Origin of the sequence: Anaerocolumna sp. AGMB13025, assembly GCF_029689925.1 — a bacterium.
Lineage (GTDB): Bacteria > Bacillota > Clostridia > Lachnospirales > Lachnospiraceae > Anaerocolumna.
In genome coordinates this window covers 4,291,272-4,348,942 of the sequence record NZ_CP121445.1, presented here as the reverse complement: position 1 = coordinate 4,348,942, position 57,671 = coordinate 4,291,272, and the positions used below count along the sequence as shown (strand labels likewise).

The following is a 57,671-nucleotide window of genomic DNA, read 5'->3' as shown; positions in this document are numbered from 1 at the left end:
ATTTATCGACCGGATGCCGGTGAAATCCTCCTTGATGAAAAACCAGTTGAGATTAAGAATCCCATTCAGGCCAGAAGCCTTGGGATATCAATGATTTTTCAAGAGTTAAATTATATGCCGGAAATGACCATTGAAGAAAGTCTTTGTGTTGGCAGCTGGCCCAGAGACCGGTATGGAAGGATTGATTGGAAGGAGATCAGAAAACGTACCAGAGAGCTTTTACAGAAGGAGAATTTAAAGTATGATCCTGAGACTAAGCTTAAGGATTTAACCGTATCGGATATTCAGATGCTAGAGATATTAAAAGCCATATCCTATAACTCGGACATTATTATCATGGACGAACCTACATCAGCCATAACCAATAAGGAAGTAGAGATATTATTCCGGAAAATCAATGAGATTAAGGAACGGGGGGCCAGTATCATTTATATCTCCCATAAGATGGATGAAATCTTTCGGATCGCTGATGAAATAACGGTATTTAGGGATGGCTGTGTGGTAGATTCAAGACCCATTAAAGAATATGACTTAGAAACTGTAATTGCTCAGATGGTAGGAAGAAAGCTTGAGAATAATTTTCCGAAAGAAGAGATAAAACTCGGCGGCGAACTTCTAAAAGTTGAAAAACTCAGCCAAAGAGATAAATTCCAGAATGTCAGCTTTCATGTCAGAGAAGGTGAAATCATCGGATTTGCTGGACTGATGGGTGCAGGCAGGACAGAAGTTATGAGATGTTTATTTGGTCTGGACCCCTATGAGTCCGGAAGCATTTATATAAAGAATCAGAAAACTCAGATTAAAAACGTTAAGCACAGTATTGATAAGAAAATGGTTATGCTCTCCGAGGACAGAAGAAGATTCGGTATCATACCTGTCCGCAGCATTAAGGAAAATGTAGCATTGGCCAGTCTTAAGAAGTTCATATATCACGGCAGGCTCCATGGAGCAGAGGAAAACAAGTCTGTGGCGGAGTTCTGCGAAAAGATGAATGTGAAAGCACCTGATTATGAAACCAAAATCGAATCTTTAAGCGGGGGTAACCAGCAGAAAGTCATTCTGGCCAAGTGGATGGTTACAGACCCGGATATATTAATTGTTGACGAGCCCACCAGGGGTATTGATGTAGGTGCCAAGTATGAGATTTATAAATTAATGACAGACCTGGCAAAGCAAAAGAAAGCCCTTGTCATGGTATCCTCAGAACTGCCGGAGCTCATCGGAATGTGCGACAGAATTTATATCATGGCAAAAGGAAAAGTGACGGGGATGCTAAGCCGGGAGGAATTTACCCAGGAAAGTATTATGGCTTATGCAACCGGAACAAAACTCCAGAAAGAGGTGAAATAAATTGAATACCAATAGTAAGAGAAGCAAGATGCTAAATAACATCAAATCCCAATACAGTATCTATTTTGTTTTATTAGCATTATTTATTTTTTGCTGGCTGGCGAATAAGAACTTTGTATCCGTAGCCAATCTCCAGAATATATCCACACAGATTTCCGTAGGAACTATATTAGCATTTGGACAGACCATCCTTATTATATCGGGTATGCTGGATTTATCCTCTGCCTCCGTACTGGCCTTAGCCGGTGTTCTCTCCATTTCTTCCTATACTGCAACAGGGTCCCTTACCATCAGTTTTATCGTTGCCATTTTGGTAGGTGTCGGCTGTAATGTATTAAACGGTTTAATGGTTACCAAATATAAAACTCCTCCCTTTATAGCAACCCTGGCTATGATGGCAATGGCTAGAGGAGCAGCCCTTCTTTATACCAATGGTCAGAACCTTTATCAGATCGGTGATTATGTTAAATTCGGTCAGGGTAAGATATTCGGTATCCCGACACCCATGTTATTTCTTGTTGGAACCCTTATTATAACCTGGTATCTTTTACGGCATACTGTGTTCGGACGCTCAATCTATGCCATCGGCGGTAACGAAGAAGCAGCTAATGCTTCCGGTATCCATGTTAACCGGATTAAAATGAGAGCTTTTATTATCAATGGTATCCTAGTAGGTATTGCAGGCGTATTATTTATGTCCCGTGTGAATGGCGGAATGCCAAACGGAGCCATTGGCTATGAGTTCAAAGCCCTTACGGCTGCAGTAATCGGCGGAACAAGCTTTACAGGCGGTATTGGTACTGCTTCCGGAACACTGGCAGGTGCCTTTATCGTAGGTTTTCTTGATAACATCATGGTACTAGTAGGTGTAAACTCCTATTTACAGCAGATTGTCCGTGGCGCAATCATAGCACTTGCTGTTATCTATGACATCTGGGCTAAGACCAGGAGAAAGAAAAAATAGACATACAATAAATGGAACACCAGGAACCTTGAAACAGTCTAGTATAGGGGTTGTCCCTATTTAGAATAAAAAATATCAGGAGGAAAAGGTATGAAAAAATTGTTAGTTTTAACAATGGTGGTAGCATTATTGACTTCATTATTAGCGGGGTGTTCACAGACAAAAGATCAGGGTACGAATGGTACTAAACAGACAAAAGAAGATACCAAGACAGATAATCAGAGCAGCGGTGATAAAGTATTCCGAATTGCCTATATCGCAAGAGCTCAGGCAGACTCATTTGCAGCCTGGTTAGCCAATGCGGTAACAGAAGAAGCAGAAAAATATCCGAATGTAAAATTAGATGTATTTGATGGTCAGGCCTCTGATGATACGGAAAACTCACTGATAGAAAATGCCATCACAAACAAATATGATGCCATTATCGTTCAGCCCAACAACGGTGAAGCACAAAGACCTTATGTTGAAAAAGCAGTAGCGGCAGGTCTTATTACGATTACAACCAATGCACGTATCAGCGGTATTGAAGGTTCCTCTTCCGTAGATGCAGATCCCTATGCCCAGGCAAAGGTTAATGCTGACTTAGCAGTATCACAAGTTCCCCAGGGTGCTAACGTAGTTGTACTTTTAGGACCTCCCGGAAACTTCCATGCAGACCAGAGAGAACAAAGCTGGCAGAAAGAATTTTTTGATAAAAGACCTGACGTTAAAATCGTAGGAAAAGAAATTGCTAACTGGAATAAAGACGAAGCTATGAACTACATGGAAACCTGGGTTCAGGCAAATGATAAGATTGATGCAGTCATTGCAATGAATGACAACATGGCAGCAGGTGCACTTGAAGTAGTAAAAGACGATCCGAAATTTGATAATATCTTAGCTTATGGTGTAGACGGTACCGCAGAAGCCTGCCTCTTAATCAAAGACGGCTTAATGACTTCCACAAGCTTACAAAGTGCTTACGACCTGGCAACCGCTTTACTCTCCACAGCCAACAAATTATTAACCGGTGAAGAGACCCAGATTGATATTGACATTGACTGCCCGTTAATAACAAAAGACAATGTAGACCAGTATATCGAAATGCACAAAAAATCCGGTGCTATAAAATAGTAACAATACGATAGACGAATACGTTAGTAATCAAATAACAAAAGTAAATAACAAGAGCAATTAGTATTACGAATTACCTGGGGTTTACACAAAACATTAAGCTATAATCAGTACCTGCCAGGGAATGTGGGTCCATATAAAAATATAACCCGCATTCCGGTACAGGTATGAAAAACAAAAGCATTTCCAATATAAATAAGGAGGTTTTTACAATGACAAACAAAGCTATATTTATGCATGGAACTAACGATATGGTATGGAAGGAAATCGATATGCCTGTCGTTCATGATAAAGATGTATTAGTAAAAGTAGATATCGTAGGTATCTGCGGTTCCGACGTTCATTATTACCAACACGGCAGAATCGGTGATTTTGTAGTAGAAGGGGATTTTATCCTGGGACATGAATGCGCCGGAGAAGTAGTGGCAGTTGGGAAAGAAGTAAAAAGTCTGGCAGTAGGTGACAGAGTTGCCTTAGAACCCGGCAAGACCTGCGGTAAATGTGAATTCTGCAAATCTGGTCAGTATAACCTTTGTCCTGATGTTGAATTCTTTGCAACACCGCCGTATCATGGTGTATTTGCCAACTATGTGGCACATCCGGAGGATATGTGCTTTAAACTGCCGGATAATGTATCCAATTTAGAAGGTGCGCTGGTAGAACCGCTTGCCGTAGGTCTTCATGCAACCGGTAAAGGTAATGTTAAACTGGGGGATACGGTAGTTATATTCGGAACCGGCTGTATCGGTCTGGTTACCCTCTTATCCAGTAAAGCCAGAGGCGCGGCTAAAATAATCGTAGTGGATGTTCTTCCCAACAGACTAGAGACTGCGAAACGCCTTGGTGCCACCCACGTTATTAACGCCAGGGAAGAAAATGTAATCAAGAAAATTGATGAAATTACAGAGGGTAACGGCGCTCATGTTGTTATCGATACAGCAGGGGCAGAAGTTACGGTAAAACAAACCGCCGATGTAGTAAAACGCGGAGGCACCATTGTTTTGGTAGGTATGACACCTAAGGATGAAGTAGAATTTAACTTTATGAAGCTGATGGGCAAAGAAGGAGAGTTAAAGACGATATTCAGATACCGTAATTTATATCCTGTTGCAATTAATGCCATTGCAAGCGGTGCAATCAATGTTAAAGACATCGTAAGTCATGAATTTGACTTCGAGCAGACAAAAGAGGCGTTTGATTTCGTAGTGAATAATGCAAAAGATGTAGTTAAGGCAGTAATTAAAATCAACTAGGATAAACAGGAATAGATATAAATTACCGTATAAAAAAAGTTTTACAAATGTAATAGTTATTGCCCGAACTGATTAAGTTAACGTATTGACAACTATTCACAAAGAGTAGAGTGTGTTCATAAAACTGATATGCTCCCTTCTAGGTAGACAAGTGAAATAATAAAAACTTGTCACTTAGAAGGGAGCATATTTTATGAGTAGAAAAGCAAAGTTTTCCTTTGAAGTCAAAATAGATATTGTTCAGAGGTGCTTGGATGGAAAAATATCTGCAACTCACGAGGCAAAATTATTTGGTATTAGTGGCTTCGTAGAGATGAACCTGAAAATGAAATGCTCAATAAACGTATCGTTAGTGAGATAGAAAGAATACATACAGAATCACCGGATAAACGATATCGCCGTATTAGAGATGAGCTCGAGCGATACCATGGTATAGATGTAAATGATAAACGTGTACTCTTTTTTAGTTAGATATTAATCTTTCCCAAATTAGATTGAATATTAGGTTAGTAAAGTTTAGTTTGGCATCTTCTCAATTTAGTAAAAATCGGATATAATTATTTTGTTTTAATTTTCAAAAAATGGTTTGAGTTTCATAATTTATTATTATCAATATTCAACTTATCTGCTTAAACCAAAACACTATAATAGGGAGGATTTATGAAATTATACAAAAGAAAAAATTTACAAAATGTAGTTCTATTATTACTGATTATCAGCCTATTACCCATTATTAACCCTGTAAAGGGTTACGCAGCTTCAAAGGATTTTGACATTCGCTCAGATGGAGTCCTTTACCATTATTACGGAAATTCAGCCAAAGTAACCATACCCTCCAACGTAAAAGGGATTGCCATGGACGCCTTTTCCTATAACAATACCATAAAAGAAGTAATTATTCCCGGTAATGTAGAAATAATCGGTTCAGATGCATTTTCGACCTGTACCTCATTAAAAAAGGTCACTATTAAAAAAGGTGTGAAAGAAATAATGGGGGCAGCCTTTGTCTATTGCACAAACCTTACGGATGTAAGTCTGCCAAGCAACGTAAAAATAACGGGAAGTTCGGTTTTTAGAGGCACAGCCTGGCAAAAAAAACATGCAATAAATGGGTGTAGTGTTGTAAACGGTGCTTTGGAAGAATATATTGGGAAGAGTACTAATGTAACCATACCAAGTAATGTAACTATCATATTAGAAAATTCCTTTTTTCATGGAGCTGAAAACATAAAGGAGCTTACCATTCCCGGTAATGTTAAGATTATAGAAAAAGGTGTATTTGCAGAATCCCCGCTTAAAAAATTGACACTAAAAGAGGGAATTGAATCTATTGGTACTGCCGCCTTTATTAATTGTGAAAATCTACAGTCGGTGGTAATCCCTGGTTCTGTGAAATCAATTGGGCTTAATGCTTTTGGCAGTAATGATAAATTAAAAAGCGTTACTATAAAGAAAGGGACACAAACTATAGAAGGAGGCGCTTTCGGAGGCTCGAAAAAGCTGACAGAGATAAATTTACCCTCTACCATCACCTATGTAGGTAAGGATGCATTTACAGATACACCCTGGTTTAACAAATCACATAAGGAAAATCTGACCGCCGGAAAAACCCTTATTAAATATAACGGAAAGGAAGATATCGTAAAGATATCGGCTTCCATCCAGTATATAGGAGGTGATGCATTCGCTGGCAATACCTCTATAAAGGAGGTCATACTACCTGTCGGAATAAAAGAACTGATACCCGGTTCCTTCGCCGGCTGCACAAATTTGGTTAAAATCAACATTCCAGAAGGTATTACAAGTCTGCCGGAAAAAATCTTTAATAATTGCAGCAGCCTGGCAGAAGTAAATTTACCAGAGTCTCTTACTGCTATTGGAGACTATGCATTTTATAAATGTGAGAGTTTAGAAAAACTGGATATTCCCAAGAAAGTAAAAGATTTTGGTGAAGATGCGTTCTATTGGAATCCCTGGATTACCTCTTCAGAAAAGACAATAATTATTAATGATATACTTTTTAAATATAAAGGTGATGATATCGTTTACCAGATACCAGCTAATGTAAAAAAAATATACAGGTATGCCTTTAGTAGTATAACCGCCACTGAAAAAGTTATATTGCCAAAAGGAATGACAGTCATTGATACTTATGCTTTCGCAGGTTCCAATATAAAATCGATTATACTCCCTAAAGGACTTAAAAGCATAAAGGACTATGCCTTCTCGAGATGCAACCTAAAATCCATAGAAATACCGGATACAGTGACTGAAATAGGTTCCAGCGTATTTGAATCCTCCTATAACCTGGAATCTGCTGTTATTCCGGGTTCTGTTAAAGTTATGGGAACATATATATTTTCAAACTGTGATAGCCTTTCTGATGTCACTTTGAAGAAAGGTCTTACTATCATACCCAACCGTATATTCTGGGATTGCCATAATATAACAAAACTCGTAATTCCAAATACTGTTAGAGAAATTGAGTTTCAGGCATTTAGAGGCTGCACAGGTTTGGTTGATCTAACAATTCCCAGTACAGTAAAGATGATTGACCCCACAGTCTTTGAAAATACGGATGTAAAATTAATCAGATGTTCACCTGGTTCCTTCGCCTATAAATATGCGAAGGCATATGGCATTAAGACAAAGAAAATTTCTTGACAACTAAAAATAAATTGGAATGCAGGTCTAATAATATGAGAGAAGTTACCTATGATGAAATGATACCGTATTATCTAAAACAAATGGCAGATTCACAGATTTTAAAAGCAGAAAATCTTCAAACTTCAGATACTTTACAGTTCCTTTTATATACTGATTCCCATATAACGAATACCTCCAGCTTTGCTGATATTTATACCTTAAACTATATTAACAGTAAATTGAAACCGGAATTCACTGCCTGCTGTGGTGATAATTTAGATAATGCCCCAACAAAAGATCAGCATTTAGAAACAGCCTCTAAATTAATGGATACTCTGACAGTCAACCGCTTTTTCACAGTAAAAGGTAATCATGATGATAACTCAATTATCTCAGAAGGTACGGATAATATAAAAAGTACCATGCTTCCGCAGGAACAGTTTGATATTATGTTTAAAGGTCTGGAGGGAGTTGTTAACTTTGATTCGGATAACAAATCTGGTCTGTATTATTACTATGATATGGATAAATATAAAGTCAGGGCAATTTTCCTTAATTCCATTGATATCCCTTATATGTCTGATCAAGATGTACCCACTGCCTGGAAATATTCAGGACAAAGTACTTACGCCTATTCTGATACCCAGTTAAACTGGCTGACACATAAGGCACTCAGATTACCAGACAAGGATTGGAAGGTCATTTTCTTTACCCATGTTAATCCTTTTGAAGAAGGGATGATAGGTTCCGACAGCCTTGCGCGTAACGGGGATGTCCTTCTTGGAATTGTAGATGCATTTAGGGGGGGTTCCAAATATAAATCAATTCCTGCAATAGGTGATTTCCATCAGGATATTTCTGTCGATTTTACTGAACAGGGAGAAGGTAATATCATAGCCTTTTTTTATGGGCATACCCATAGCGAACAGGTATTGATCCGAAAGGGCATCCGGTATATCAGTACCTGGAATGACTGCCCGAAAAAGTCAGCCAGTAACCCGCAGGCTCCGGCTAGAACCGTCGGTACAACTTCGGAGATCTGTCTAAATGCGGTTACAGTTGACCTTGTGCAGAACAGGATTTCCTTTACGAAATTTGGTGCAGGAGAAGATCTGGTTGTGGAATAGAATATGGTATTTAGGGTAAAAGAACTTTATAAATTTGGATAAATTATAAAATAAATAAAATATAGCTAATATAAACTGGTAACATATGGTCTGATTGTCTGTATGTTACCGCTTTTTTGTTGATGAAACATAATAATTCAGAAAATATAATTATGTTGTTTGGATTATAGCGTAATATATAATTGATAAATAACGTTATATATTGCAATTAAGTAACGTAACAAGTATAATACAAATAGCGATATAAAATTGAATCAAAAGAACTTTATATAAATATAGATTTTATGGTTGAAAGAAAATCTAAAAATAAGAAAGGAAGCCACAGTTTATTCTTTCAACTTTTCTATGTGGCAGTATCGCAGCAGGTCTGCGGTATCCAACGGATTTTACTATGAAAAACGATAAAATTAAGCTGTCCGATATAGCAAAAGAGCTGGGCATATCAACCATATCGGTCAGCAGAGCCTTATCCGGACAGGAAGGTGTAAGTGAAGAGTTAAGAGAAAAAGTATTGCTTACAGCTAATGAGATGGGTTACTTAAGAGCAAAAAATCCTGATAGACATAAGATACTGGTACTCCATCAGAAGCCCTTTATCCAGGATAACAGTAATTTCAGCCACATTATGCAGGGAATGGAAACGGCCTTACAGGTGGCAGAATGCGATTATGATATGGAATTTGCGGATAAGAAAAACCAGGCAGAATTATTGCTGCCTTCCAGATTACAGAAGGGTAGTCATTATGACGGACTTATCTTTTTAGGAGGATTTGAAAAAGCTTATATAGAATTATTGACCAGAAGAATCAGCAATTATGTATATTACATCGGATATTCCCCTGCCAAGGACGGCGACAGTATCTGGTACAATTTTAACCGGGGCGGTTATATGCAGTGTGATTATCTGATTCAAAAGGGACATAAGAGAATTGGTTATCTGGGCAACAATAACGGATATGCCTGTAAAGAAAAAGTACTTGGAATTATATCCGCACTGGAAGAAAATGAGATACCTGTCAATAAGGATTTCTTTGTATATGGGGAAGAGAAATTTGAGGAAATTGACAGGGTGTTAAAAGAAAAACAGGGACCGACTGCTTTTATCTGTCAGTGGGATTACGTGGCAATGAAATTAATCCGGCACCTGCATGAGAAGGGAATAAAAGTACCGGAGGATATATCTGTCATGGGATATGGAAATACGGAGATGTCGGCACTTGGCATTCCGGCACTCACTACGATGGAACTTTATATTGATTATGCCTGTGAAACTACGGTAGGTCTTCTTCTGAAACGACTGAAGAGGCCGGATAAACCCTATGAAAATATATTAATCCACAGTACTTTGGTAGAGCGGGATTCCGTACGCACCTATGTCGAAACTCCTGAGTAAGTTGATAAAGCTGAGAAATTCAAACCTCCAAGATTTATTTTGCAACTATAATCTTTACAGATTCTCTCAGGTATTGAAGAATGAATGGAATTAGAATTATCTATAAAAACAAGAGGGACAGAAAATGGAAAAAAATATTTTGATCGGATTTATCAGGGAACATAAATTTTCCTATATAATAGGGTTAATATTTATGTTCCTGTCTTCTTATGTTCAGACGCTCTTTCCGAAGGTTCTGGGGAATACCGTTGATATCCTAAAAGTAAAGGGATTTAAGCCAGAGAGTGTCTATGCCAACATTGGCTACATCCTGTTAATTGCCGTGGGTACCTTTGTATTTACTTACGTTTGGAGAAACCTGGTCATTGGCAATGCAAGAAAACTGGAATGCCATATCAGGGAAAGGCTCTTTGATCACTTTCAGATCCTGTCCCCGGAATTCTACAGCCAGAAAAAAACCGGGGACTTGATTGCTTATGCCATTAACGATATTAATGCGGTTCGCCAGACACTGGGTCCGGCCTTATCCATGGCCATAAATGGTGTAGTAGTCTGTGTTATCTCCATATATTCTATGGCAAATGCGGTTAACTGGCAGCTGACCCTGCTTTCCCTGATACCGATTCCTCTCATGGTTTTTATCATGATTCATATCGGTAAATTAGTTAAGAAGCGGTTTAAAAAAGTCCAGGAGACCTTTGCTTCCATATCAGACCGTGTGAATGAGAATATAAACGGCATGCGGGTGATTAAAGCCTATGTCCAGGAAGATAAGGAAGTTGAGCGGTTTGAACAATTAAATAATCAGATGGTGGAGACGAATCTGAGTATGGTCCGGGTATCGGCTTTTTTATCCCCCCTAATTGAATTATGTTTTACCGTAAGTTTTGTGGCGAATCTTATTTGGGGAGGAAACCTGGTGTTGAAAGGAAGTATTTCTTTAGGTGACTTTATTGCTTTTAACGGTTATCTTACCATGATATTAGCTCCGGTTTTATCTATTGGCCAGGTAATAACAATTTTTCAAAGAGGTATGGCCTCACTTGGCAGATTAAATGAAATTATGGGTGTAACCCCCCAGATCAAAGATACAGGTCTAATACAGGAACTAAAGGAAGAAGCCATAAACATAAAGAATCTATCCTTTACATATCCAGGTGCAAAGAAAGAGTCCCTTAAAAATATCAGCATCACCATACCTGGAGGTCATACCCTGGGTATTATAGGAAAAACTGGTTCTGGAAAAAGTACCCTGGTCAATCTCCTGCTAAAACTGTATAACGTAAATAATGGACACATATCCTTTGGAGATACCGATATCAATGACTTTAAACTGGAAGCCTTAAGAAACGGAATTGGTGTCGTACCTCAGGATAATTTTCTCTTTCGAGCCTCCATTTCTGACAATATCAGATTCTTTAAGGATATCTATACAGAGGAGGAGGTGGAAGAAGCCGCGAAAAACAGCTGCATCTATCAGAGTATTATGGAACTTCCGGAGGGTTTTGAGACTATATTAGGGGAAAGAGGAGTTAACATCTCCGGAGGGCAAAAGCAGAGGGTTTCCATTGCAAGAGCCCTCATAAGAAACCCAGAAGTCCTTATCTTAGACGATGCTCTTTCGGCAGTAGATACGGTTACGGAATCAGAAATCCTGTCTAATTTAAGGAATCTAAGAGAGAATAAAACCACAATAATCGTTGCAAGCAGGATATCAGCAATCATGGAGGCAGACGAGATCCTTGTCTTAGACAAGGGAGAAATTAAGGAAAGAGGAACTCATTCACAGCTGCTTGGGAAGGGGGGAATTTACAATGAAATCTACCAATATCAATTTGTCACAGCAAAAGCAGAAGCCATCTGAGGAACCGACTTATAAAAAACAAAGCTTTAAAAGGCTGATGTCTTTAAATATCCCCCATTTAAAGAAAATTATATTAGCGGCTTTTTGTGTACTATTAGTCAATGCAGCCATGCTTGCTAAGCCTTTTATCCTTAAGATTGTAATAGATGATTTCCTTACCAGGAATACTTTGCAAAAAGGTCTCTACTCTCTGACCGGAATGGGAATCCTCTATTTTTCTGTGGTACTTATTGGCGGATACTTAAATATCCTTCGGGTCAACCTTATAAATAAAGCCGGTCAGGAGATTTTACGCACCCTTCGGGGTCAGGTATTTAAAACAATTCAGCTTCTACCTTTAAGTTATCTGGATAAAACTTCCGCGGGAAGCCTGATTACCAGAGCTACCAATGATGTGGAAGCCTTAAGTAATCTATATACGGATGTATTGATGAGTTTCTTTCGGGATGTATTTTTAATACTTGGTATTGTTTTTGCCATGTTTATTATGGATGTAAAACTTACCCTTGTTTCATTTTGTGTAATTCCGGTCATGTTTCTTTTTATCTTTTTACTGCGTTCCAAGATAAAGCAGAATTTTGGCAAAATGAAAATACTGATTGGACGAATCAACGGCTTTATGGCAGAAAACCTGTCAGGAATGAAACTGATTCAGATTTTTCATGGTGAAGCAGAACGTAAAAAGGATTTTAAGGAATTAAATGACGGCTATTATAAAACAACCTCCTTCCAGGTCTGGATGAACAGCTTTTTAAAGCCTGCTGCCAGCGTCTTTCGGAATATAACGGTTGCTGTATTACTCTGGTATGGTATGAACAAGATTGCTGGCCAGACTTTGCAGATTGGTATTTTATATGCCTTTACTACATATATCCAGCAATTTTTTGAGCCCATATCCGATCTTGCCGACAATTATACCAATATCCAATCGGCATTCGTCTCAGCTGACCGTATCTTTGAGCTGTTGGACCAGAAAGACAACCTTGAAGACCTGGATGAAGGAAGAGAAGCAGAGCGCCTTGATGGAAATATTGAATTTAAGCATGTCTGGTTTTCCTATAACGACCAGGACTGGATTCTTAAAGATGTTAGCTTTACCGTAGGAAGCGGTCAGACTGCTGCGTTCGTTGGGCAGACCGGAGCAGGTAAGACCACTATAATCAGCCTGATCAGCGGATTTTATAAGATACAACAAGGTGAAATACTCATTAACGGAGTTAATATTAATAAAATCAAGAAAAGGGACTTAAGGCGGAATATTGCAGTTGTATTACAGGATGTATTCTTATTTTCTGAGACTATAAGCAAGAATATATCCTTAAACGATGATATCGATGCTATGAAAATAGAAGAAGCAGTCAGAGCTTCCTATGCCAGAGACTTTGTAGAGAGCCTCCCAGGCAGGATAAATGAACCAGTAATGGAAAGGGGAAATACCCTTTCGGCAGGTCAACGGCAGCTTATTTCCTTTGCCAGAGCCATTGCTCATGATCCTTCTATTATTGTTTTGGATGAAGCAACCGCCAACATTGATTCCCAGACAGAAATACTGATTCAAAAGGCCATAGAAAGTATGGCCAGGAACAGAACGGCCCTGATTATAGCCCATAGACTTTCCACCATACGGAATGCAGATAAAATTATCGTACTGGATCACGGCAGGATAGTGGAAAGCGGTAATCATGAAGAACTGATGGAAAAGAGAAGCTATTACAGAAGTATGGTATTAAGTTAATTGTCAGAATGGCTTTACAGTATCTAGTTTAAATTTTGTAAAGAAGAGAGGATTTTTATCATGCAGTTATACAGTAAGTATTTTAAAATGTATAAATTTCCGTTTATTATTGCAGTTTTGTGTGTAATTTTGGAGGCATTCTGTGACCTGTTAGGGCCAACCTTAATGTCTAATATTATTAATACAGGAATTGAACAGGGTTCTCTATCCCATGTTTATTATTGGGGATTGCTTATGTTACTGGTAACGGCAGTGGGAGCCTGCTTTGCGGTAACCCGTAATATTCTGGCCAGCAAGGTATCCCAGCGTATGGGAGCAGATCTTCGTTATGATGTATTTAAGAAAATCATTAACTTTTCAGAAGTCAGTGCAGACAAAATAGAAAGCGGTTCCCTTATTACCAGAATGACCAATGATACCGCACAGGTAACCATGTTTGTAAACGGAATCATGCGAATATTCCTGAAAGCTCCTATTACCTGTATCGGCAGTATTATACTGGCCAGTCTCCTTAATTTAAGGCTGAGCCTGATTATTTACGGCATTGTTGCTATCGTTGCAATTTTAATTATAGTAAGTATGAAATTAAGCTATCCCAGGTTTTATCAGCTGCAAAAAGCAATGGATAAGGTCAACTTAACGGTGCAGGAATATTTAATCGGTGTGCGTCTTGTCAAAGCCTTTGGTACTTATGATAAGGAAACAATGCGGTTTTGGGAAGCCAATAGTAACCTCATGAAAAAGGGTGTGTCCTCCCAGATGATTATTACCTTTATTGCACCTCTAATGACACTTACGGTAGGAATCGGCACAGTAATCGTAATTTTTACCGGGAGCAGGCTGTTCACTTTGAACCTTGCTACCCCGGGAGATATTACGGCATTTACCATTTATATGGCTCAGATTCTAACCTCTCTTGTTATGATTACCAATATATTTAACACTTTTGTACGTACCAAGGCATCTACGGCACGTATTAAAGAAGTGTTTGACTGCGACAGTGATTTTGCAAGAAAGGGAGAAGTAAAAGAATTAAACGGAGATATTGAATTTAAAGATGTTACTTTTGCATATCCTGGCGGCAGCGGTGTTCCGGCCATAAAAGATCTGTCCTTTCAGGTGAAAAACGGTGAGACTCTGGCAATCATCGGACCCACCGGCAGTGGAAAGTCAACAATTGCCTGGCTTTTACTCCGGTTTTATGACGTAAATATGGGTAAGATACTATTAAGTGGTAATGACATCAAAGAGTTAAAGATAGATACGGTCCGGAGTGACATAGCCATTGTGCCCCAAAAACCTATGTTATTTTCAGGAACTGTAGCCCAAAATATAAGATGGGGAGATAAAACGGCGGAGGATACCCTGGTGGAAGAGGCAATTACCAAAGCAGAAGCCGGTTTTATCAGACAGATGTCTGAGGGAACGAAAAGTCTGTTAGGAAGTGCCGGAGTTAATATATCCGGTGGACAGAAACAGCGCATCTCCATTGCCAGAGGGTTACTTAAGAATTCACCCATACTGATACTGGATGATGCCACCAGCGCTCTGGATGCAGTCACGGAAGCAAAGGTAAGGAATAACTTAAATTCTGAAACGAAAAGCCAGACGGTTATTACCATTACCCAGCGCTGCGGCACTGCCATGTTTGCAGATAAGATATTGGTTATGGATAACGGAGAAAAAGCAGGATTTGGAACACATCAGGAACTGATGGAACGATGTGAAATATATCAGGATATTTATAAGACACAGATAGAAAGCAGCAAGGAGGCATAAGATATGGCACAGCAATTTACCAGACAGGAAGCAAAAGTACCGGCAATGGGTAGATTCGGCGGTGGACATAACCGCTTTGCCCCGGGTGCAAAACCCAAAAATGCCAAAGGCACCTTACTGCGAATTGTTAAAATATACATGCGTTGGGCTAAGACAATTTTTATAGCAATGTTACTCACCGTAGTTTCTTCTTTGATTTCTGTGGGGATACCCTTATTCATTGGAAAAACCTTTAATACCTTTGATATCTTACACAGAACCGTAGATATAAACCGACTGATTGTAACCTTGAGTGTTATTGCAGTTCTTTATATTACCAATTGGATCATATCCTGGGTTAACGGTATTATTATGCTAAAGATTTCACAAAAGCTTGTATTTACGCTGCGGTCGGATTTCTTTGAAAAGATGCAAAGGCTTCCCCTTAAGTTTTATGATACCCGCTCCCACGGAGATACCATGAGCAGAATAACCAATGATGTTGATAATATCAGTTCCACCATAGCCCAGACCACTACCCAGCTAATATCAAGTATCCTGACTCTGGTTGGTTCTCTGGCAGTAATGATTGAACTGAATATACCCTTGACCCTGGTAGTATTATTGTGTGTTCCGCTGGTTATGCTGTTAACCAGAGGCATTGCATCAAGGAGCAGGTCGTATTTTAAAGCCCAGCAGCAAAGCCTTGGGACCTTAAACGGTGTAATTGAAGAAAATATTCTGGGGCTTAAAATGGTTAAGGCCTTTGACAAGCAAGAAGATGTGCTGCAGCAGTTCGGTGAGATTAATGAAAAGCTCTTTGACAGCAGTTATAAAGCCCAGGTATGGTCCGGCTTTATGATGCCCCTCATGAACGTAATCAATAATTTCGTCTTTGCGGTGGTGGCAATTGTGGGAGGTATTCTCTCTGTAGGTTATGGACTTTTAGTCGGTACCGTTGTCAGTTTCTTAAGCTATTCCAAACAGTTTGCCCAGCCCCTTAATGCGGTTGCCGGTATGTTTAATACCATCCAGTCCGCCCTGGCAGGTGCAGAACGTGTTTTTGAAATATTAGATCACCTGGAAGAAACACCGGATGAAGAAGAGGCGGTGGAGATGGATCAGCCCCAGGGTAATGTTACCTTTGAACATGTATATTTTTCCTACGATAAAACCAACCCTATTCTTAAAGATGTAAGTTTTAAGGTAAAGGCCGGAGATACGGTTGCTTTAGTTGGAGAAACCGGTGCAGGAAAAACAACCATAGTCAACTTATTGACCCGGTTTTATGATGTGGACAGCGGAACTATTTTGATTGATGAGGTTCCTATTACCCAGGTTAAACGTAACAGCTTAAGAAAGTGCTTTTCAGTCGTACTTCAGGATACCTGTCTATTTACCGGAACCATTATGGATAATATCCGTTATTCCCAAACGGATGCTGCCAACGAACAGGTAATACAGGCTGCCAAAATAGCTCGTGCCCATGATTTTATATCCAAGCTCCCAAAAGGCTATTACACCATGGTATCCGGAGCCGCAGACACCTTAAGCCAGGGACAGCGTCAGCTGATTGCCATAGCCAGAGCAGTCTTATGTGACAGTCCGATCTTGATACTGGATGAAGCAACCAGCAGTGTAGACACCAAAACGGAGAAAGATATCCAGCATGCGTTCCTCAATCTGATGAAAAACCGCACCAGCTTTTTAATTGCCCACCGTTTATCTACCATACGGGATGCGGATTATATTATGGTAATCGGTGATGGTAAAATATTAGAAAGCGGAAATCATAAAAGCCTTATGGAGCGGAAAGGGCGGTATTTTAATATGGTAATCAGCCAGATGGGAAAAATGCCGGAAGCGATATAAGACAAGTTTGGGCAAGCAAATAAACAGCTATCATAACCGTATTACGAATTTGTCTTATAAACAGATTTGGAATACGGTTTTTCTGAGTGTAAAAGTTCTTATCAATACTAAATGATAAACTCTTGACAATAAAGTAAGAATAAATTGAAATAAATGACAGTACAGTGATATAATATGTATAACCTGATAATAATAACAATAGCTCTATAATGGATCAGCCCTAAAGCTAAATTGAACGCATAATCAATGCTTTCTTAATCACCTTCCTTGCTGATTTTATCAAGTATACCAAGACAAAAATAACTGGAGATTTGAATTATTAAATTATAGTGTAGTTCCATAAGTCTAGAGAATCAATATATAAGAAATTAATAGAAAAAATAAAGATAGGAGCAATTTATGAAGTTAAAAAACATTTTAAATACCACCGGACATAAACCGACTTTCGGGCTTCGTGAATTATTGGGATATATCGGTCCCGGCTTACTGGTAACAGTCGGCTTTATTGATCCAGGAAACTGGGCCTCCAATATTGCCGCCGGTTCCGAATACGGATATAAACTGTTGTGGATGGTAACCCTTTCAACCATTATGTTAATTTTACTGCAACATAATGTAGCCCATCTTGGTATTGTAACAGGAGATTGTCTGTCGGAGGCAGCCAAGAAGCATTTAAAACCCTGGCTTTCCCAAACGGTGCTGTCAACCGGAATTGTTGCAGCTATATCTACCGCTATGGCAGAGATTTTGGGAGGAGCCATTGCCTTAAACCTCTTGTTTCATCTGCCTGTAAAAATTGGTGCCGTATTAATCTTAATCTTAATAATCACACTGCTTTTTACTAATACATATAAAAAACTGGAAAAATGGATTATGGGTTTTGTATCCATAATCGGTATTTCTTTTTTGTATGAATTAAGCCAGGTCAATGTAAACTGGGGAGAAGCAGCAAGAGGCTGGACGGTTATCCAGTTTCCGGCAGGCTCAATGCCCATCATTATGTCGGTACTAGGAGCTGTAGTTATGCCTCATAATTTATTTCTTCATTCAGAGGTCATTCAGAGCAGGCAGTGGAACCTGGAAGAAGATACTGTAATTAAGAAACAACTAAAGTATGAATTTATGGATACCCTGCTTTCTATGATTATAGGCTGGGCAATTAACAGTTCTATGATTATCCTTGCGGCAACTACCTTTTTTGTAAACCATGTAAAAGTAGATGAACTGGGTCAGGCACAGCAGATGCTGGTGCCTATCGTAGGTAATCTGGCAGCACTTATCTTTGGTATTGCTTTGCTGCTCTCCGGAATTTCCTCTACCATGACTGCCGGAATGGCCGGCGGCTCCATATTTGCCGGTATGTTCGGAGAGCCTTATGATATTAAGGACAGACATACTAAAATCGGTGTCGTGGGTATCTTAACTATGGCTACCATTATAATATTTCTGGTAAACGATCCCTTTCAGGGTCTTATTTACAGCCAGATGTTACTAAGTATCCAGCTTCCGATTACCGTATTCCTTCAGATTTATTTAACCTCTTCAAAAAAGGTTATGGGTAAATATAAGAATTCTCTGGGGCATAACATTACCCTGTGGATTATAGCCGTTATACTTGCGGTGCTAAATATAATGCTCTTTTCAAGCTATCTGATTAATTAGTAACGAAAGACGGATATAAGGGATTGTTGTAAAATTCTAAGTTATTGAACTTGGGTCTGGAATAAGGATTATGTTTTCCGCAAGATTTCGGAAAATATAATCCTTATTCCAAACCTAAGTAATCTACGTTTATATATAGCAGCATTCCAATTTAATTGATTTAATTTAAGAAATTTTATAAAGATATAATGATTTCTTAAGGATTGATTTAGGCATTTCCATTTAATTTTTGGAAAAACTATGTTATACTATATAAATTCTTAAGGATTTCAGGAGGATTTATGTTTGGGTATGTCAATATATATAAACCTGAATTAAAAATGAAAGATTTTTATAAATATAAAGCTTATTACTGTGGCCTATGCAAAACCTTAAAAGATAGATACGGACGTCTGGGTCAGATGACGTTGTCCTATGATATGACTTTTCTGGTACTCCTGCTGACCTCATTATATGAAAGTGATACGGTAAAGGACCAAAACCGGTGTATAATACACCCTGTAAAAAAGCATGATACCCTGTGTAATGAAATAACAGAATATGTGGCAGATATGAATATTGCCCTGTCCTATTACCATTTTCTGGATGACTGGCAGGATGAAAAAAGTGTGGCAGGTCTTGCGGGGTCTAAGGCATTAAAACGTGCTTACGGTAAGATAAACGGGAAATATCCCAGGCAGTGCAGTGTTATCAGAGAATGTTTAAACCGTCTTATGGAAAGTGAAACACAGAAAGAAACCAGTATTGATATCGTCTCCGGATGCTTTGGAGAACTTATGGCAGAATTATTCGTATACCGCCAGGATATGTGGGAGGATTCCCTTAGAAAGACCGGATTTTATCTGGGAAAGTTTATATATATTCTGGATGCTTATGATGATTTGGAAAAGGATATTAAGAATAACAGCTATAATCCTTTAATCGGTATATCAAAGGATGAAGATTATGAAGAAAAATGTATGTCTATGCTGAATATGATGATGGCAGAGACTACCAGAGAGTTTGAAAAACTCCCTTGCCTGCTTGATATCGATATTCTCAGGAACATCCTCTATCTGGGTGTCTGGTCAAAACTTGAAACGTTGAAAAAAGAAAGAAATGAAAAGGAAGGAACATAATAATGATAGCAAATCCATATAAAGTACTTGAAGTATCACCGAATGCCTCCAATGATGAAATTAAAAAAGCTTACAGAGAGTTAAGCAGAAAATACCATCCCGATTCCTATGTGAATAATCCCTTATCCGGATTGGCAGAAGAGAAATTTAAAGAGGTTCAGGAAGCCTATGATCAGATTATGAAAGAACGGGAAAGCGGCTCCTTCGGAAACACTTCCTACGGCGGAAGTAATTCTTACGGACAGACAACCTATTCCGGTGATTCCGAAGAAGATAATGCGCATATGACAGCGGTCTATAATTATCTGGCGGCAAGACGCTACAGAGAAGCACTGAATGTACTTTCAGGTATTTCTAACCGCTCGGCCAGATGGTATTATTACAGTGCTGTTGCCAATGCCGGTATCGGCAATAACCTCATGGCTTCTGAACATGCCAGACAGGCAGTCAATATGGAGCCAAATAATGTGGAATATAATAATTTTCTGAATCAGTTTCAGTGGCAGAACCAAAGGTATCAGAATACCAGAGGAAATATGGGCGGCGGTGGTCTTGGCACTGGTAATTTCTGCTGTGATTTATGGTGTGCGGATACTTTATGTGAATGTATGGGAGGAGATTTGTGCCAATGCTTCTAAATGCAAAAAAACTGTCATTTTTAAGTCTTTTGCTTGCACTCGCTGTAATACTGGTAATACTAAGCGGTATTTTGGAATTTAATACCCTGTTTTTACTTGCCTTAGCATCCTTTGGTGCCGGAATTGCCATCAGGGAATGCGGTCTGCGTATCGGCTTCGGCTTTTACATAGCCAGTATTCTACTTAGCTTTTTCCTGGCACCTAATAAATTTTACTGTATTACCTTTGCAGCCATGGGTTTCTATCTTGTTGTGGCAGAATTTACATTTAATAAGCTGATTCACGTTAATTGGAATATGACAAAACGAAGCGTATTCCTTTGGAGCATTAAGTTTTTTACTTTTAACCTGATGTATATTCCAATTCTACTCTTTTTACCGAAGCTATTTTATCAGGGTGAAATTAAGAAGGAATTACTGGCTCTTTTCTTATTAGGCGGTCAGGCCGTATTCGTCATTTATGATAAGGCCTACGACTATTTTCAAAAGTATGTATGGAGCAGAGTGCGGGGAAAATTAAATCTATAACAGGTGCCGGCTGGCAGATGGGAACGTTTATGAATGGTAACAATCTCTTTTTTAAAATTCTTTACTGCAACGGCAGGAACATAAATGAGGATGATAAAAGTTCAACGAAACCAAACGAATCCGGAAAAAGAATGAAAAAGCTGGCAAAACAGTTAAAACATCATGAACTCCTCTATATTACTGAAGGAAAGGGCAGTATACTCATTGAACAAAAGAAATACCCCCTTAAAGAAGGAATGTTGTTTTATCTATGTCCGGACATAACATATAACATAACCCTCGAAATGGAGGGACCAGCCTGTTTTCTGTCGGTACATTTCAGCTGTGCCTTAGTAACGTTTAATGATAATGTATGGGATATCAAAGGGGAAGATGGTAATCTTAGTTTCCAGCCCATTCATGAATTAAAGGATTATTACCAGGTGGAGGATATTTTTAAAAAGCTGGTGGATAGCTGGAATAAAAAAACCCCCGGATATGAATTTGTGACAAAGACTTTTCTTTGTCAGTTAATGATAGCTATCAATCAGAATATAAAGAAGCAAAACCAGAATTATTCCATTTCCTTAAAAGTAGAAAAAGTTATCGAATATCTGCATCAGAATATTTCGAATAAAGTGACCTTGCAGGAATTATCAGACCTGGTCCATATCTCACCCTTTTATTTATCCAGAGCATTTAAGAACAGTACCGGGTACACGGTAATCGAATATTTCAATAAGATCAAAATCGATAAAGCTAAGGAGCTTATGATTGAAAGTGATAAAAAGGTAAAGGATATCGCACAGATGATAGGGTTTGGGGATGAATTTTATTTCAGCAGAATATTTAAAAAAATAGAAGGAATCAGCCCCTCTGAATTTTATAGCAAATATGTCCATGGAATTTAATATAATGCATGGTGAAAGCCTGACTTTTCAGTTAAAATAACCGTACAAAATAATTCATTACTTAAGTACGGATTAAAGTTTAACAAAAGGAGGCTTATTTTTATGCCTATTTGGAAAAGAAATTTGATTGTCTGCTGGTTTGGAATGTTTGTAACCGGCATTGGTATGAGCCAGATTGCACCTGTGTTACCTCTTTATATAAATCAGCTGGGGGTAAATAATACGGCTTTGGTTACTAAACTTTCAGGAATAGCTTTTGGCATTACCTTTATTATATCCGCTATATTTTCTCCCATCTGGGGTCATGCCGCCGACAAATTTGGCAGAAAGCCCATGCTCTTACGGGCTAGTCTTGGTATGGCCGTTGTTATAGGGATTATGGGTTTTGCACCGAATGTATATGTATTAATTGGCTTAAGATTATTGCAGGGTGCTATTACCGGTTACGGTACTGCCTGTACTACTCTGATCGCAACTCAGACTGACAGGGAAAATGCCGGCTTTGCCTTAGGAACCCTTTCAACCTCCAGCATAGCAGGTTCCCTGCTTGGACCCGTGATCGGAGGACTTATTGAAGAAAATCTGGGACTTAGAAATGTATTTTTTGTAACAGGGGCACTGCTTTTCGTTGCATTTATTACAACCTTGTTATTTGTTAAAGAGAGCTTTGTTAAGGAAGAGAAAGAAGTAATGAGTTTTAAGGAAGTATGGAATCTTATACCGGAGAAGAGCCTAACGATTACCATGTTTGTAACTTTTTTTATCTTAACGGTAGCAATGTATTCGGTGGAGCCAATTATAACCGTTTATGTAAATCAACTCATTAAAAACGCAAGCCATGTTGCACTGATAGCGGGAGTTACCTTTTCTGCTTCGGGATTCGCCAATATTATTGCGGCACCAAGACTTGGAAGGCTTTCTGACAAAATCGGAGCGCATAAAGTAATTCTGGTATCCCTGATTGCCACAAGTATAATATTTATTCCCCAGGCATTTGTAAAAAACGCCTGGCAGCTGATGGGACTGCGCTTTTTGCTTGGGTTAACCATCGGTGGATTGTCACCTTCTGTTAATATTATGATAAAGAAAATAACTCCCTCGTCCTTAACCGGAAGAGTATTTGGATTTAATATGTCCGCAGGCTACTTAGGCGTGTTCGGAGGTTCTGTTTTAGGCGGACAGGTGGCGGCTTATATGGGTATGAAATATGTATTTTTTATTACCAGCAGCTTATTACTGATCAATGCAGTCTGGGTTTATTTTAAAGTCTACAAAAGACTTAATTTGATAGGTATTGCTGATACAGAAATGTGATTATTTAATTAATTAACGGGAGGCATAATAGAGGTAATCAGCTAATAATTAAAAAATAGGAAAGCAGATATTCGGTTATTAGAAATAATAAAAGGATAGAAACTTTACACTTTATAAGTAAACGAAAGTATGTTTAGAACTTTGCACTTGATAAATAAACGAAAGTATGTTTAGAACTTTGCACTTGATAAATAAACGAAAGTATGTTTAGAAACTTTACGCAGGATCATATAAGCGGATGTAAGTTATAGAAACTTTACAACGGATAACTAAAGGAAGTATGTTATAGAAAGAGAAAATAACAGGAAGGATACTTTATATGTTAGAACATAGTAAAATAATAGCAGATAAAACGGCACTGGTAGTAATTGACTTACAAAACGGAGTAGTAAGAAAAGAGCTTGTTCCATATACCAACAAACAGGTTATACAAAATGCAGGCAGATTGATAAAAGCTTTTACAGAAGCAGGTGCTTTCGTCGTAATGGTTAAAGTCTCAACGGCGGATGGGAAAGACTTATTAAGGCCGAATACGGACGAAAAGGCAGATCCGGCATTAAGAATAAACCCGATTCAATTAATAGAAAACTGGGACGGATTTTTACCAGAATTGAATGTGCCTGATTCTGCTCATGTTATAACAAAACGGCAATGGGGAGCGTTTTACGGTACCGATCTTGATTTACAATTAAGACGGAGAGGCATTGATACTATTGTATTATGCGGTATAGCAACTGAAATTGGTGTGGATACCACGGCAAGGGAAGCATATCAGCATGGATATAACCAGATTTTTGCAGAAGATGCAATGGGATCCTCGGAGACAGAAGCACATGAATTTGTCTGCAGACACATTTTCACACGGATGGGAAAAGTAAGAACCTGTGCAGAAGTACTCAGCTTGATAAGTGAAGAAGTATAAAAAGAATAAAACAATAAAATGTATGAAACTATAAAATGAATGATAAGTGGCTGTTGCAAATCATAAAACGTATACACTCCGAGTAAGTTACGTTGTGGATATTGCAGCAGCCCTTTTGCTGTGGTTTAAGAAGAACAATCAATATATAAAAATTATATAAAAATTCCTTTTGTAAATTGAAAATATAGGAATTATCTAATATAATACGTATAATAGTAATAGATTTTAATAGGAGGAAGCATATGGACTATTTAAAAGCAATTGACGAAAGAATATCCCGCCGCACCTATCTGGACACCCCGGTTGAACCCAATAAGATAAAAACTTTAAACGATTCGATAAATAAATATAATCAGGAAGCAGAGCTAGCAATGGAACTGATTCCTGACGGAAGCAAGGCATTTAACGGTCTGAGAAAAAGCTACGGTATGTTTAAAAATGTCAGGACAATCATTGTACTGAAAGGAAAAAAGGAAGATGCCGACTTAAAAGAAAAACTGGGACAATATGGCGAATTACTTGTCCTTGAAGCCACCGGGATGGGTCTTGGGACCTGTTGGGTTGCAGGTACCTTTGACAGAAACAATGGAGTTCTTAATGTTGGGGATAAGGAAGAACTGGTCTGTGTTATTACGGTAGGCAATATTGCAGCAGAGCAGACCTTTAAGGAAAAGCTGGTACGCGGTATGACTCACCGTAAGACAAAAGCAGCAGAGGAACTTTATAAGTCGGATGTTCCGGCTCCCCAGTGGCTGTTAACCGGAATCCATGCAGTGCAAAAAGCTCCGTCTGCCGTTAACTTACAGCCAGTGAAATTTGAATTCAGAAATGGTATATTAACTGCCAATGTGGAAGAGGAACGTTATTTAACAGACCTTGGGATTGCCAAAGTACATTTTACCCTGGCAGCAGGCGGCAATTTTGAACTTGGAAATCATGGTGAATATCATAATTAGGGTAAACAGCTTGGGTTGGAATGAGTAGGTTTACTTTAGTATTCGATCAGGCTTTTGAAAATCAGAATTCTACGGCTTATAAAGCGTAATCGATATAAGGCAGAAAACTTTAAAATTAATTTAAGGTTAGCGGATTATATTATATGAAGTATCTAATGAGTTCTCTCAGAATTTCTGGGGGAACTTTTTTGTTGCATAGGAAACTTCTTCGAACTTACCTATGCAATAAAAAAGCCTTCCAGGCAGGATGCGCATGACGCACTTAAGGATGATTGTCACTGTCGTGACAGTGTGTCAGCGCTAGAGTCTGGCGAGCCAGACTCTTTGTTCAAGTAAAATTTAGTTCGGAACTCGAAAATAATCTGCATATATCGTATAACTGCATTTGAGCAAGGATAGTAGGGCAGTATCTTAATCTCCAGTAAATAAAAGTTGGAACATAAAAATATACATAATACCTTCAGATGCATTCTTTGGTAAAATATGTTATACTAGCAAAGAGTTATTCATGTATAATAAATACTGATTAGTTTGAATTTATTTCAGATTAGTTGGGTTCTGAACCGAGTCGGTTTACTAAACTATCTAGGATAACAGTATGAGTGGAGGAGTACCTTGAATATAAAAAAAATAGTGGCAGCATTATTAACGATTAACGTATTGCAGTTTATAGTCGGAGCAGCAATCTGGATAGCCGCAGGAAGTACTATTCTGGGGGAATTTAATATATACCTTTATATAGCTATGGGGATAATGCTTCTTAGCAGTTTAATTACCATATTCGGTCTTTATTTTGCGGGCAGATATAAGTATGATAACTGGGAAGAAAGTCTGAAGGATTTGGAGGAGTTTAATACAAAACTCCGTGCCCAGCGCCATGACTATCTAAATCATTTTCAGGTTATCTATGGGCTTATGGAACTGGAGGAATACGAAGAAGCAAAGAAATATATTGCTCCGGTATTTAAAGATATTATGAAAGTCAGCAAAGCATTAAAGACAGCCCAACCAGCAGTAAATGCCCTGTTACAGGCTAAAATAGAAGCAGCGGAAAAAAATAATATCGACCTGTTTTTGGAGATTCGCTCCGACTTAAAAAATATTCCCATGGAGCCCTGGAATTTATGTAAAGTTCTGGCTAATATCATAGATAACAGCATAACGGCATTGTCCGAAGCGAAGGGAAATAAAGAGAAAAACATCCGGTTTGAAATCGGTGAAGATAAAGAAAGTTATAACTTCCTGATATGTAATAACGGTCCTAAAATACCCGAAAATCATCTGGAGGATCTGTTTAAACAGGGCTATACAACGAAAAATGAAGAAGGTCATGGCATGGGGCTCTATATTGTTTCAAAAATCATGAAAGAGGCAGATGGCATAATATCGGTTACGTCCTCGGAGGATAAAACCTGCTTTTGTATGGAGGTACCCAAAAAACGGGTGTAATTCTTTAAACTGATAAGCCCTGCACAAGTCCGGGGTACCGATCCTCTGGCTAAAACATAATTGTAATTTAGAGGATAAAAAATGACATTATAACCTTTTAGGTGTATAACTTGGAGAATATGTATTTATAAAATTATGTTCAGGTATATATTTGTATTATACTAAAACCTGAAAGGAGGATATTAACTATGTTTGGGGATATAGAAGGTCTGATAATTCTGGCTGTCATTCTTTTTATTACCGGATTTATTCTAATCGGTATAGAAATGATTACACCAGGCCTGCATGCACCGGGAGTTATAGGGACTACCTGCCTGCTGATCGGAATATTTTTAGTGTCGGATACAGTAGCAGAAGGTGCTGTTATAACAATAATTGTCTTAGCTCTGCTGGGTATTATGTTAGCGGTTATATTAAGTCTTCTCTCAAGAGGTAAGTTAAAATCACCAATTATATTAAAAGAAGAGCAGAATAAGAATAAAGGTTACATCAGCTCAAGTGATTTGAATTATCTTTTGGGAAAAGTAGGAACAGCAACTACCGACTTAAGACCCACGGGTACCGGTAACTTTGACGGCATAGAATTTGACGTAATATCGGAAGGTAAATACATTACAAGAAATACAAAATTAATGATATATAAAGTGCAGGGCTCAAAATTAATAGTAAAAGCGCTTGCGGATTAATTATTAATAACGAAAATCATTTTAGAAAAGAGGATAATAGTATGACGGGAATAGTAGGAATCATTATATTAATAGGTGTTATCGGGTTATTTATTATTTTATTTTTTAGTTTTGTTCCGGTTGGATTATGGATTTCTTCCTTGGCAGCCAATGTTAGAGTGAGTATTTTTAATCTTGTGGGTATGCGCTTAAGGCGTGTTTCGCCATCTAAAATTGTGCTACCCTTAATTAAAGCAACCAAGGCAGGGCTGAACTTAAGCGTAAACCAGCTGGAAGCACATTACCTGGCCGGCGGTAATATAGACGGAGTAGTAAATGCACTGATTGCGTCGGAACGTGCCGGAATTGAACTGCCTTTTGAAAAAGCAGCGGCAATAGACCTAGCAGGCAGGGATGTATTGGATGCGGTAAGAATGAGCGTTAATCCCAAAGTCATTGAAACAACCAATGTATCGGCGGTTGCAAAAAACGGTATCGAACTGCTGGTTAAAGCAAGGGTAACCGTGAGGGCGAATCTGGAGCGATTAGTCGGTGGTGCCGGTGAAGCAACTATTTTAGCCAGAATCGGAGAAGGTATTGTTACTACGGTAGGTTCCTCCCAGACCCATATGGAAGTTTTGGAGAATCCGGATTTTATCTCAAAAAGAGTACTTGGAAAAGGGCTTGACTCCGGTACGGCATTTGAGATATTATCCATTGATATTGCTGACATTGATGTTGGAAGAAATATTGGTGCCCACTTACAGACCCTTCAGGCAGAAGCTGATAAGAATATTGCACAGGCAAAAGCAGAGGAAAGAAGAGCCATGGCAGTCGCCAGGGAACAGGAGATGAGGGCCTATGTTGTTGAAGCGGAAGCAGAAGTGCCAAAAGCGATGGCATACGCATTAAAGGAGGGTAAGCTTGGGGTTATGGATTATTATGATATGCAGAATATAAAGGCAGATACCCGGATGAGGGAAAAGATTTCAGAATCTGCCAGGGAATCCATATTTGAAGAGAAAAAAGATAACATGTAATGACTTATTATTGAACTTTAGCATGTATAAACATGCGGATTGGAGTTCCAATGTATAATATAAACATAAACTCAGCTGCGAAATATTTGGGTGTCGGATTCTTAAAATCTAGTGTAAAAACAGAGGGAGAACCGTATGGCGAGTCAGACATCGGTAAAAAGAAATCATGGTATACAGGTAAAAATTCTAGTAAAAATAGTAATGAAAATAGCGGTAAAAGGACGGGTCCATCTTTGGTATCTTCTAAAATATCCGGGAAGGATGCACAAAACACAGAAGGCAGCATAGATTCCCTGAATCAGGATATATTTGAAGAGGATATGGGTAAAAAGGTAAATATGGGCTTGGATGGATTTCAAACCATTACCGTTAGCAGAAAGAAGTTACAGGACGCTGTTATCTGGTCTGAAATAATCGGAGAACCATTATGTAAACGCAGAAAGAGAAGATGATATGGCGATAAAGGTAATTTTAATAGAAGATGAAAGCGGCATACGCAAATTACTCCGCAAAATAATAGAGAGGAATGAAGGCTTTGAAGTTGCAGGCGAAAGCGATAACCTGGCTGATGCCATAGCTTTATTCCGCAGGACGAAAGCGGAGGTTGTATTTCTGGATATTGAGATGAATGGTGCCAGTGGACTGGATTGTGCTAAAATAATAGAAGATTTAGAACCGAAAACAAAAATTATATTTGCCACAGCCCATTCCGAATATATGTCCGATGCCTTTGAATTATATGCCTTTGATTATCTGGTAAAGCCCTTTAACGTTGAGCGGGTCAATCATACCCTTGACAGAATACGGTCATTTTCAGAAACCATGAAACATGATGATCTGGATAAAATCGTGAAATACGAGAGGGGCCTTGATAAACTCTTAGTTAAGGGAAAGGAAAGTATCAGTTTTGTAGATATAAAAGATATTATTCTGGTTCAGCGGGAAAACAGCAGCACAGTTATTTATACCAGGCAGGACTCCTTTATAACCTCAGCCGGGTTAGGAGATATCGAATCAAAATTAGATCCGGAACAGTTTATGAGAAGCCACAAATCTTATCTGATTAATATCTCTCAGATCAAAAAGATAGAACCTTACGGAAGATGGACATATATAGTTAACTTTAAAGACCTTGATAAGGATGCCTTAATGACGGCAGAAAAATACGAAGAAATTAAAAAAAGATTTTTATAACGACCAAACCTGTCTGGTGGTACCATCAACTATATTTATTGTTGATGGTACCACCAGACAGGTTTTATTAATGCGAAAATAAACTGCAAAATAAAAAATTAAGTTGACAAACCATATTAACATATGTTATTAATAACATATGTTAATATTATAAGGAGTGAAAAAAATGTCAATCAATCATGCCATACTAGGAATATTAAGCTGTAGGTCTCTGACCGGTTATGACCTGAAAAAGATTATACAGGACTCCCCCTTTATGTACTGGTCGGGTAACAACAATCAGATTTATAAATCCCTTGTTGAATTGTTAGAAGAGGGCTATGTTACGAATGAAGTACAACATCAAGAGAGTTCTCCTTCCAAAAAGATATATACCATAACCGCGGAAGGGACAGCCGAATTGAAAAGGTGGGTGCTATCGGCCGCGGAACCGCCGGAATTAAAGAAGCACTTTCTTGTCCAGTTAGCCTGGGCAGATCAGTTATCTTCAGAAGAATTAAATACATTGATAGCTGATTATGAGGAAGAGGTCAGGATGCAGATACTGATGCAAAAGGAAAAGCACAAAAGAGGAACCTTTGCCCCGGCAAGGACCAAAAGAGAAGTTTATCTCTGGGATATGATTCATGAAAATATAATAGCATCCTATGAAAGTGAGTTAAACTGGCTGGAGAAGCTTCGCAACGGAATCACCAATTAAAGTATAAATCAAAAGGAGATGAGTACCATGGATAATAGAATAATTAATTATTCCGTAATTCAGAAAAATAACAAAAAGTATATCAACCTGACATCGGCAGAGACTCCAATTGGCACAGAAGACAGAATTATGGATTTAATCAGCCTGTGCTTTGAAAACGAGACCAATCTGCTGTTACTGCATAGCAGTTTATTATCAGAGGATTTTTTTAAACTAAGAACCGGTTTTGCTGGTACACTAATGCAGAAACTGGTTAATTATCATATTAGAGGGGCACTGTTATTGCCGGAGAATTTTATCGTTACAGGTATCTTTAAGGATCTTATGGTGGAACTGAAGGAAAGCAAGGAATTCCGGGTGTTTTACAATATAACAGAGGCCCAGACCTGGCTCCTGGACGAAAGATAGGCTGGAAAATGCACAAAGAGTGTGCAAGAATGGGGGCTAGTGTGAAGTAAAAAGACATTTCACACCCTGATTTGAGGCAGTAACACATCTGCTTGCAGAGTGTTATGCAATGGGTGTTAGGTTGAAAGAAAATATTATAAATGAGAGGATGCCACTTTTGGATTCTTTCAACCTTTTAATATGTGGCAGTAACACATCTGCTAACAGATGTGTTATGCAATGGGTGTTAATATGAAAACAACAGTTGCATTTAAGACACCAAAGGGAAAGACAGAGGTATTAAAAGCGTATGATTCTTTGGCGGAGGGATGGATGCAGCCAAATGAAAAAATGTATATAGATACACGGTTTGGAAAAGCGTATGTTATAGCAACAGGAAGAACTGACGCACCACCTTTAATTCTGCTGCATGGTAGTGCCATGAATTCAGTTATGTGGTTAAAGGATGCACAGGAGTATTCAGCAATGTACCGGGTATATGCGATAGATTTACCCGGAGAACCGGGACGCAGCAGTGAAGAACAGCTTCCCTTTTTGGGAAAGGAATTTGCAGAATGGCTTTTGGATGTCTATGAGTCACTGTCATTACAGCGAGCAAGCCTGATTGGTATCTCACTGGGAGCCTGGCTGGCAGTAAAATTTGCAGTTAACTATCCGGATAAGGTTGATAAACTGGTGCTGTTATGCCCTGCCGGTATCGGACCTCAAAGAACTTCCTTTCTGTTTAAGATGATTGGTCATATGCTGCTTGGCGAAAAAGGAATGGATCTGTTATATAAGAAGGTGAATGGCAATCGCCCCATACCGGAAGTCATTCAAAATTATCAGAAACTTATTGGAAAAAATTTTAATTACAGAAGAGAGACAATCCCCTTATATAAAGATGAAGAATTACGAAGGTTATCCATGCCGCTGCTCTTGCTCGTGGGCGAAAAAGACATTATGCTTCATTCTGATATAACAGCAGAACGGATATCCAAGCTGCTGCCCCAGGCAGATGTTACTATTATACCGGGAGCCGGTCACACGCTTGTGAATTTAACGGATAGAATCCAAAAGTTTTTAATAGTAAGTGAAAAGTAAGAGGACAGTTTATATTATTGTGCTAAAAGCACATCATAAATGATAAAAGCGTAAAAGGCGGTGTAATGTGAAATCTGGTTAGAAATCGGCAAATGGAATCTAACTCCCACATTATGACCGCCTTACTTTTTGCTGTTTACAGACTATAGTATTTATCTGCTCCGGTCGCTGCCTTTATTGATTGGTGTATCATCTTTTAGACCAAAAACTGCTCTTGCACTTTCTGCCTGGGGATCATGTTTAATATGCTTGGAATGGAAGGTTCCATCCTCTTTTTTATGATTTTTTGTACTTTTCATTTGATTGTGAGCCATAAAATCCTCCTGATTTTTTTATTACAGTATGCTTTCATTTTAGTCTTTTTATACGATAACAAAAGCTTTAAATAAAATTTATATCCTGAACTGAATATTGTTTTTTAAAATATTTCTATCCTACTATTTACCTAACGTAATACTCTTTTATGCCAAATGCATTATAAGATCTTTATGTATGCCAAGTCAAGGATCATACAAATGCTTTTTGCACCTGGAATAGTGACTTTGATTACTTGTACAGTAAATAGGATACAGATAGAATAAATGTAAGATAAATTGATCAGCATTTGGTAATGAGCCGGTTTATCAAAAAAGAAAGAGGAGATCATTATGAAGATGGGTAAGTTTAAAAATGGTTTTCAAATGAAAAGTTTAAAAACCCGGATTGTTGTTTCAGTCGGTGCATTGCTGCTGGTAGTTTGCAGTATTTTTGGTGGTATTGCTTATTTTTCCTCATATAATGCCCTATCATTGAATGTGAAAGTGGTTCTGCCCCAGGTTGCCTATGAAGCAGCTACTATCCTGGAGAACAAACTAGATTCCAATTTCTCAGTTTTAGAAGCGGTGGCCGAACTGGATGCCATTCAGGATCCGTCAGTTCCTATGGAACAGAAGAAAGCAATTCTTAAGGATCAGGTTAATTCTAAAAGATTTACTTCTATTGCCTATGTTGATTTAGACGGTAATATACGATCTAGTGATTCAACCATTAATCTTAAGGACAGGGAATATTTTATTAATGCGGCAAGCGGTAAACCCTTTGTATCGGATCCAATCGTTTCAAAGGCAGGCGACGGAACTATGTTAATTATGTTTGCAGTTCCCATCAAATATCAGGACAAGATAGTTGGAGTGTTAACCGGCAATATGGATCCCAATGCCTTTAGTTTGTATTGTAATGATATAAAATTTGGCAAATATGGTTCAGCCTTTATGATCAATAAGACTGGTGTAATTATTGCACATGCCGATAAACTAAATGTACAGAATCAGATAAATATAATTGAGAATGCAAAAACGGATGTTTCCCTTAAGTCCCTGGCAGACATAGGAAACAGGATGATACAGGGGAAAACCGGTTTTGGTACTTTCTTAGATAAAGATGTAATTACGAAAGAGAATGCAACAGATGGTGCCATGTTAACCTCAGAGATGTTAGGAAAAGATGTGGATGCAGAAACTTTTAAAGGGGTCCAGAAATTTATCGGATACGCACCAATTAAAGGCACTACCTGGTCAATTGCCGTAGCAGCTCCGAAAAGCGAAGTATTTGGAAATTTAAGGAACCTTACCATAATGATATTAGTAGTTACAATATTGCTGCTGCTGATAAGTTTAAGTGCGGCGTTGTTGATGTCTGCTCAGATCGCAAGACCGGTCCAGCTTGCCGTTGATCATCTTAAAGTGGTAGCTGCCGGTGATTTTACAACCCTTACTCCATTAGTTTATTTACAACGCAGGGATGAAATTGGGGTTTTGACACAGACTGTGGATGATATGCAACTTTCACTCCGGAACCTGATACATGGAGTAAAAGAGGCTTCCCAAGGTGTAATAGAAACGATATATGATGTCCAGATTAATTTATCCGGATTAAATACAGGGATAGAAGATATTTCTGCAACAACGGAGGAATTATCTGCTGGAATGGAAGAAACTGCCGCCTCCTCTCAGGAGATGAATGCCACTACAGCAGAAATAGAAAGTGCAGTTGAGAGTATTGCGCGAAAGACCCAGGATGGTGTTTTATCAGCCGGTGAAATTAACAGACGTGCCAACGAACTTAAAACCAATGCATTAACTTCCCAGCAGCAGGCCGACCGGATTTACATAACGACTCAAAACAGTTTAAAACAGGCCATTGATCAGTCAAAAGCAGTGGAACAGATCGGAGCACTTTCCGATGCTATCTTACAGATTACCTCCCAGACAAATCTGCTGGCATTAAATGCAGCAATCGAGGCAGCCCGGGCCGGTGAAGCTGGAAAAGGTTTCGCAGTTGTAGCAGATGAGATAAGAAAACTGGCCGAAGACTCTAAGAATACAGTAAACAAGATTCAGGATGTTACTAAGACAGTTGTGGACTCGGTTGAAAATCTGTCTGTAAATTCCCAAAAAGTGCTTGAATTTATCGATAAACAAGTAATAAAAGACTATAAGGAAATGGTGCAAACCGGTGAACAATACAGTAAGGATGCGGAATTTATCGACGAGTTCCTTACGGATTTAAGTGCAACTACCCAACAGCTGGCTGCTTCTATCCAAAGTATTATAAAAGCAATTAACGAGGTCAGCATATCTACCAATGAGGGTGCAGCCGGAACCTCTGATATTGCAAAAATGTCAGGAGATATCCTTAAGAGTTCCAAGCTGGTAATCGATGAAACCTTAAAGGTAAAAGACAATTCCGAAAGATTAATGCAAATGGTTAAAAAATTTAAAATAACCGAAGAATAATTTTGCTGGTAAGGGTTAATATTCCCTATATTATATTAATCGAACCACCTCCCCCCTTTTAAGTAAAAAACCATCTTCCTGCCACAATTAGTACCGACAGGAAAGATGGTTTTTTATTGTTAGTTAGCTCCTTGCTTTGTTGTAATATTCTGTAACGGCATTCCAGTCAACAACTTCAAAGAAGGAGTTAATATAATCCGCCCGAAGATTTTTATATTTCAGATAATATGCATGTTCCCAAACATCAATACCTAATATGGGAACCCATTCACCATGGCTTTCGATAAAAGGATTGTCCTGATTGGGGGTAGAAGAAACTTTAAGATTTCCATTTTTATCTGCGGATAACCAAGCCCAGCCGGAACCAAACCGGGATATTGCGGCAGCAGACAGCTTACTTTTAAGTTCATCAAAACTCCCAAAGTCTTTATTAATCTCTTCGGCTAGTCTGCCGTCTGGTTTGTGGCCTCCCTCAGGTGACAGAGTGGTAAAGTATAGATTGTGGTTATAATATCCACCACCGTTATTGGTAATAGCAGTTTTTAGTGTCTGATCCGATAGTTCCGGCAGGTATAAAAAGACTTCTTCAATAGATTTGTCTAAAAGCTCAGGCAGATTCGCCAAGGCAGAATTTAAATTATTGGTATAAGCAGCGTGGTGCTTGGAATAATGAGTAATCATAGTAAGTTCATCAATATAGGGTTCCAGTGCATTAAAATTATAGTTCAATTCAGCTTGTTTAAACATAATAAACTCCTTTCTGTGTGGTTGACCCACATAAATCAATCAATATGGTAATACTTGGTTTTATTTATTCAATAATTCTTATTTATTCAATAATCCTTATTTATTTAAGAGGTTATAACCTAAAATATGAATTTGTATTGATGAATTCATTATACAACATTTATCAGAAAAATAAAGAGTTATTATTGAAATAAATTATCAATAACAGAAAAATAATATAAAAGATAGATAAAAAGAATTATAATATTGAATAAACAGATTATTAACAACAAAATACTTTAGTATCTTTTATTGAAATTGTAGAAAATCGATTTGATTTTATGAAACTTATGTCAACTATTTATAAATTTTGGTAAAAACCACGTAAAATAACAAGTCAAAATTGTAAAATTTATAGACGAAGTTCTTAAAAAAGTGTATAATAGTACCAATTACTATTATTATTTTATCAGATGGAAAAAGGACAGGAGGTAATGCTTTATGAATGAAAAGTTTTACAGACAACTTTTGGAAGAACTGCCCACAGCATTTACTTACAACAAAATATTACTGGACGAGAATGGTATCCCCTGTGACTGGGAGATCGTAGAGGCTAATTCCGCTTATGCTGCAGTTGTCGGCAAGAATATCAGAGAGATTGTAGGGAGACGCATTACCGAACTATTACCGGACATCAGAAACAGTGATTTTGACTGGATTGGCATTTTGGGTGACATTGCGATGCAGGGTGGGAAGAAAGAATTTAAGCAGTTGTATGAACCCTTTAACAAGTGGTATAAGATAACCGTTTATTCGCCGGAAAAATATCATTTTGTGACCTTTTCTAACGATATAACCAAGGAGATGAATCAGTTATCGGAGATGGAAAGGCTGATTAATAACTCTGAAGAACTTTTGTTAGAGAAAGAAAATAAAAATGACTTCCAGAAAATATCAGATGATTTTTTGAAAATATCCGGTGCAAAATTTGCTGCTTTTAACCTGTATGAAGAGAATGGGAAGAATTTTACAACAAAAGCCATAACCGGTGACCGAGAGGTTGTTAAAAAAGCAACTGATATAATCGGTTTTAAATTCGATGAAAAAGTTTGGACCTATAACGAGGAGCTAGAAGAAAAATTAACTGGAAAAATCATTACCAGGTTCGCCTGTTTAAGAGAGTTAACTGGGAAAACGATTTCTCCTGCTTTAGTTGCTCTACTGGAAAAAACTTTTCACATCGGAGAAGTTCTTGTAGTAAAGATTTTAATGAATCAAACTGCACTTGGTAATTTTACGTTATTCATGGAACGGGGAAAACAGTTTGATAAAGATATCCTGGTTGAAGTATATACCAGGCAGCTGGCGATGTTCATTACCAGAAAAAGGGCAGAAGAATCACTTATAAAGGAAAAGTTGCTGCTTAATTCCATATTAGATAGTATTCCCGGAATACTATATCTCTATGATGATCAGAACAGACTAATCAGATGGAATAAAAAGCATGAGGAAGTAACAGGATATACAAAAGAAGAATTGTCCCATATGACCCTTTATGACTGGTATAAAGGGGACGAAGAAAGTCGAAGAGCCGTAGCAGATGGGATTTCACAGGCTATGGAAGAAGGCTTTGGGGAAGCGGAAGCAAACCTGCAGAGAAAGGATGGCAGTACCATTCCCATGTACTTTACCGCAAGTGTATTTTCTCTGGGAGATAAGAAGTATTTTACCGGTATAGCAATTGATATTACGGAAAGAAAGAGAAAAGAAAAGGAAATTTTTCATTTGAGTTACAGAGACCAGCTTACCGGTTTATATAACCGTAGGTTTTATGAGGAAGAATTAAAAAGACTAGATACCGAAAGAAATCTGCCTTTAAGCCTGGTTATGGGAGATGTAAATGGATTGAAGTTAGTAAATGACTCCTTTGGGCATGTTATGGGAGACAAATTGCTTAAGAAGGTAGCCGAAGTATTGAACAGAAATTCCAGAGCCGATGATATAATTGCCAGGCTGGCCGGAGACGAATTTGTCCTTATACTTCCAAAAACGGATGCATTGTCAGCAAGACAGATCATTAAACGGATTACTGACTCAGCCTGTCAGGAAAAAATTGATTCCATTGAGATCTCAATCTCCTTTGGTTGTGATACGAAATATATACCAGATCAAAATATAGAAGAAATATTTAAAAATGCAGAAGATGATATGTATAAGCGGAAGCTCTTTGAAGGACCTAATATGAGAGGCAAAACAATAAAGGTTATTATTAATAGCCTATATGAGAAAAATCAAAGAGAGAAAGAACATTCCTTCAGAGTTTCTGCTTTAAGTGTAAAATTAGGAAAAGCACTTGGTTTACCGGATGGGGAGCTTGAACTATTAAGAACTGCAGGTCTTCTCCACGATATAGGCAAGATTGCTATTGATGAAGCCATTTTAAACAAACCTGCTAAACTTACGGAAGAAGAATACGAGGAAGTAAAACGCCATTCTGAAATCGGTTTTCGTATGCTCAATACGGTGGATGATATGTCGGAAATTGCACAGTATATATTATACCATCATGAAAACTGGGACGGCAGCGGATACCCAAAAGGACTTAAAGGAGAGGAGATACCTTTGCCGGCAAGAATTATAGCGATAGCAAACGCTTATGATGATATGACCAGTGACAGGGTATATGCTGCGGCTTTGTCAGGAGATGCAGCTGCAGAAGAAATAATTAATAATGCCGGAACATTATTTGATCCAGGTTTAGTACCGGTATTTATGAATGAAGTGTTAGATAGATTCAATATCTAAGTCGAAAAGGCAGTCCAACAGCAGAATATACTGTGGACTGTCTTTTCAAGGATTATTAAAAAAACATTAGAACTTAAAAAGTATAGTTGCTATTTTTCGGCTTTTCTGGTAGGATATACAATGAAGGAATTTTTTGAAATTAATGCTTTATCAACATAAAGTGTTGATTTAAAAGCTTGCTATTGCAATTTCGCAATAACATAGATTATCTATTTGAAGGGAGAACTTTTATGACAGAAAACAAGAAGTTGCAAGAATGGGTAAAAGAAATGGCAGATATGTGTCAACCAGATGAAATTTACTGGTGTGACGGTTCCGAGGAAGAAAATGAACGTCTGCTTAAACAGATGGTAGATACTGGTATGGCAGTACCTTTAAAGAAACGTCCGGGCAGTTATTTATTCCGCAGTCATCCATCCGATGTAGCTCGTGTAGAAGACAGGACCTTTATCGCTTCTAAAACCAAAGAAGAAGCCGGTCCTACCAACAACTGGGTTGATCCGGTTGAACTTAAGGCTACAATGAAAGAGTTGTACAAGGGATGCATGAAGGGTAGAACCATGTATGTTATTCCATTCTCTATGGGACCTATCGGATCTCCGATCTCCAAGATTGGTATCGAATTAACAGATAGTCCTTATGTTGTAGTTAACATGCGTATCATGACACGTATGGGTAAAAAGGTTCTTGAAGCACTCGGTAATGGAGAGTTTGTACCTTGTCTTCATTCCGTAGGAGCGCCTCTTGAAGAAGGACAGAAAGATTCCTCCTGGCCATGTGCACCTATTGAAAAGAAGTATATCAGTCATTTTCCGGAAGAAAGACTTATCTGGTCGTACGGTTCCGGTTACGGCGGTAATGCTTTATTAGGTAAAAAGTGTTTTGCACTTCGTATTGCATCTGTAATTGCCCGTGATGAAGGCTGGTTGGCTGAACATATGCTGATTCTTCGTATCACTGATCCTAATGGCAATAAGAAATACATTACAGGAGCTTTCCCCAGTGCCTGCGGTAAAACTAATCTGGCAATGCTGGTTCCTACTATCCCAGGTTGGAAAGTAGAAACAATCGGCGATGATATTGCCTGGATGAAGTTCGGTGAAGACGGCCGCTTATATGCAATAAATCCGGAAGCTGGTTTCTTTGGCGTTGCACCTGGAACTTCCTATGATTCCAATCCGAATGCGATGCACAGCACGGAAAAGAATACAATATTTACCAATGTTGCTTTAACAGATGATGGTGATGTATGGTGGGAAGGTATCGGTACAGATGCACCAGAACACTTGATTGACTGGAAAGGCAATGATTGGACTCCGGATTCAAAAGATCCTGCAGCTCATCCCAATGCACGTTTTACAGCTCCAGCTGAGCAGTGCCCTGCAATTGCTCCTGAATGGGAAGATCCTGCTGGTGTACCGATTTCTGCAATCTTAATCGGTGGACGTCGTCCAAGCACAATTCCTTTAGTACATGAAAGCTTTGACTGGAAACACGGTGTATTCTTAGGATCTATCATGGGTTCTGAAATTACAGCAGCAGCTATTTCCAATAATATTGGACAGGTTCGCCGTGATCCATTTGCTATGCTTCCTTTCTTTGGATACAATGTTTGCGATTACTTACAGCATTGGTTAAGCATTGGAGAAAAAACTACGGAAGACAAACTTCCTAAGATTTTCTATGTTAACTGGTTCCGTAAAGATAAAGACGGCAAATGGTTATGGCCTGGATTCGGTGAAAACAGCCGTGTTCTTAAGTGGGTCGTAGAAAGAGTATCTGGTGAAGGTAAAGCAGTGAAAGAAGCAATCGGATATATGCCTACCAATGACGCTCTTGATTTAGAAGGTCTCAATGTTAGCCAGGATGATATGAAAGAACTACTGAAGGTTGATAAAGAAGAATGGTTAAGAGAAGTTGCTTCTATCAGAGAACATTATGAAAAATATGGTGAAAAACTTCCGAAAGAACTTGCAGCTCAGCTTGAAGCTCTTGAAAGCAGATTAAAAGCATAATTATTATCAAATGTGAAATTTGATATATAAAAAATCGGCATATAAGACAACTCTTATATGCCGGTTTTTTTATTTAACGAGGAAAGTTCTCTTGAACTATCCTGTAAAATAAAAACACGAACTGCAGGACGTGCAGGACGCTTAATAGGAAGGTGTCACTGACGTGACAATGTGTCAGCGTTAGCTCCATTAATATATTCAGTAGGGGTAGTATATGATAAAAAGTTACTAACTATAACTTTAGAACTAAAGTAGGTAGATTAATTAAACTCTAGTTCAAAAAATAAATTAATAATATATCAATAAATATAATAAAGAAGTAATACGGCAAATGTAATTATATTTTTTTGATCTTAAGCTGTTTTAGCTTTTGGTTTCACAAAAAAGCTTAAAACTCCACCAAGTAAAATTAAAAATGTAACAATTAAGCTATCTGATTCCATAATAATGGGTACTATTCCTGCTGCAAGTAAAATTAAAGTGGTAATTTTGCCTAATTTTTTAATAAAGAATACGGAAATAAATGCGATAATTCCGCAGGCAATCATTACATACGCTGCATTTACCATATCTTTTAAATCCTTAAGTTCGGGTATATCTGATTCATCTAAACCAGATCCATCTAAGGTTTGCTGAATGACTGCTTTGTTGTCATTATAGTCGGAAATCCATTTGATTCCCAAGGCCGCTGTTAAAAGGGCACCAATAATTACAATAATACTAACTGCTACTCTCATGTTTTTTCTCCTTTTAGTTTAAGTAATATAAAGTTTGTTTAATCATTGATATTGTATTACCGAATCTTAATAGCTTCTAAATCTCCTCACCTTACTTGTATACGCCGTTATCCTCTTAATCATTATTGATTTACTACGTTATAATAATAAACTCGAAAGTAATTTTCAGCTATACTCAAAAAGTTGTATTCTTATCTTGACAGTAGTACTAAGGTATGGTTTTGCAAACAAAAATTGTGCAATACAGATAAAAAGTTACATAAATCAACAATATTTGTAATATGTTTTTGCTTTGTCAAGAGCAGACAGAATATTTACATGTTACAAAATTAACAAATGCATAAATGCGAGAACTTGACGGTAAATAATAATTGTTATATAATAGAATAAAATGTAAATACTGTAGTATTATTGACGAAAAACTTACAGTAAAGTGACATAAAGTTTTATTTATCACAACGTTACATACCATGTAATGTATGGCTATATTACATGATAATTTGATAATTAATTTTTTAACAAGGATAGAAACAAGGATAGAATCCGAAGATTTGAGTATCAAAAGGTCTCTAAATCAGTATTTTATGAATACAGATACTTACTATAGTATATTTTACGCCTGGTATTCATTCTAAACACAAGTTGACCTTTAGTTACCCAAATCCTTTATAATTAGTTTGTAAAAATATCAATAAAAGTTAAGGATATCAGACGTATGCAAACAATACTAATTGAATCATTACATCAAAACAAGCTAAGAGATTTCCTGAATAAGATATTGCTGATGGATCAAAAAACTTTATCGGATAAAGCAATGGGAAAGAACTTATTGGATATTCTCGCCGGCATATTCGGTTACGATGCAACTGCTCTATGGATTAAAAGACCTGATGAAAGCAATTATTCACTGGTTGCATATAGGGTAGATGATACTATCATTGAAAAGTACAATCAGGAATTTTACCAACATGATCCTCTGAATCCAAGCAAAATTATTGGCAAGACAGATGTATTAAATAAAAAGAATGTTATAACCATTAAGGATGTTATGTCTTTTCAGGAATTCATAAAATCGAAATACTACTGTGAGTTTTTATGTAAGGGGGATTATTTATACGAAACTGTTATATATCTGCGATACCGTGATGAAGTGATTGGATGTTTAGGTATATTGAAGAGAAAGAATGAACTGGATTTTACAGAGGAAGAGATTAAATTTATGAATACCTTAAGTTATTTTCTTTCTGTGTTTACGAATAAACATTTTTCGGTAAGCAACCTGATGGAGGATAAGAATTTGTTCGAGTCCATAAGCAACCAGTCCCCAATCGGTATTATTGTATTTGATATTAATAAACCTATTTCCATACGGTATATTAATTCATCTGCCTTAAGGTATACAGTAGAATTGATGAATGATTTGGAGATACAGGCACCTGGCGAAAGTTTTATTGCCAAATATATTGAAAAAGAAATTGCCTGTAAACAGTTTGGTATGACAAAGACATTGCTATCCGTTAAAAATAAGCCATATTTTATCAATGTGGTACCATCCCATTCTATCGATAGCAATTCACTTATGATGTATGTCTATATTATCCCTCAAAATGGGATTGATACTGCGGTAAAAACACCGAATATTGAGGTTGGTGCTAATTTAACAGAAAGACAGCTTGAAATCATTAATTGTGTTCTACAGGGAAAAACCAATAGTGAAATAGCAGGGGAGCTATTTATAAGTGTCAATACGGTTAAGACTCACTTAAATAATATCTATAAGGAATTAAACGTAGTTAACAGGCTTGGATTGTATTCTAAACTTATTAATGAATAAATGCTGAGTGAACTGATGCACTGCTATTCCAATAAATGTATAAATATGGTAAAATATTGTATTGTTATACCGGAATTAGATATGGTTATAGCCGCTACCGGCGGGGTAAAGGATATGCAGCTCCCTTTGAATCTGATCTGGGATAACTTACTTCCCGGAGTTGGGGCAGAAGCCCTCCCGGAAAGTGAGGCTTCGGATAAATTAAAGGAAAAACTAAAACAATTACAGGTATTACTTCCAGAAGGCGTAAGAAATTCAGAAATTGAAGCGGAGCTGTCCGGGAAAAGATTTAAGTTAGAAAAAAATCCATATAAATTCAAAACAATAGCGTTCAAATTTGAAACAGGAAGCATTCAGTTTGAGGTTACGACAAGTGATCTGAAAAAGACTGCCGATGTAGGTATTGGCAAATGGACAGAAAATTCTATTGAGACAGACGGAAAGATAGAAAGGGTAATGTTAACTGGCATCTGGCTTGATGCAATTACTTTATTAATTCAATGCCGCTATATTGAAACACCTTTTGGACTCCAGTTTAAATTTACTTTTAGTATGGATAAAGTAAATATGAAAGCTAAGTATAATGTAGGTTTTGAAGCTACGGACTGGCTTGAGGTATCAGGAATAAGGTCTATGTAATAACTATATGCCTATAATAAGAGCTGCTGCATAATAACAACCGGTAGGAACTATTACTGAAAAGGTTGTTATAGCAGCAGTTTTATTTAAAAAAAGTGAATTATCCAGCCTTGTTATATACTTAACAAGGTATTTAAACGAATACATATCAGTTCAGAACGGGATTGCAAATTTATAATCCTATCAGCTTTGTTCTTTTTTTCTGGAAAACAATCGAAACACCGTGATGATAACACCAGCCAAACAGATACCAGCAGCTGTCAGATATACGGCATGCATACCAAAAATAAAGACACTGTTTTGACCTGCAACAAAGTCATTAACACGATACCCCAGTTTACTGCTCATACAGCCATATAATATGGTGGTTGCCAAAGTGATACCGCAGATCATACCCAGATTTCGCACAAAAGCATTGATACCGCCGCCGATACCTAATTTATTCTTTGGAAGCGTTGACATAATAAGAGAGGTATTCGGTGATTGGAATAAACCGTTACCTAACGACATAAGAGCGACGAATATACCCATTGCCACATAGGAAGGGTGTTCATTTAAGGTTGACATCAGGAACAGACCCAAACTGGTAAGGGTAAGTCCGGCTAAAGTTAAAATTTCAGACCCAATCTTATCGGATAAATAACCACTAATTGGTGCAGTAAGCGCTAAAATCAAAGGATAAATAGATAAAAATATGCCGGCTTGTCCAGGGGAAAAGGAAAGGATGTCCTGAAGGTAAAAAGGCATTACTATATTGGAACAGAAGATAGCAATAAAACTTATGAAACCACAGAGGATACTTACTGAGAACCATTTGTTCTGAAACAGTGTTAATTCTAACAGCGGCATTTTGGTTTTGCTTTCAACTCTTAAAAAGATAATAAAAAGTATAAGTGTGATAATCAGGCTTACCCAGATCAATGGGGATTCCAGACCTACACTTTGTATCTGGCCTAATGCTCCGAATAATAGCACGATAGTCGTAATAAAGAGGAGAGCTCCTGCCAGGTCGACTTTTTCATCAATTTTCTGTCCTGCATGGGGCAGTAATTTCAATCCCAGCAGAAATACAACGATACCCACAGGGACATTAATCCAGAAAATATATTCCCAGCTGGTATAAGCGATAATAATACCACCCAGGGATGGTCCGGCTAAAGAACCTAATGCGACGAAGGTTCCGGATAACCCTAATGCCCTGCCGCGTTCGTTGGGAGGAAAAACATGAGTTATAATTCCCTGGCTGTTTGCCATCATCCCTGCTGCACCGATTGCCTGGATAACTCTTGCTATCAGCAGAACTTGAAAGGAATAGGTTATGCCGCATAACAGGGAACCTACTGTAAATAATGCGATACCAAAGAGGAATATGGTTGTCTTGCCCCAAATATCCCCAAGTCTTCCGAAAAGCAGCATAGTCGCTGAGATAGCAATCAGATAAACACTGACCACCCAGGCTACGGCGCCGGAGGTAACGTGTAAGCTCTTAGCCATAGTAGGCAGCGCTACGTTAACGATACTTCCATCCAATGTCGACATAAATATTGATAATACGACAATTAATAATATACTCCACCTTTTTTTTGAGTATATGACATTTTCTGTCTTGCTTGCATTCATATGATTTCCGTCCTTCTTTATAGTTTCTTTTGTGATGCCCGTTCCAGGATTTTATCTAAAAAAGTATTCAGTACATCTTTTTCTTCTTTGGTCAAATCCATGGTAATACCTTCATTCCATTGATGGATTTTCTCCTTTACGTCGGGTACAATTTTTTTTCCTGCTTCCGTAAGAAATAGCCGATAAGCACGTAAATCCTGTTCATCGGTAACTTTCTCCAGATAACCTAACTGTATCAGTTTTTGTATGGCTCTTGTTGATAAAGCTTTGTCAACCATAATCTTCCTACTTAATTTTTCCAGATTAATCCCTTCTTCTTCCCATAATTCCAGTAAAAATGGGTATAACCCATAGCTTAAATTATAGGGTTTCAGAACTTCATCCATATGAAACTGGGTATATTTTGCTATGTGTGAAATACGTTTTGATAATAATCTGCTTTGAAACATGGTCACCTCCTTACCTGTTTCTAACTAATAAAAGCAGAAACAATCACCTCACTTAGTTGAGATGTCAACTATTATATAATAAAAATAATTGACTTGTCAACTATAATTTTAGGACGGAATGTTGATGGAAAGGTGAAATAAAGTAAATAAATCGTCTCATGTACATTTCGTAAGAAGAAAAATGAAAAATTCACTAGTAAAATAATGAAAAATTTATGTAGTAAAATAATGAAAAATTTATGTAGTAAAATAATAAAAATTTATGTAACAAAATAATAAAAATTTATGGAGTAAAATAATAAAAATTTAAAGTAGTAATAGGATGAAAAATTTAAAGAAGTAAAATGATAAAAAATTTAAAGAAAATGATAAAAATTTAATTGACTTTTCAAAAATTTCAGATATAATACTCTATGTCAAAGGCGATCTATCTTTATGCATACGCATAAGGATAAATCGTCTATTTTTTTTACTAAAAAGCATAGAGAGGGTTGCATGTATTATGGAGATTAGTTTAGCAAACAGCGCATTTGTAATAATGAGCACAGCATTTGTATTTCTTATGACTCCGGGGTTGGCATTGTTTTACGCAGGGATGGAGAGAAGAAAAAATGCTTTGAATACGTTGATGTCATGTTTTTTCATCTGTGGAGTAGGTTCGATATTATGGATTGCAATTGGATATTCCTTATCTTTTGGAGCAGATCACGGTGGTGTGATAGGCGATTTAAGTCATGCATTTTTTAACGGAGTAGGCTCAGAGCCTAACGCAGCCTATTCTGGTACAATTCCAGAAACCTTATTTGCAGCATTTCAGATGATGTTCGCAATTATTACTCCAGCGTTGATCTGTGGATCAATTGCAGGACGTATGAAATTTAAAGCCTTATTCATATTTATTATCTGCTGGTCGGTAATTGTTTATTATCCTTTGGCACATATGGTATGGGGAGATGGCGGTTTCTTAAGAAATCTTGGCTCTGTAGACTTTGCCGGAGGTAATGTAGTACATATCAGTTCTGGTGTATCTGGTCTGGTTGCCTGTATCATGTTAGGAAAGCGAAGAGAGTACGGAGTTGTTTCCTACAAACCTCATAACATACCTTTTGTAATAATCGGTGCAGGTCTTTTGTGGTTCGGGTGGTTTGGTTTTAACGGTGGAAGTGCTTTGGCAGCTGACGGTTTAGCAGTCCATGCAATACTTACTACGAATACATCTGCTGCGATGGCATTACTTTCCTGGATGCTCTTAGAAAAAGTGATTCATGGAAAGCCAACTGTATTAGGTGCGGCAACTGGTGCAGTTGTAGGTCTGGTAGCAATTACACCAGGCGCAGGTTTTGTCCCGATCTGGGCATCTCTTATCATTGGTGCCTTGGTTAGCCCGATTTGTTATTTTACTATGACAAAAGTAAAAGCTAAATTCGGATATGACGATGCTTTGGATGCCTTTGGTTGTCACGGTATCGGTGGTATTTGGGGCGGTATTGCAACGGGCTTATTTACGCAAAAATCCATTAATTCAGTAGCCCAGTGGGATGGACTGTTCTTTGGAAGTACAAAACTTTTCGTAGTTCAGATTATTAGTATTGTAATTACGATAGCGTTTGCGGCAGTTGCCACCTTTGTTATCTTATTTGTACTAAAGAAATTTATGACAATCAGGGTAACGAAAGAGCAGGAAGCACAGGGACTTGATTTAACGGAACACAGCGAACTGGCTTATCCCTCATTTACAGGTTTGGATTAATAGACAATTCTAGTATTATACCATTTAATAGCGTGTCTGACACGCGGATAGGAGTTTGCATGAAAAAGATTGAAGCTATTATTAGACCGGAAAAGTTAGAACCCCTTAAAGATGTTTTGCTTAAAATGAAAATTAATGGTATTACGATAAATCAGGTATTTGGCTGTGGAAAACAATATGGTTTTACCGAATATGTCAGAGGCAATACCATTATCATGAATACCTTATCAAAAATCGAGATTAAAATAATTGTTCCTGATGAGAGATTGGAAGAAATTATTGATACTATAATATCTGTAGCTGAAACCGGAGAATTCGGAGATGGAAAAATATTTGTATCAGATGTCCTGGACTGTATCAGAATCAGGACGAAAGAACGCGGAAACAGTGCATTATAGATAAATACAAATCGATATTGATAAAATCGGACAACCCCTTAGTTATTAGTACTATGGGGTTGTTTTCGTGAATACAGGTTTCGTAAACATGGAGTGCTATTTTATTTTCCGGATGGTTCAGAGAACTCTTCTATAGAAGAACAAAGAATCTGGCTCGCCAGACTCTAGCGCTGACGCGCTGTCACGACAGTGACAATCTTCCTTAAGTGCGTGATGCGCATCCTGCCTGGAAGGCTTTTTAATTTATAGACTAACTACTTGACATAGTTAGTCTATAAATTAAAAATGTCCGGCACAGACACCGGACATAATAAAACGGAGCTAATAATATTGCATCATTTCTAATGAGCAATCAGGGTAACGTAAATACCGGTGAGGATAGCAGTGGTGATAACTCCGCAGATATTAGCACTAAGAGCATATTCCATTACGAAACTCATTTTGTTGGCTTTAGATACTTCCTTTTGAGCTACCTTAGCAGTGGTTGGTACACAGGATACTCCTGCGATACCGATAACAGGATTGAAATTCTTGCCGGAGCACAGATAGATTATGTATCCTCCAATAATTCCACCGATACCAGACAGCAGTAATGCTAGCATGCCAAGCAATAATAATTTAAGGATTTTAGGATCCAGGATTGTATTTGCATCACACAAAACTCCTAACATTAATCCTAAAAAGAAAGTTGAAGCATATAAGAATATATTTTCAATTAATGCAGTATATTTTTCAAGACCTGACTCTCTGATGGCTATTCCAATAAAAAAGCTTAAGAACAAAGGTGCTGCAACTGGAAATAAAAGACACAAAAGTGTATTGCCTACAACTGCAAACACAAGTTTTTCTTTAGAGGTTATACGGGCAACTTTCTCTGATTTGTGTTTAATAACCTGTCCACGCAAGCTTTTTGGAATCAGTAACCGGATCAGGAATGGATACCCTCCATAAGTTAAACTCAGATACAGGTAAGCCACGATGGTAATAGGTACAAATAAATCTTTTGCCAGAGTAAGTGAGGTAAAGAGTACCATAGGACCATCTGCACCGCCAATAATGGATACGGCGGCGGCTTCGCCGTCTGTAAAGCCCATAAGTTTAGCAATGGGAAAAGTAGCTACAGTACCAAGTTCTGCAAACATAGCGATGACCATACCGATAAAGGGATGTGCCAGAACCATGCCGATATCTGTAATTACGCCGATTCCCATAAATACCAGGCAGGCAATTAAGCCATTGCTGAAGGTAAAGGTATAAATCGGCTGAAGAAAATCAATTTGTAAAATATTCATGAGCGAATCTGTCTTGGTAGCCATAGGATCAATAAAGAGATTACCTATTTTGCCAGCTTCTAAAAACAGGACACCGGCGTTAACTGCTGACATACCAAAACCCATCGGAATCATGATTAAGGGTTCTAAAACCTTTTTCGCTCCAAGATAAACGAGCAGGATACCCAGTATAATAAGAAGAATTCGAAATATAACAATTTTGGGCTCCTGTGAAAACATTGTACCAATTCCCTGAAATAAATCTAAAATATTAATAAGAAACACCTGTCTTTCTTCTGATTATTATGCTATAATTCAATCGGTTAGCCTTCGTTATCGATAGGGTCTTTTGAAAAAAACTTAATAGCATCCAGTAATAATTTAATTACAAATGAAATACCCATTGAAATAACAAAACCTAGTCCAAAGACTTCCAATGGAATTGAGATAGCTGTTGGCATCCTGGTAACCTCCTTTTTCCGTAAAAATCAAATTTTCGTCCTTATACATTATATACCGAATATTTATTCAATGCGAATATATATAATAAATGTGTCGGATAAACAAAAATTAACGCAAGTCATTATTTGTCAAAAAATAAACAAACAAGGTGAATGAACATGGATCTACATTATTTAGAAATATTTAATACGGTTGCTAAGTATACCAGCTATAAAAAAGCATCAGAAAAACTTCATATCAGCCAGCCGGCACTTTCCATCCAGGTTAAAAGACTGGAAAATCAAACAGGGCTAAAGCTGTTTTATAGATTAGGTAATAAGTTATGTCTAAGTGAAGACGGAGAGATGCTTTATGCTTATACGAAGAAAATATTTTTGATTATCGACGAAATGGAAAATTATATAGCATATCAAAAGGATGTGATTGGCGGAACAATTAATTTAGGTGGCAGCAATACACCAGGTACGTATATCCTTCCAAATGTTATCGGTCAAATGAAAAAGCTGTATCCAGCGGTAACTGTAAACCTTCATATAGCTGACACTTCTGAAATCACCTTTTTAATAGAAAACGGAACTCTCGATGTTGCCATTAACGGAGGCAGCTGCCAGTATAATAACAACATATATGTAGAAAAATTAATTGATGACAGGCTGGTTTTTGCAGCCTCTCCCAAGAATAAATTAACGGAAAAAGAATATATAGATACTTCCGATTTGTCCGAGGCTGATTTTGTAGTTCATAATAAGACGTCTCAATTATACACCTATTACAAAAAAATAATGAACGAATTCAATGTCCCTGAAAATATTAGTATGTACTTTGGCAGTATCGACGCAATAAAATATGCTGTTATGGCAGACCTGGGCATATCAATAATGCCTTATTATGCGGTTAAACATGAAATTGAAATGGAACTTATAAAGGAACTTAAATTATCCGATGTTAATATTGCGTATCCTTACAGCCTTATATATAATAAGAATAAATATCTGTCAGTAACTGTTAAAAAATTCATAGAAGTACTGAAAGCACTTTGCCAGAACAATGGTTTATAAACAGTTTATTAAAAATTGAAACTATATCATACAGATGAGAGAAAAGAGGTATTTATGAAGTTAATGATTGCATCCGATATACATGGATCTGCTTATTATTGCAGCAAATTAATGGAAGCATTTTACCGGGAGAAACCGGATAAACTGCTGCTGCTTGGGGATTTATTATATCATGGTCCAAGAAATGCTCTGCCAAAGGAATATGATCCCGGGAAAGTAATTGAAATGTTAAATAATATAAAAGAAGAAATCTTATGCGTAAGAGGCAACTGTGATACAGAGGTGGATCAAATGGTTCTGGAATTCCCGATTATGGCGGAATATGCTATCTTTTATCTTGAGAACCGTATGATTTTTGCCACTCATGGACATAAATTCAATCCGGTCGACAGACCCATGCTGAAAAAAGGTGATATTCTGCTGAATGGGCATACTCATATACCGAAATGTGACAGAATGGAAGAGTTTATCTATATGAATCCAGGTTCGGTATCGATTCCAAAGGAGAACAGTGCTCATAGTTATATGATAGTAGAAAAGGAATTTGTGTGGAAAGATCTGGAGGGCAATTGTTACAGAACTGAATCTTGCCCAGAGGACAACTGAAACTATGAAATTCGTATTCATAGCAGGGTATATTCAGAAAACTAAATAGTTTTGCAATTACCAGGTAAATACTATAGTGTGAGGTACTATATGAGTGTTAATAGGGGAAAATATAGGAAAACTGTATTTAGAATGTTTGGAAAGGGTATTGGAATATTCCTTGCCGGAATAGCAGGCATACTTGTACTTTTTATAGTAACACAATTGATTACCCAGCATGTATGGGTAAAGAATGAGCAGACTTCCGTAAAGGAACTTACAGCAGAGCAGAAAAAAGCAGATTTTAGGTATTTAACAAAGCTTGCTGGGAATTATTATCCCTTTGGGAGGGTAAATGTTAAGGTAAAAGGTTTAGAGGATTTTAAAGCTGTAAAGGAGGAATATATTGTACGGGCCGGGAAAACAAAAGACAATACGGAGTTTATTAAACTGGTGAATGAATATTTGCAGAGAATCCATCAAACAGGTCACGAATATGTTCTTTCGAAAGAGGAAGCAGAAGTTTTTAATACTTTTAGTTACAGAGCATTATTAAAACTAAAAAAAGAAGATTTCAATAAAACAGAGTATTGGAATAATCTTTTATTTCAGACTACGGTGGGGACCTATTCTGATCTCGCTATTCAATATAACAACGGAGGATATTATCTACAAAAGGACTATTATCTGAAAGATCTGTTTCTTCAGGCAGGTACCCAGATTACCCGAGTGAACGGACAGGATACGGATGGTTATGTAAAATCCCTCCAGAATAAACACTGGCTTCGTTTTGACAGCTTTAAGGATAAGGTGTATATCAGTAATCCCTTCCTTGTAGATAATGAAGATGGTAAAACGGAATGGGAGGTAGAATTTAAGTTACCGGGGGGCAAGTTGGTGGCTAGCCCTATCGTAAAAAGGTTTGGCTATAAATTAGATACCCGAATGGATAATAACCCATATAACAGTATGTTCTGCCGAGAATTAAATGATACAACCGGATATATCAGAGTATATTATTTTCCAGGGGATTATCATTCGGATTATAACATCATTCAGGATTTTATGAAGGCTTCAGGCGGCAGATATAATAAGCTCATCATCGATATCAGAGGAAACAACGGAGGTAATACGGATTATTGGAAGAAGGTTTTCGTTGAGCCCCTGATGAAAGAAGTTACATACGATGAAAGAGAAGTATCCTTATCTAAGAAATATTTTGAAGACTACAAAATGGAACTTAACATCTTTAAAGCAACAGGAGGGGGACTGTTTCATAAGAACTCCGGTTTCGTCAGTGCAAAGAGGATAAGATCTGATAATCCATATGGCAGGGACATGTTTACTTTTAAGGTAACAAGAGTCTTTTATCCAAAGAATACCTTTCCTTTTGACGGTAAGGTATATCTTCTTGTTGATCATGATTGTTTTTCTGCAGCTGAGGATTTTGCAGGAGCAGTAAAAGACATGAAACTGGCCACAATAGTAGGAAGCAATACCCAGGGAGGCATGGCTACCTTATTGAACTCGGTGCCCTTTGCACTGCCGGAAAGCGGAATTATGTTTGCTTTTGAGACAGATATGTCCTATAATCAGGATGGCACGGTTAACGAGGTTTACGGTACCAAACCAGATGTGGAACTGGAAACTTCTACTTATCCGACCGCTTATCCTCTATCGGATAAGACGGCAGAACTGCGAAAGGATCCCTGGATAAGCTGGGTTATGAACTATGTTAATTAAGATGTATCATACCTTGTAGATTATATTCTCATAACGTAAGACCGCTTTACAGTTAATCGTTTTAATTCTATTATACCGGGTAATGGTATTATCCACATAGGTAATGATATTATAATATATTTTACTGCCGTCGCTGCCCTGATCCAAATAAATTGCATTCTTTGTTATATCTAATATGGTGTTGCTGCCCACATAAGATTTTGGGGCATTGCTGATATAAATCCCGTAGCGTGTGGCTGTTTTTATGTAATTCTCTTCCAGAGTAAAGTTGCTTTTCGATGCATTATTTCCATTTATATTGATACCATCTTTGCTCACTCCGTATTTTCCATAGATATTATTGGTTTTTATGATTGCTGAGCTGATTTTACTAGTATAAATTCCGTAATTATAGTAATCCTTTATCTCATTGTCTGTTAACGTACTTTCATTGCTCTGGTCATATACTGCAATAGCACTGTTTTTGGCGGAGGAGATGGTATTCTCAGTTATGGAGCAGGTTTTGCTTTTATCAAGGAGAAAGATTCCATCTTTTCCAGGAGAAGTAATAGTATTCTTTGAAACCAGGGCATCTGTTGACTGGAATAACCCAATTCCACCGGATGGACTAGACGTAGAGTTACCGGTCTGAGTGAGTATATTGTCGGTAACTTCTGTGTAGTTGGATCCATATATGAGATAAATACCGGTGTTGGAGGTTGCTTTTAAGGTATTATTTTTGACGGTGCAGTTGGGGGAACGCTGCATTAAAATTCCTTGCTGATCGGTATTAATAATCGTATTATTCTCAACCAAAACACCGGATAAAGGTCTTGTTTTACAGCCAATGGTACGGATTGCCTGTCCCCAGGAAGCATTGGAGCCGGATTTTAAAGCTGATATATTAGAAATTCTATTATTTTTAATTTCAATATTATAGTCTGTCGGAAGAGGTTCTTTTTTCGTGCGTTTTAAGGCATTTAGGTAGTGGTTCTGCTGATTGCCGAGATAAGTATATGCTAAGACACCTACTCCGGCGTTGTAGATGACATTATCATCTACCGTAGCATTCTGGTAATTATAAAGTTTTATGGCTGCCTCTGTAATGTCATGTAATGTATTCTTTGAGATCTCTACATTTTTATGAAAAACACCTTTAATGGAGGTATGTGAACCGATTGCACGGGGAAAATCATAGATTTCATTATTGGTTATCTTTATTCCGTCACAGGGCAGATCGTCATACCGGATACTAGAGGCCTGCATAGAGGGTACACGTACACTGTCATGTACAATATCCAGCTGGATTGCTTCTTTTGGATTAGTACCTACGTAACCGTATAACTTACAATTATCGATGACACTGTCTTTAACACCTGCAAAGGTGATAAGGTGACTGTTCTCCGGTACATTGCTTATGGTGGCATCCTTAATTGTAATATTGGTGCCATGGATAAAACGAAAACTTTCCGTTCCTTTATTCTTACCGGCAATAAGAGAAGAGTCCCAGATCCCGCCCTTTATGGTTATATTGACCGCGGTGTCGTAACCTCCTTTATCATAGGTCAGGTCATTTGTTATCATGGCGCCTTTTTGATGATTCTTATTAAACCGTGCATTGGCATCGGCTAGAATTGTTGTGTTGCTGTATATAATCAGTTCATTTTTCAGTTCATAGCGTCCGGCTGGAATCTGTATGGTTAAATTATATTCGCCGTTTTTATTAGTATCGAGAAGCGTCTGCAGTTTTGCTGTAGAATCACCTGGATTGGCTGAAACTACCCTATCCTCCAAAGCTGCTTTGGCTTGAATTGGCTGTTGAAATAATAGAAAAAACGAAAAAAACAGTGTTAACATAAAAATAAATTTTTTGTTCATTATAATTCCTCTCGCAGTACTGCCCTTGTCTACCAGACTAGTACTTTTGTCCATTTTATATTCTTGTTTAAAGTCATACCTATAAATACTGATTCGTAATAAGCAGTTTTTAACAGTAACTCTAATATGTATATTAGTTTACCTTATTATTACTTTAATGTAAATAAAATCAAGAAAAAATTAAGATGGTATTTATTTCATGTAAAGTTATCTGATGTTTTGAGTGATGAATCACAATACCTGATTGTAAATGCTCTTTTTATGTAAAATGGACAAGGGAGTGTTAAGTAAAATAAATGAATTTTGAAAGATAACAAGTTTATATGTAAGCGGGAGTATAATTCACATATTTGAAGATATTGGTTTATCCTTTGGATAGGGATTTAGGAATAAACATAAAGATAATTGGAAGGGAAGTGGTTTTTTTTGGAGAAGTATAGTAAGGAATTAGTTATCAGAAAGGCACAACGGGAGGAACTTAAGAACATAGTTGATATCTTCAAGAATGCTATTTTCGTTATGAACGAGAATAATATACCACAGTGGGACGAGCTGTACCCGAATGAAGAGATATTGAAAGAGGATATCGAAAAAGAGCAAATGTATCTGGCTGTGACGGAGAAGGATATTGCTGCAGTATTTGTTATAAACCGAGAATATGATGACGGGTACATAGACGGAAGCTGGAAATACAGTGACAAGACCTTTGTTGTCCTCCACAGATTCTGTGTCAACCCCCAATTCCAGAACAAGGGATATGGCGGCAGGACTTTGAGACGAATGGAAAGCATGCTAAAGGATATGGGGGTTGAATCCATAAGGCTGGATGCATTTCCATTAAACCCGTATGCCATTCGGATGTATGAAAAACAAGAGTATGTTAAAGTTGGTGAGACTAATTTCCGTAAGGGACTGTTTTATCTGTATGAAAAGAAAATTTGATTCATTTCATAAGATAGGAATAATCATCCAGGAGAGGCGGCTGCAGAAAGCTGGTAAAAATAACTGTGTTGTTTACAGGAACAATTACCATATAATTTGCAGCAGCCTCTTTTGTTCCGGGCAATCTTGTAATGAGTATAATAAATCCTGCATACTATTAAATATATGGATTACCAAACAGTAAGACCTCTATAAGCCATTTATAAAAATCCCTTAGGTTTATAGTTTCAGGGTCTGTTACTGGAGGGTTTTGTAAGGAGCAATGCTTTTGAAACAGGGAAGATTTTTAAAATTAGTAAATAGTACCCCATACGATTGGGTAAAGACTACTAGTCATTCCTATGAGCTACTGACCTTTCCCTTACCGGATAGGGTTAAAGCAGATAATACGGCTTCTATCTATGTGGAATGGGAATCTGAAATTACAGAATACCAGGGGTATACAATTGGAGAAGCGCTTTATCGCCTGGAAGGAACTACCGATACTTTTCAGGTTCAGGCAAGAGGGGATAACAACCTGGTTATTCTGGTGGTCTATTGTGAGAATCTCATTACTGACTGTACCGAAGTGGGGGAGATTATTCCATTGGATTTAAGTCCAGAGGGCTGTGCAGTATTTATTTTATCGGGAAGTCATGGGAATTACTCCTTGATTGATGTGGATCAGGAGTTTTTCCTTAAGGAATCCCAGATTAATTACAGGGAGAAAGGGACAAGAAAAGGGCTTGGTATTCTTAATACAGGTTATAACTCAGTAAATGCTTATTGGGAAGAGGAAACCAACAGTGCGGCTAATATAAGTGATCTGCATTTTCCGGGAGATAAGAAATGGGATAGCTGTCTGGTGGAAGTGCGGGGAATTTACAATAACCAGAGTTTCACCATTGAGATAAAAGAAGATGGAGCGTTAATTGCCAAAGAGGAGTTCAGTTTAAAAAAAGATGAAATTAGAGTGATAGAGCGAAAAATTGAGAAAGTGTGCAGCATTGATGTAACCGGTCAGCTGAAAGCCCCTGGATTTCTAAAAGGGGGAGGTTATATCTATTTAACCTGTACTTACGACCCATCGGAACAATATAAAAGTGAAACGGTAACCTGGAATACTACGACCCAGGAAGTCAGCCATATTGACAATTTATGTTTATATGGTGATAAGTTATGGGAAAAGTGTGAAATTTACATAAAAGGATATGAAAAAAGTGAAACCGGATGCATGCTGACCCTGATATCCAACGGAGAGATACAAGAAAACGGCAGGATTTTATGGACAGAACTTATCGGCAGTCAGTCCAGGACATTTTCCTTTCAGATTCATAAAAAAGTTTCTTTGCTGGCAGTTGGCTATATAACAAGCCCTGCTTGGACCAATGCCAGGGTTACCATAACCTTAACAGGTTTTTATAAATAAAAGGGTGAGACAATGAGCGAGGACATGAAACATATTATGTGGGCAGCATCAAAGCTGGCCTTTCGTATTGTAGACGGAAAACTTCCGGAGGATTATAAAACCGGAATTGATTATCAATACAATGGAGAAGAGGGAAACTGCTATCAAAAGGCAGAATTTACAGGTGATTTATATTCTTATACCGGTGGAATAGAAAGCATTCATGCCGGCTTAGTAGGAGTCTCCAAGGTTGGTATTATCATAGCACTTCGGGGAACCGACGGCAATGATACGGAGATAGGAAATTTCCTGGATTGGATGAATAACTTTCTGGCCATGCAGGTCCCCTTTGAACCTTACGGACCTGGCAATGTCCATCTTGGTTTTATGGAGGCGGTCTTAAGTATCAAAGATGCACTGATTGATAAGACCAGGGAACTTCTCAATAGGAAAGAACAAGCAGGAGGAACTCCTGTTATTTATATTACGGGACATAGCAAAGGCGGCGGCATGGCACCCCTTATGGCTAAAATCCTGCAGCAGCAGGTAAAGGCTAATATTATTTTATATACCTTTGGAGCTCCAAGATCGGGTGATAAAATCTTTCGCGCAAATTACAAGCTTCTCCATTACCGGTATGAATCTTTTTTGGACATTATCTGTCATCTGTATTTTACGGGACAGGAATTGGAGCTGATTAACAGACTTGGATTTCTATATAAAATAGTATCACCCATACTGGTATTTCCGGAGTATGCCCCCCTTGGTACCGGTATTTGCATCTATAAACCCAGAGGGAAGTTTGGCAGACTTCCCTGGGATACCGATAATGCTCTGGAGGAAAAACTAAACTCTTTTTGTGCGATTGAACAGATTATACGAATGGGAGATTATCAGATTTTTGCCGATGCACATGGTAATGACTATTACTAAATATGATTCTGTGGCTGTGGATGCCTGCGGGACCTGCGGTAATAA

Annotated in this window: 50 protein-coding genes (2 of these 50 cut by a window edge); 41 read left to right on the top strand and 9 right to left on the bottom strand. The window is 37.8% G+C overall.

What is annotated here, in order from left to right:
- The 28 genes from QA584_RS18145 to QA584_RS18010 form a co-directional block, all read left to right on the top strand.
- Positions 1–1,350, top strand: the 3' portion of a protein-coding gene (locus QA584_RS18145) for a sugar ABC transporter ATP-binding protein (protein WP_331487675.1). It extends 165 nt beyond the left edge of the window; 1,350 of the gene's 1,515 nt are visible here — the last part of the coding sequence; its start codon lies off the left edge, out of view; it ends in the stop codon at positions 1,348–1,350.
- Position 1,351: 1 nt separating this feature from the next.
- Complete coding sequence (locus QA584_RS18140; protein ID WP_331487674.1) at positions 1,352–2,314, top strand: ABC transporter permease; 963 nt, start codon at positions 1,352–1,354, stop codon at positions 2,312–2,314.
- A 90-nt stretch (positions 2,315–2,404) separates the two neighbouring features.
- Positions 2,405–3,427, top strand: coding sequence for a sugar ABC transporter substrate-binding protein (locus tag QA584_RS18135; RefSeq protein ID WP_278270502.1), 1,023 nt, complete (start codon positions 2,405–2,407; stop codon positions 3,425–3,427).
- Between the two features lie 212 nt (positions 3,428–3,639).
- On the top strand, positions 3,640–4,680 hold the full coding sequence (locus QA584_RS18130; RefSeq protein WP_278270501.1) for an NAD(P)-dependent alcohol dehydrogenase: 1,041 nt from the start codon (positions 3,640–3,642) through the stop codon (positions 4,678–4,680).
- Between the two features lie 193 nt (positions 4,681–4,873).
- Positions 4,874–5,041: a hypothetical protein gene (locus tag QA584_RS18125; RefSeq protein WP_278270500.1), complete on the top strand. Its 168-nt coding sequence runs from the start codon at positions 4,874–4,876 to the stop codon at positions 5,039–5,041.
- 299 nt (positions 5,042–5,340) lie between these two features.
- Positions 5,341–7,344: a leucine-rich repeat domain-containing protein gene (locus QA584_RS18120; protein WP_278270499.1), complete on the top strand. Its 2,004-nt coding sequence runs from the start codon at positions 5,341–5,343 to the stop codon at positions 7,342–7,344.
- 35 nt (positions 7,345–7,379) lie between these two features.
- Entirely contained in the window at positions 7,380–8,453 is a 1,074-nt protein-coding gene (locus tag QA584_RS18115) for a metallophosphoesterase family protein (RefSeq protein WP_278270498.1), read from the top strand.
- A 391-nt stretch (positions 8,454–8,844) separates the two neighbouring features.
- On the top strand, positions 8,845–9,846 hold the full coding sequence (locus QA584_RS18110; protein WP_278270497.1) for a LacI family DNA-binding transcriptional regulator: 1,002 nt from the start codon (positions 8,845–8,847) through the stop codon (positions 9,844–9,846).
- Positions 9,847–9,970: 124 nt separating this feature from the next.
- Positions 9,971–11,710 carry an ABC transporter ATP-binding protein gene (locus QA584_RS18105; protein ID WP_278270496.1) on the top strand — a complete coding sequence of 580 codons (1,740 nt, stop codon included), beginning with the start codon at positions 9,971–9,973 and terminating at the stop codon, positions 11,708–11,710.
- Positions 11,661–13,445, top strand: a complete 1,785-nt coding sequence (locus QA584_RS18100; protein ID WP_278270495.1) for an ABC transporter ATP-binding protein — start codon at positions 11,661–11,663, stop codon at positions 13,443–13,445. Before QA584_RS18105 ends, QA584_RS18100 begins: the two co-directional genes overlap by 50 nt.
- Before the next feature lie 60 nt (positions 13,446–13,505).
- The gene (locus QA584_RS18095) at positions 13,506–15,224 is read left to right on the top strand and encodes an ABC transporter ATP-binding protein (protein WP_278270494.1); all 1,719 of its coding nucleotides are present in this window, start codon (positions 13,506–13,508) and stop codon (positions 15,222–15,224) included.
- Between the two features lie 3 nt (positions 15,225–15,227).
- Complete coding sequence (locus QA584_RS18090; protein ID WP_278270493.1) at positions 15,228–17,075, top strand: ABC transporter ATP-binding protein; 1,848 nt, start codon at positions 15,228–15,230, stop codon at positions 17,073–17,075.
- A 399-nt stretch (positions 17,076–17,474) separates the two neighbouring features.
- Positions 17,475–18,737, top strand: a complete 1,263-nt coding sequence (locus QA584_RS18085; RefSeq protein WP_278270492.1) for an Nramp family divalent metal transporter — start codon at positions 17,475–17,477, stop codon at positions 18,735–18,737.
- Between the two features lie 281 nt (positions 18,738–19,018).
- A complete protein-coding gene (locus QA584_RS18080) occupies positions 19,019–19,855 on the top strand; it encodes a DUF5685 family protein (RefSeq protein WP_278270491.1) in 837 nt (278 codons plus the stop codon).
- 2 nt (positions 19,856–19,857) lie between these two features.
- Positions 19,858–20,493: a J domain-containing protein gene (locus QA584_RS18075; protein ID WP_278270490.1), complete on the top strand. Its 636-nt coding sequence runs from the start codon at positions 19,858–19,860 to the stop codon at positions 20,491–20,493.
- The gene (locus QA584_RS18070) at positions 20,478–21,020 is read left to right on the top strand and encodes a hypothetical protein (RefSeq protein WP_278270489.1); all 543 of its coding nucleotides are present in this window, start codon (positions 20,478–20,480) and stop codon (positions 21,018–21,020) included. The genes QA584_RS18075 and QA584_RS18070 overlap by 16 nt, the downstream gene beginning before the upstream one ends.
- Complete coding sequence (locus QA584_RS18065) at positions 20,987–21,910, top strand: AraC family transcriptional regulator (protein ID WP_278270488.1); 924 nt, start codon at positions 20,987–20,989, stop codon at positions 21,908–21,910. Before QA584_RS18070 ends, QA584_RS18065 begins: the two co-directional genes overlap by 34 nt.
- Positions 21,911–22,012: 102 nt before the next feature.
- Positions 22,013–23,224: a multidrug efflux MFS transporter gene (locus QA584_RS18060; protein ID WP_278270487.1), complete on the top strand. Its 1,212-nt coding sequence runs from the start codon at positions 22,013–22,015 to the stop codon at positions 23,222–23,224.
- 319 nt (positions 23,225–23,543) lie between these two features.
- The gene (locus QA584_RS18055; protein ID WP_278270486.1) at positions 23,544–24,146 is read left to right on the top strand and encodes an isochorismatase family protein; all 603 of its coding nucleotides are present in this window, start codon (positions 23,544–23,546) and stop codon (positions 24,144–24,146) included.
- A gap of 242 nt (positions 24,147–24,388) precedes the next feature.
- Positions 24,389–25,102, top strand: coding sequence for a nitroreductase family protein (locus tag QA584_RS18050; RefSeq protein ID WP_278270485.1), 714 nt, complete (start codon positions 24,389–24,391; stop codon positions 25,100–25,102).
- A gap of 615 nt (positions 25,103–25,717) precedes the next feature.
- The gene (locus QA584_RS18045; RefSeq protein ID WP_278270484.1) at positions 25,718–26,551 is read left to right on the top strand and encodes a sensor histidine kinase; all 834 of its coding nucleotides are present in this window, start codon (positions 25,718–25,720) and stop codon (positions 26,549–26,551) included.
- A gap of 188 nt (positions 26,552–26,739) precedes the next feature.
- Positions 26,740–27,237 (top strand): NfeD family protein, encoded by a 498-nt coding sequence (locus tag QA584_RS18040; RefSeq protein ID WP_278270483.1) that lies wholly within the window; start codon positions 26,740–26,742, stop codon positions 27,235–27,237.
- A 41-nt stretch (positions 27,238–27,278) separates the two neighbouring features.
- A complete protein-coding gene (gene floA / locus QA584_RS18035) occupies positions 27,279–28,256 on the top strand; it encodes a flotillin-like protein FloA (RefSeq protein WP_278270482.1) in 978 nt (325 codons plus the stop codon).
- Positions 28,257–28,306: 50 nt separating this feature from the next.
- Positions 28,307–28,708: a hypothetical protein gene (locus tag QA584_RS18030; protein WP_278270481.1), complete on the top strand. Its 402-nt coding sequence runs from the start codon at positions 28,307–28,309 to the stop codon at positions 28,706–28,708.
- 1 nt (position 28,709) lies between these two features.
- Positions 28,710–29,450, top strand: coding sequence for a LytR/AlgR family response regulator transcription factor (locus tag QA584_RS18025; RefSeq protein WP_278270480.1), 741 nt, complete (start codon positions 28,710–28,712; stop codon positions 29,448–29,450).
- Between the two features lie 166 nt (positions 29,451–29,616).
- On the top strand, positions 29,617–30,150 hold the full coding sequence (locus tag QA584_RS18020) for a PadR family transcriptional regulator (protein WP_278270479.1): 534 nt from the start codon (positions 29,617–29,619) through the stop codon (positions 30,148–30,150).
- A gap of 27 nt (positions 30,151–30,177) precedes the next feature.
- The gene (locus QA584_RS18015) at positions 30,178–30,558 is read left to right on the top strand and encodes a DUF4180 domain-containing protein (RefSeq protein WP_278270478.1); all 381 of its coding nucleotides are present in this window, start codon (positions 30,178–30,180) and stop codon (positions 30,556–30,558) included.
- 231 nt (positions 30,559–30,789) lie between these two features.
- A complete protein-coding gene (locus tag QA584_RS18010; RefSeq protein ID WP_278270477.1) occupies positions 30,790–31,641 on the top strand; it encodes an alpha/beta fold hydrolase in 852 nt (283 codons plus the stop codon).
- A 152-nt stretch (positions 31,642–31,793) separates the two neighbouring features.
- On the opposite strand, the gene QA584_RS18005 is transcribed toward QA584_RS18010, so the two are convergent.
- Positions 31,794–31,955, bottom strand: coding sequence for a CPC_1213 family protein (locus QA584_RS18005; RefSeq protein WP_278270476.1), 162 nt, complete (start codon positions 31,953–31,955; stop codon positions 31,794–31,796).
- Positions 31,956–32,288: 333 nt separating this feature from the next.
- Between QA584_RS18005 and QA584_RS18000 the strand changes: the two genes are divergently transcribed.
- Positions 32,289–34,415 (top strand): methyl-accepting chemotaxis protein, encoded by a 2,127-nt coding sequence (locus QA584_RS18000; RefSeq protein WP_278270475.1) that lies wholly within the window; start codon positions 32,289–32,291, stop codon positions 34,413–34,415.
- 123 nt (positions 34,416–34,538) lie between these two features.
- On the opposite strand, the gene QA584_RS17995 is transcribed toward QA584_RS18000, so the two are convergent.
- On the bottom strand, positions 34,539–35,162 hold the full coding sequence (locus QA584_RS17995) for a superoxide dismutase (RefSeq protein WP_278270474.1): 624 nt from the start codon (positions 35,160–35,162) through the stop codon (positions 34,539–34,541).
- Between the two features lie 480 nt (positions 35,163–35,642).
- On the opposite strand from QA584_RS17995, the gene QA584_RS17990 reads away from it, so the two are divergent.
- A complete protein-coding gene (locus QA584_RS17990) occupies positions 35,643–37,946 on the top strand; it encodes an HD domain-containing phosphohydrolase (protein ID WP_278270473.1) in 2,304 nt (767 codons plus the stop codon).
- Positions 37,947–38,176: 230 nt separating this feature from the next.
- A complete protein-coding gene (locus tag QA584_RS17985) occupies positions 38,177–39,961 on the top strand; it encodes a phosphoenolpyruvate carboxykinase (GTP) (RefSeq protein WP_278270472.1) in 1,785 nt (594 codons plus the stop codon).
- A gap of 353 nt (positions 39,962–40,314) precedes the next feature.
- Here the strand turns inward: QA584_RS17985 and QA584_RS17980 are convergent, their stop codons facing one another.
- Entirely contained in the window at positions 40,315–40,698 is a 384-nt protein-coding gene (locus QA584_RS17980; RefSeq protein ID WP_278270471.1) for a hypothetical protein, read from the bottom strand.
- Between the two features lie 715 nt (positions 40,699–41,413).
- Here QA584_RS17980 and QA584_RS17975 point away from each other — a divergent pair.
- The gene (locus QA584_RS17975; RefSeq protein ID WP_278270470.1) at positions 41,414–42,532 is read left to right on the top strand and encodes a helix-turn-helix domain-containing protein; all 1,119 of its coding nucleotides are present in this window, start codon (positions 41,414–41,416) and stop codon (positions 42,530–42,532) included.
- Between the two features lie 45 nt (positions 42,533–42,577).
- Complete coding sequence (locus QA584_RS17970) at positions 42,578–43,171, top strand: hypothetical protein (RefSeq protein WP_278270469.1); 594 nt, start codon at positions 42,578–42,580, stop codon at positions 43,169–43,171.
- A gap of 183 nt (positions 43,172–43,354) precedes the next feature.
- Here the strand turns inward: QA584_RS17970 and QA584_RS17965 are convergent, their stop codons facing one another.
- On the bottom strand, positions 43,355–44,791 hold the full coding sequence (locus QA584_RS17965) for an MFS transporter (protein ID WP_278270468.1): 1,437 nt from the start codon (positions 44,789–44,791) through the stop codon (positions 43,355–43,357).
- 17 nt (positions 44,792–44,808) lie between these two features.
- The gene (locus QA584_RS17960) at positions 44,809–45,240 is read right to left on the bottom strand and encodes a MarR family winged helix-turn-helix transcriptional regulator (RefSeq protein WP_278270467.1); all 432 of its coding nucleotides are present in this window, start codon (positions 45,238–45,240) and stop codon (positions 44,809–44,811) included.
- A 502-nt stretch (positions 45,241–45,742) separates the two neighbouring features.
- Here QA584_RS17960 and QA584_RS17955 point away from each other — a divergent pair.
- Positions 45,743–46,990 (top strand): ammonium transporter, encoded by a 1,248-nt coding sequence (locus QA584_RS17955; RefSeq protein WP_278270466.1) that lies wholly within the window; start codon positions 45,743–45,745, stop codon positions 46,988–46,990.
- Positions 46,991–47,049: 59 nt separating this feature from the next.
- Positions 47,050–47,388, top strand: a complete 339-nt coding sequence (locus QA584_RS17950) for a P-II family nitrogen regulator (RefSeq protein ID WP_278270465.1) — start codon at positions 47,050–47,052, stop codon at positions 47,386–47,388.
- A 341-nt stretch (positions 47,389–47,729) separates the two neighbouring features.
- Here the strand turns inward: QA584_RS17950 and QA584_RS17945 are convergent, their stop codons facing one another.
- Positions 47,730–48,899, bottom strand: coding sequence for a sodium ion-translocating decarboxylase subunit beta (locus QA584_RS17945; RefSeq protein WP_278270464.1), 1,170 nt, complete (start codon positions 48,897–48,899; stop codon positions 47,730–47,732).
- 83 nt (positions 48,900–48,982) lie between these two features.
- The gene (locus QA584_RS17940; RefSeq protein WP_278270463.1) at positions 48,983–49,120 is read right to left on the bottom strand and encodes a hypothetical protein; all 138 of its coding nucleotides are present in this window, start codon (positions 49,118–49,120) and stop codon (positions 48,983–48,985) included.
- A gap of 159 nt (positions 49,121–49,279) precedes the next feature.
- On the opposite strand from QA584_RS17940, the gene QA584_RS17935 reads away from it, so the two are divergent.
- From QA584_RS17935 to QA584_RS17925, 3 genes are all read left to right on the top strand, one after another.
- Positions 49,280–50,179, top strand: a complete 900-nt coding sequence (locus QA584_RS17935) for a LysR family transcriptional regulator (RefSeq protein ID WP_278270462.1) — start codon at positions 49,280–49,282, stop codon at positions 50,177–50,179.
- A 54-nt stretch (positions 50,180–50,233) separates the two neighbouring features.
- Positions 50,234–50,785 (top strand): phosphodiesterase, encoded by a 552-nt coding sequence (yfcE, locus tag QA584_RS17930; RefSeq protein WP_278270461.1) that lies wholly within the window; start codon positions 50,234–50,236, stop codon positions 50,783–50,785.
- Between the two features lie 90 nt (positions 50,786–50,875).
- The gene (locus tag QA584_RS17925) at positions 50,876–52,507 is read left to right on the top strand and encodes a S41 family peptidase (protein WP_278270460.1); all 1,632 of its coding nucleotides are present in this window, start codon (positions 50,876–50,878) and stop codon (positions 52,505–52,507) included.
- A 6-nt stretch (positions 52,508–52,513) separates the two neighbouring features.
- On the opposite strand, the gene QA584_RS17920 is transcribed toward QA584_RS17925, so the two are convergent.
- Entirely contained in the window at positions 52,514–54,364 is a 1,851-nt protein-coding gene (locus QA584_RS17920) for a right-handed parallel beta-helix repeat-containing protein (protein ID WP_278270459.1), read from the bottom strand.
- A gap of 426 nt (positions 54,365–54,790) precedes the next feature.
- Here QA584_RS17920 and QA584_RS17915 point away from each other — a divergent pair, with 426 nt between their 5' ends.
- The 3 genes from QA584_RS17915 to QA584_RS17905 all read left to right on the top strand — a co-directional run bounded on the left by QA584_RS17915 (position 54,791) and on the right by QA584_RS17905 (position 57,626).
- A complete protein-coding gene (locus QA584_RS17915; protein ID WP_278270458.1) occupies positions 54,791–55,306 on the top strand; it encodes a GNAT family N-acetyltransferase in 516 nt (171 codons plus the stop codon).
- A gap of 268 nt (positions 55,307–55,574) precedes the next feature.
- Positions 55,575–56,714: a hypothetical protein gene (locus tag QA584_RS17910; protein WP_278270457.1), complete on the top strand. Its 1,140-nt coding sequence runs from the start codon at positions 55,575–55,577 to the stop codon at positions 56,712–56,714.
- A 12-nt stretch (positions 56,715–56,726) separates the two neighbouring features.
- Complete coding sequence (locus tag QA584_RS17905) at positions 56,727–57,626, top strand: lipase family protein (RefSeq protein WP_278270456.1); 900 nt, start codon at positions 56,727–56,729, stop codon at positions 57,624–57,626.
- On the opposite strand, the gene QA584_RS17900 is transcribed toward QA584_RS17905, so the two are convergent.
- A protein-coding gene (locus tag QA584_RS17900; protein WP_278270455.1) for an MFS transporter crosses the window boundary here: on the bottom strand, positions 57,623–57,671 show its final stretch. The gene runs 1,142 nt beyond the window's last position; the window shows 49 of its 1,191 coding nt (coding positions 1,143–1,191); its start codon lies off the right edge, out of view; the stop codon is at positions 57,623–57,625. The two genes, QA584_RS17905 and QA584_RS17900, sit on opposite strands and share 4 nt — an antisense overlap.

What these genes read in the sequence shown, in the direction of transcription:
- QA584_RS18135 (WP_278270502.1), top strand. Translation starts at nt 2,405, where the DNA reads ATGAAAAAATTGTTAGTTTTAACAATGGTGGTAGCATTATTGACTTCA.
- QA584_RS18130 (WP_278270501.1), top strand. Translation starts at nt 3,640, where the DNA reads ATGACAAACAAAGCTATATTTATGCATGGAACTAACGATATGGTATGG.
- QA584_RS18125 (WP_278270500.1), top strand. Translation starts at nt 4,874, where the DNA reads ATGAGTAGAAAAGCAAAGTTTTCCTTTGAAGTCAAAATAGATATTGTT.
- QA584_RS18120 (WP_278270499.1), top strand. Translation starts at nt 5,341, where the DNA reads ATGAAATTATACAAAAGAAAAAATTTACAAAATGTAGTTCTATTATTA.
- QA584_RS18115 (WP_278270498.1), top strand. Translation starts at nt 7,380, where the DNA reads ATGAGAGAAGTTACCTATGATGAAATGATACCGTATTATCTAAAACAA.
- QA584_RS18110 (WP_278270497.1), top strand. Translation starts at nt 8,845, where the DNA reads ATGAAAAACGATAAAATTAAGCTGTCCGATATAGCAAAAGAGCTGGGC.
- QA584_RS18105 (WP_278270496.1), top strand. Translation starts at nt 9,971, where the DNA reads ATGGAAAAAAATATTTTGATCGGATTTATCAGGGAACATAAATTTTCC.
- QA584_RS18100 (WP_278270495.1), top strand. Translation starts at nt 11,661, where the DNA reads ATGAAATCTACCAATATCAATTTGTCACAGCAAAAGCAGAAGCCATCT.
- QA584_RS18095 (WP_278270494.1), top strand. Translation starts at nt 13,506, where the DNA reads ATGCAGTTATACAGTAAGTATTTTAAAATGTATAAATTTCCGTTTATT.
- QA584_RS18090 (WP_278270493.1), top strand. Translation starts at nt 15,228, where the DNA reads ATGGCACAGCAATTTACCAGACAGGAAGCAAAAGTACCGGCAATGGGT.
- QA584_RS18085 (WP_278270492.1), top strand. Translation starts at nt 17,475, where the DNA reads ATGAAGTTAAAAAACATTTTAAATACCACCGGACATAAACCGACTTTC.
- QA584_RS18080 (WP_278270491.1), top strand. Translation starts at nt 19,019, where the DNA reads ATGTTTGGGTATGTCAATATATATAAACCTGAATTAAAAATGAAAGAT.
- QA584_RS18075 (WP_278270490.1), top strand. Translation starts at nt 19,858, where the DNA reads ATGATAGCAAATCCATATAAAGTACTTGAAGTATCACCGAATGCCTCC.
- QA584_RS18065 (WP_278270488.1), top strand. Translation starts at nt 20,987, where the DNA reads ATGGAGCAGAGTGCGGGGAAAATTAAATCTATAACAGGTGCCGGCTGG.
- QA584_RS18060 (WP_278270487.1), top strand. Translation starts at nt 22,013, where the DNA reads ATGCCTATTTGGAAAAGAAATTTGATTGTCTGCTGGTTTGGAATGTTT.
- QA584_RS18055 (WP_278270486.1), top strand. Translation starts at nt 23,544, where the DNA reads ATGTTAGAACATAGTAAAATAATAGCAGATAAAACGGCACTGGTAGTA.
- QA584_RS18050 (WP_278270485.1), top strand. Translation starts at nt 24,389, where the DNA reads ATGGACTATTTAAAAGCAATTGACGAAAGAATATCCCGCCGCACCTAT.
- QA584_RS18040 (WP_278270483.1), top strand. Translation starts at nt 26,740, where the DNA reads ATGTTTGGGGATATAGAAGGTCTGATAATTCTGGCTGTCATTCTTTTT.
- floA (WP_278270482.1), top strand. Translation starts at nt 27,279, where the DNA reads ATGACGGGAATAGTAGGAATCATTATATTAATAGGTGTTATCGGGTTA.
- QA584_RS18030 (WP_278270481.1), top strand. Translation starts at nt 28,307, where the DNA reads ATGTATAATATAAACATAAACTCAGCTGCGAAATATTTGGGTGTCGGA.
- QA584_RS18025 (WP_278270480.1), top strand. Translation starts at nt 28,710, where the DNA reads ATGGCGATAAAGGTAATTTTAATAGAAGATGAAAGCGGCATACGCAAA.
- QA584_RS18020 (WP_278270479.1), top strand. Translation starts at nt 29,617, where the DNA reads ATGTCAATCAATCATGCCATACTAGGAATATTAAGCTGTAGGTCTCTG.
- QA584_RS18015 (WP_278270478.1), top strand. Translation starts at nt 30,178, where the DNA reads ATGGATAATAGAATAATTAATTATTCCGTAATTCAGAAAAATAACAAA.
- QA584_RS18010 (WP_278270477.1), top strand. Translation starts at nt 30,790, where the DNA reads ATGAAAACAACAGTTGCATTTAAGACACCAAAGGGAAAGACAGAGGTA.
- QA584_RS18005 (WP_278270476.1), bottom strand. Translation starts at nt 31,955, where the DNA reads ATGGCTCACAATCAAATGAAAAGTACAAAAAATCATAAAAAAGAGGAT.
- QA584_RS18000 (WP_278270475.1), top strand. Translation starts at nt 32,289, where the DNA reads ATGAAGATGGGTAAGTTTAAAAATGGTTTTCAAATGAAAAGTTTAAAA.
- QA584_RS17995 (WP_278270474.1), bottom strand. Translation starts at nt 35,162, where the DNA reads ATGTTTAAACAAGCTGAATTGAACTATAATTTTAATGCACTGGAACCC.
- QA584_RS17990 (WP_278270473.1), top strand. Translation starts at nt 35,643, where the DNA reads ATGAATGAAAAGTTTTACAGACAACTTTTGGAAGAACTGCCCACAGCA.
- QA584_RS17985 (WP_278270472.1), top strand. Translation starts at nt 38,177, where the DNA reads ATGACAGAAAACAAGAAGTTGCAAGAATGGGTAAAAGAAATGGCAGAT.
- QA584_RS17980 (WP_278270471.1), bottom strand. Translation starts at nt 40,698, where the DNA reads ATGAGAGTAGCAGTTAGTATTATTGTAATTATTGGTGCCCTTTTAACA.
- QA584_RS17975 (WP_278270470.1), top strand. Translation starts at nt 41,414, where the DNA reads ATGCAAACAATACTAATTGAATCATTACATCAAAACAAGCTAAGAGAT.
- QA584_RS17970 (WP_278270469.1), top strand. Translation starts at nt 42,578, where the DNA reads ATGGTAAAATATTGTATTGTTATACCGGAATTAGATATGGTTATAGCC.
- QA584_RS17965 (WP_278270468.1), bottom strand. Translation starts at nt 44,791, where the DNA reads ATGAATGCAAGCAAGACAGAAAATGTCATATACTCAAAAAAAAGGTGG.
- QA584_RS17960 (WP_278270467.1), bottom strand. Translation starts at nt 45,240, where the DNA reads ATGTTTCAAAGCAGATTATTATCAAAACGTATTTCACACATAGCAAAA.
- QA584_RS17955 (WP_278270466.1), top strand. Translation starts at nt 45,743, where the DNA reads ATGGAGATTAGTTTAGCAAACAGCGCATTTGTAATAATGAGCACAGCA.
- QA584_RS17950 (WP_278270465.1), top strand. Translation starts at nt 47,050, where the DNA reads ATGAAAAAGATTGAAGCTATTATTAGACCGGAAAAGTTAGAACCCCTT.
- QA584_RS17945 (WP_278270464.1), bottom strand. Translation starts at nt 48,899, where the DNA reads ATGTTTTCACAGGAGCCCAAAATTGTTATATTTCGAATTCTTCTTATT.
- QA584_RS17940 (WP_278270463.1), bottom strand. Translation starts at nt 49,120, where the DNA reads ATGCCAACAGCTATCTCAATTCCATTGGAAGTCTTTGGACTAGGTTTT.
- QA584_RS17935 (WP_278270462.1), top strand. Translation starts at nt 49,280, where the DNA reads ATGGATCTACATTATTTAGAAATATTTAATACGGTTGCTAAGTATACC.
- yfcE (WP_278270461.1), top strand. Translation starts at nt 50,234, where the DNA reads ATGAAGTTAATGATTGCATCCGATATACATGGATCTGCTTATTATTGC.
- QA584_RS17925 (WP_278270460.1), top strand. Translation starts at nt 50,876, where the DNA reads ATGAGTGTTAATAGGGGAAAATATAGGAAAACTGTATTTAGAATGTTT.
- QA584_RS17920 (WP_278270459.1), bottom strand. Translation starts at nt 54,364, where the DNA reads ATGAACAAAAAATTTATTTTTATGTTAACACTGTTTTTTTCGTTTTTT.
- QA584_RS17905 (WP_278270456.1), top strand. Translation starts at nt 56,727, where the DNA reads ATGAGCGAGGACATGAAACATATTATGTGGGCAGCATCAAAGCTGGCC.